Origin of the sequence: Corynebacterium glaucum (assembly GCF_002287505.1) — a bacterium.
In the GTDB taxonomy this organism is placed as follows: Bacteria; Actinomycetota; Actinomycetes; order Mycobacteriales; family Mycobacteriaceae; genus Corynebacterium; species Corynebacterium glaucum.
On sequence record NZ_CP019688.1, the window covers coordinates 1,753,057 to 1,809,964 of the forward strand.

A 56,908-nucleotide genomic window follows, 5' to 3' on the forward strand; every position below is an offset into this window, starting at 1 on the left:
GGCGATAAGCCGATCAAGCCGGATGAAATCCACGCAGACGACCCGATGAAGGCCGCGAAGGCGTGGATTTACGAAACGACCGGCTGCGGCTGGATCGAAGACTGATCCAGATTAGTTGAACGAGTCGCCGCAGGCGCAAGCGCTGCCGGCATTCGGGTTGTCGATGGTGAAACCCTGCTGCTCAATGGTGTCGGCGAAATCGATCGTGGCACCGGTGAGGTACGGCACGCTCATCTTGTCAACCACGAGGCGCACGCCGCCGACCTCGTCGGCCTTGTCGCCGTCCAGATCGCGGTCATCGAAGTACAGCTGGTAGCGCAGACCCGCGCAGCCACCCGGCTGGACGGCGATGCGCAGCGAGAGATCGTTGCGACCCTCCTGGTCCAGCAGAGCCTTTGCCTTAGCAGCGGCAGCGTCGGTCAGGTTCACACCGGTGGTGGAAGTAGGTGCAGTCATTAGGTTCTCCTTACTTACGTCCTGGAGTCATGCCCCAGCGTACTTGAACTACGCGATACAACAAGCCCCACCCCGCCCGTATTCCAGGCCCGTATTCCAGCCACATGCCGAAGGTGCAAAAGGGCCTTGTAGCCTAGAGGACGTGAAACTTCCCTGGCAGAAATCCGAGCAGACCACCGGTGGTTCGACCAAGGTCGAGCTGCCCGAGCCCCCTGCCGAGGAGCCGAAGAAGCTCCCGAAGGGCTACACCCCGCCCAAGGGCAAGCCCACGCCGAAGCGCGTCGACCAGGAGATCAAGCGCGGCGTGGTGCGCGACCCAAACGCTATGACTCCGGCGCAGCGGGACCAGCACAACAAAGAGCTGAAAAAGTCCATGTCCAAAGAGGAATGGAAGGCGTATAAGAAGGAGCAGCGCGAGGCTAACCGCGCCCAGACCCGCCAGATCCAAGCCAAGATGGACGCCGGCGATGAGCGCTACCTGATGGACCGCGACAAGGGCGAGGTGCGCCGCTACGTGCGCGACTGGGTGGATTCGCAGCGCTTCTTCAACAACTACGTCATGCCGATGGCGCTTGTGCTGCTGGTGATCTTGCTTCTGGGCACGTGGCTGCCGCGCGTGTCCCAGGTTCTTTCGCTGGTCACCATGGCATTCATGCTCACAATTTTCATCGAGGGCTTCATCATCGGCAGCCGCGTGAACCGCGCGGTGAAGGCGAAGTTCCCGGACACCGCGGATACGGGCTTCGGGCTGGGCATGTACGCGTTCTCGCGCGCGTCCCAGCCGCGCAATTGGCGCTCTCCGAAGCCGCGCGTTGCCATCGGCGCTGAGGTGTAAGTGCCGTGGCCGTCCAGTTCCCGCCGGTTGATTCGCCTGAGGAGTCGCGCCGCCTTGCCGTGATCCAGGCGCTCGATGCCGAGGTCGCGGGCCGCGCGCTCGGCCGCATGGGCGCTATCGGCGCGTGGGTGGCAAGTGTCCAGGGTGAGGCGCTCCCCCACCCGTTCACTCGGGCGCGGGCGGTCGTGGTCGCTGGTTCGCACGGCGTTGCCGCGCGCGGAGTCTCCGCCTGGACCGCCGACGCAACGCATCGCCAGGCTGAGGAGATCGCGGCCGGTGGCGGGCCCGTACATGCTGCCGCTCGGCTGTCTGGGGCAAGCATCAGGCTTGTCGACGGCTTCTTGGCCACGCCCACCGGTTCCATCGACGTCGAACCTGCGATGACTCTAGAAGCCTGCGCCTCGGCCCTCCAGCTCGGCGCGCAAATCGCTGACCAGGAGATCGACGCCGGCACCGATCTGATCGTGCCCGGGGACCTCGGGGTAGGCAACACAACCGTCGCCGCGGCACTTTACGGCACCCTCACCCGCACGGAACCGGTGCTCGCCGTGGGACGCGGTTCCGGCGTCAACGACCACGTGTGGAAGGTCAAGACCGCCGCCGTGCGCGACGCGATGTTCCGCGTGCGCGGTCACCGCGACGACGTCGAGTGCGTGCTGGCAGAGATCAGCGGCCCAGACTTCGCCTGTCTCGTCGGGCTCATCGCCCAGTCCGCAGTGCGACGCACGCCGGTGCTTGTCGACGGCGCGTACGTCACCGTCGCAGCCTACGTCGCTGAGCGTCTCGCTCCCGGCACCAAGCGCTGGCTCATCGCCGGCCAACTTTCCCCCGAGCCCTGCCACTTGGCGTTGGTGCAGGCGCTCGAGCTGACCCCGGTGTTAGCGCTCGACATGACAACGGGGCAAGGCGCAGGCGCGCTTGCCGCGCTGCCCACCATCAATCTCGCCGCGGAGCTCGTGGCGGACCAGCTCGAACCAGAGCCAGAGCCAGAGCCGCAGCCAGACCTGAGCTAAACCAGTCGGTAGTTCCAGCCGTGGATGTCTTCCACGGTGCCGTTCTGGATCCCGCGCAGGTGCTCGCGCAGCTGCATGGTGATCGGGCCGGCCTCGTTGTTGTTCACCTCGAACTCGCCGCGTGCACTCAGAACGCGACCAACCGGCGTGATCACTGCGGCGGTGCCGCAGGCGAGTGTCTCGGTGATCGATCCGGTCTCGGCGCCGTCACGCCATTCGTCGACAGTGATGCGACGCTCCTCCGTCTTGTACCCCAAGTCTTCCGCGACCTGCAGCAGCGATTTGCGGGTGATGCCTGCGAGCAGCGACCCGCTCAGTGCCGGCGTGACCAGCGTGGCGTCGGCGCCCGAGCCCTCGACGAACATGAGGTTCATGCCGCCCATCTCCTCGATGTACTTGCGCTCAATCGCGTCGAGCCACACCACCTGGTCGCAGCCCTTCTCCTCGGCTTCCGCCTGCGCGAGCAGGGACGCGGCGTAGTTGCCCGCGAACTTCGCGTCGCCGGTGCCGCCCGGCGCCGCACGCACGTACTCCTCAGAGACCCACACGCTCACCGGCTTGATGCCACCCTTGAAGTAGGCACCCGCCGGCGACGCGATGACGTAGTAGGTGTAGCTCGACGCCGGCTTGACCCCCAGCGTCTCCTCCGTACCGATCATGAACGGACGCAGGTACAGCGCCGCTTCGCCGCCGGCCTTCGGCACCCAGTCCTGGTCGATCTCCACCAGCTGGCGCAGCGACTCGAGGAACAGTTCCTCCGGCAGCTCCGGCATGGCGATGCGGTGCGCAGAGTGCTGCATGCGCTCGGCGTTCTGCTGGGGCCGGAACGTGGTGATCGTCCCGTCCTCGTGACGGTAAGCCTTCAGCCCCTCGAAGATCGACTGCCCGTAGTGCAGCACGTTCGTGGCCGGGCTGAGCTCGATCGGGCCGTACGGGCGCACCTGCATGTTGTGCCAGCCCTCATCCTTGGTCCACTCGATGGAGACCATGTGGTCAGTGAACTTCTGACCAAACGCGGGGTTCTCCAGGATGGCACCGCGCTGCGAGTCGCTCGCGCGGTTCGGGTTCTCGGTAACGGTGAAGTCTGCGGATGTCATGGTCATCACCCTACTCTCCGCGCCAGGTAGCCTTTTATCCATGCAGCAGTTGAATAATTTCCGTATCCGCGGCACCACGGTGTCGCTCAGCCAAGCCGAGTCCGCCCCGGAGGGCGCCGCGCGAATCGTGCCGGTTGCCAAGGGGGAAGACGGGCTGGAGCTTCCCGTCACCAGCTTTGCAGTTGGGGGTTTGCTCGACTCGCTCGTGGCGGTCGGAGCCAAGGGAGTCTCGGGCGAGACGGCGCGTGTGCTTATCGACGGCCAGTTGTACGTCTCAGTCGGACTCGGCAGCGCCGATGAAATTGATGACGAAGCGGTCCGCCGCGCCTTCGGCGCAGCCGCGCGTTCCCTTTCCGGCGTGGAGGAAGCCGCGGTGTCCTGCGAGTTCGGCACCAGGCCCGTTGTCGAAGGTCTCCTGCTTGGAGGGTATTCCTACCAGGGCCTGAAGTCTTCCGACTCGCCTTCCACCCCTGCGGCTGTGACCGTTGTCGGCGCAGATCCCGAGGAGTTCGAGCACGCGGTCGCTGTCGCCGAGTCGGTGAACTTCGCCCGCGATCTGGTCAACACCCCGGCGGACTTCCTCTACCCCGTCGCCTACGCCGGCATTATCGAGGATTTGGCGCAGGAGTGGAAAAACGACATCAGCCTGAACGTCAAGGTGATTGAGGGCGATGACCTGTAGAAGCAGGGCTTCGGGGGCATCGTTGCCGTCGGCGGAGGTTCCGAACACGCCCCGCAGCTCGTCCACGTGTCTTACGACGGCGGCGGTAACAAGCGCGTCGCGTTGGTGGGCAAGGGCATCACCTTCGATACCGGCGGCATTTCGCTAAAACCCGGCGCGAAGATGGAGGACATGATCTCCGACATGGCCGGCTCCGCAGCGCAACTGGCTGCCGTGGTTGCCGCAGCGAAGCTGAAGCTTCCGGTGCGCATCGACGCCTGGCTGCCACTTGCGGAGAACATGCCCTCCGGCTCCGCGACCCGCCCCGGCGACGTAATCACGCACTACGACGGCACCACCAGCGAAATCTTGAACACCGACGCCGAAGGGCGTCTCGTGCTTGCCGACGCCATCGCCCGCGCCTGCGAGGACACCGGCGACGGAACCCCCGACTACCTCATTGAGGCGGCGACGCTGACCGGCGCACAGTTGGTAGCGCTGGGTAACCGCACCGCCGGCGTGATGGGCTCCGACGAGTTCCGCGACACGGTAGCCGAGATTGGCCGCGAGGTCGGCGAACCTGCGTGGGCCATGCCGTTATTGGAGGAGCACGAGGAGGAGATCAAATCCCCCGTCGCCGACATCCGCAACGTGCATAACGCCCGCACCGGTGGCATGAGCTTCGCCGGGCTCTACCTCTCCCGTTTCGTGCCGGAGGACGTCGAATGGGTGCACCTCGACGTGGCTGGTCCGGCCTGGAATGGCGGCTCCGCCTATGGCTACACACCCAAGCGCGCCACCGGTGCCCCGGCGCGCACGATCATCGAGACGCTGACCCGCATCGCCGACGGCCAGCTCTAGACCCCTGGGCGTCCGGCCCCCCGCACCGCACTACCGGGACTGCGGCTTTCCTGTGAACCACTGTGGCTATTTAGTCGTGTTTGTTAGATAGCTGTAGCCAGAGCGCGTTGCTCGGCCAGGGTTGTGTAGCCCTTACCTGGATGTCTTGTGAGTCGTTGGTAGACGAACCAGTCCAGGTGGGTTTCAAGATAGTTCATGAATTCCTCGGTGCCCATCTTTTGGGAGTTGATGCCGGCGGCGTAGAGCTCTCTTTTGAGCAGGCCGAAGAATCCTTCCACTCTGGCGTTATCGCCGCTTTTGCCGAGTCGCGACAGCGATGGGATCGCAACCCATGCGTTGTCGCAGGGTTTGCCCGGGTCACAGTTGCCGCATGCTGCCTGGTCGTGGGTGGGGTCGGTGAGCATACTTACCCATTCCGGATGTCGGTAGGCCCACCCACGATCAGAATGAATGATCGGTTTGGTCCCAGGCTTGATGGTTGTCAACGCGGCTTCCAGCATGGTGTTCGTCAGCGCGGCGGTCGGGCTGGTGCTCATGGTGTAGACGAGGGGCAGATTGTCATGGAAGTCGATCAACGGACTGAAATACACCTTGCCGTCTCGGCATGCGAACTCGGTGACGTCGGTACCGAATTTCTCGTTCGGCCTATCGGCGTAGAAGTCGTGAACCAAATCGGGCTCAAGTGCTTCGCGACGTCTGCACGCTTCGCGCGAGTAGCCCTGTGAGACAACGACATCCGCGGCAGCTGCTTCTTCCAGGTCCCCGATGAGCAGCTTGTTCGCCGGCCGGTGGGCGTTTTCTCCTTTGTACGAGCGGTGCCTCATGGTCCGCTTGGACTTCGGGGTGAGGTTTTCTGCGTACATGATGGCGCGTACTGTTTTCTCACCTATCGTCCACCCGTTTTGCCTGCACACCGCCAAGATCCTGCGATAGCCGTAGATTCCGCTGTTTGCTTTCGACACCGCGATGATCGCCGATGTGGCAGTTGCCCGCTGCGACATCGGGTATTTCAGTCGTCGACACGCATGCTTGTAGGTGCTCAGGTTCAACCCGAAGTGCTCGCAGCTGGCTTTTACTTGGTATCCGTGCGCCCGGAGTCGCTGGACAGCTTGAGCGACGACCATGCTGTCGAGCGTCTCCGGGCCGGGGCTTTTCCCTCGGACTCCATCACAGCCTCGAACAAGGCCTTGTCCGCAAGCCGTAGAAACCGCTCGTGGCGCAACATCGCCTTAAGCTCTTCAGGATCATCCGGCAACGCAGCATCATCGAGCTGAGTCACATGCTGCTCACTCGCAATTTTGGCAGCCCTAGCAGAAGTCGGCTTGGGGGTTTGTGGCGATGCGCTCTTGCGCGGGCGGCGTCTATGTTGCTCCACACGCCACAGTGTCGCCTGCTCCAGCTGCTCAGGGTTCATCCCACGCCGCGTCTCTTCGTCGGGAGCGAAATTTCGAACCCAGATCGACAACGCGGTCGAAGATACCCCACACTGCCGACTTATCTCCCGCAGCGACCCCGGCGAAGTCAGTGCCGCCCGCACCGCTGCGGCAACCTCGCTCGGACTGCGCCAATGATGATCCACCTCAACACCGTGCTCAGCATTAACTGCCCACCGCCAAATCGACGCCGCCGAAGGCACAGGATCGATGCCTTCATCACTCAAACGGGTGCGTACCTGCCGAGGTTCTAACCCCTTGCGATAAAGCTCGACGGCACGCTCGCGAACCGCCAACGGGTAATTCATCTGGAACTCCTCACCGATAACCGGGGGTTCACAGGAAAGCTTCACTCCCTTTTAGGCCCGCTTTGTAAAAGATTGCCCACGTCTTACAGAGTGAGACAGAGCGGTCTTAGCTGTAGGGGTTCTCGCCGCGCTCGAACTTCGCACGGCGTTCGCGTTGCTCGGCCCGCTTGCGCAGAATGCGCTCCTGCTCGATTTTCTTGCGCATGCGGTCCGGATATCCCGTCTCCTCGACGTCGTAAAGCGAAATGCTCAACAACTTCGCCACGGCATCGATGCCTTTGGGGCCTCCGATGCGGCGCCGGGTGTAGTTGCCTTGCTCATCGACGAGCACGACGCTCATCTCGTTGACCATCGTTTCGGGCTCGACGTACCCCTCGACAAACGCACGACCCTGAACCCACTCACGCAGGTAAGCGGCATCGTCTGGGCGGATCGTTTCCCCCGGTGCGCGAGGCGGCGTGAATTGTGAATTCTTTCTGCCTTTGCCGAAGAGATTGAACACGGCAGACATCTTACGGGAGGGTCGAAAAGCGACGGCGGACGCAACTGAATCCGGGTACGCTTTGACAACGTATAACCTTCCACAATTTTTATGAGGAGACTTTGGAGAAATGGCGCACTCAGTAGAGATGCCCGAGTTGGGCGAGTCGGTAACTGAAGGCACGATTACCACGTGGCTGAAGGAAGTCGGCGATACCGTTGAGGTCGACGAGCCGCTGCTCGAGGTCTCCACCGACAAGGTCGACACCGAAATCCCCTCGCCGGTTGCTGGCGTCTTGATTGAGATCAAGGCCGAAGAAGACGACACCGTCGAGGTCGGCGATGTCATCGCCGTCATCGGTGAGGAAGGTGAGGAAGCCAGCACTTCCGATGACGACGCTGATGATGCGGACGATGCAGGCGCTGAGGACGCCGACGAGAAGGAGACGGCGAAGGTCGAAGACGCTGACGAGGACACCAAGGAGGACGTGAAGAAGTCCGCCAAGGGGTCCGGTTCCGGCGACGCGACTGATGTTGAAATGCCGGAGCTGGGTGAGAGTGTCACCGAGGGCACCATCACCACTTGGCTGAAGTCCGTCGGCGACGAGGTTGAGGTCGATGAGCCGCTGCTCGAGGTCTCCACCGACAAGGTTGACACCGAAATCCCTTCCCCGGTCGCGGGCACCCTGATCGAGATCCTTGCTGAGGAAGACGACACCGTTGAGGTTGGCGACGTGATCGCACGCATCGGCGACGCGGATGCCGCTGGCACCTCCGACGCTGACGATTCCGACGACTCTGACTCTGATGCCGAGCCGGCCAAGGAAGACCGCGGCGAAGATGATGTCGCGAACGAAGACGAAGAAGTCAAGGACGAGAACTCCGCCGACGGCGAGGGCGACAACCCGGCCGACGCACCGAAGAAGTCCGAGTCCAAGTCCTCGTCCAAGAACAAGAAGGGTTCCGGCGAGTCCACCACCGTTGAAATGCCGGAGCTGGGCGAGAGTGTCACCGAGGGCACCATCACTACCTGGCTGAAGTCGGTCGGTGACATGGTCGAGGTCGACGAGCCGCTGCTTGAGGTCTCCACCGACAAGGTCGACACCGAGATCCCGTCCCCGGTTGAGGGCACCATCCTGGAGATCCTCGCGGAAGAGGACGACACCGTTGAGGTCGGCCAGGCTATCGTGGTGATCGGCGATGCCGACGCCGCAACCGACTCCGATGACTCCGACGACGCTGATGCAGCCGACGAGGCTGCAGACGCAGCAGAGGAGAAAGAAACTAAGGACCAGGACTCCACTAAGGAGACCGAAGAGGACGACGCGAAGAAGGCCGACAAGGAGTCCAAGCAGGGTTCCGCTGCCAACGAGCGCTCCGAGCAGGAGGCAAAGGAATCCAAGGGTGAGGGTTCCAACGCTTCCGCGAAGCTCGAGGACCGCGGCGACAAGGTTCCGTACGTCACCCCGCTGGTGCGCAAGCTCGCCGAGAAGCACGGCGTTGATCTGAACTCGATCGAGGGCACCGGTGTCGGCGGCCGCATCCGTAAGCAGGACGTGCTTGCAGCTGCAGAGGGCGGCGATGCGAAGGGTGCTGCGGCACAGGGCGATGCTCAGGCCACGCCGAAGGGCGAGCGCGCGAACTGGTCCACCAAGTCCGTGGATCCGGCGAAGCAGGAGCTCATCGGCACCACCCAGAAGGTCAATCGCATCCGCGAGATCACCGCTTCCAAGATGGTGGAGTCGCTGCAGACCTCTGCGCAGCTCACCCACGTCCAAGAGGTCGATGTCACCCGCGTCGCGGAGCTACGCAAGAACGTCAAGCCGCAGTTCGTCGAAAAGCATGGCGTGAATATCACCTACCTGGCCTTCTTCGTGAAGGCCACGGCCGAGGCGCTGGTGTCGCACCCGAACGTCAACGCGTCCTACAACGTCGATGACAAGACGATCACCTACCACGAGGATGTGAACATCGGTATCGCCGTGGACACCCCGCAGGGTCTGCTGGTGCCGGTGATCAAGCAGGCGCAGAACCTGAACCTCGCTGAGATCGCGGCAGCGATCGCGGACCTGGCTGACCGTGCGCGCAACAAGAAGCTGCGCCCGGACGACCTCTCCGGCGCCACCTTCACGGTGACCAACATCGGCTCCGAGGGCGCATTGCTGGATACCCCGGTGCTCACGCCGCCGCAGGCTGGCATCCTGGGCACAGCCGCGATTGAGAAGCGTCCGGTCATCGTGACCGAGGACGGCATCGACTCCATCGCGATCCGCCAGATGTGCTACCTGCCGTTCACCTACGACCACCAGCTGGTTGACGGTGCAGACGCAGGCCGCTTTGTCACCACCATCAAGGACCGCATCGAGGCCGGCAACTTCGAAGATGACCTCGGCCTGTAGGGCCTGCAGGGCCTGCAGGGCCTGCAGGGCCTGCAGGGCCTGTAGGGCCTACAGCCCCCTTTAGATACCGCTTACAGCGACCGCACTACCCGGTTGCCGACTCAGCTCGGCGCCGGGTTTTGCACTTTACACTGGGGGCATGGCAGAGAACTCAGCTTTCAAGTCCTTCCGCAACACCCCTTCCGATTTCATGGATGAGGCACTCGGCGGCCTCGTCGCCGCCCATCCCTACGCCGAATGGCACGAGGAGGGGTTCATCGGGCTTCTCACTAACGACGGCCAGTCCGACGACTCGGAGGAGCGAGTCGCCGTGATCTCCGGCGGCGGCTCCGGCCACGAACCCATGCACGCGGGGTTTGTCGGCCCGGGCATGCTCGATGCCGCCTGTCCCGGACTGCTCTTCACCTCTCCGAACGCGGTGCAAATCACCGCCGCCACCGAGTGGGCGGACCGCGGCCGTGGCGTCGTGCAGGTGGTGAAGAACTACACCGGCGACGTTATGAATTTCACCGTCGCGGCGAACAGCACAAATACCGAGGTCAAGCAGGTCATCGTCGCCGACGATGTGGCCACCGAGATCGACAACGACGATTCTCCGGGCCGCCGCGGCACGGGTGCGACGATCATCGTGGAGAAAATCGCCGGCGCTGCCGCAGCCCGCGGCAACGACCTCGAGGCAGTGGCGAGCATCGCGCAGCGCGCCGCCGACCAGTCCCGCTCGATGGCGGTGGCGCTCGAAGCCGGCCACTTGCCCACCAGCGGCCGCAAGACTTTCGACCTCGATGAGGGAGAGATCGAGGTCGGCGTCGGCATTCACGGTGAGCCGGGGGTGGAACGCCGCAGCACGTCCGATAAGGAGCCCTCGGCCAAGGCTCTGGTTCAAGAGTTGCTCGAGGGCATCACCCAATCGCTTGACGACGCCGACGTGGAAACCGCCGATGCGCAGGTCTTGCTCTTTGTCAACGGCCTCGGCGGGACGAGCGAACTCGAGCTCGACTTGGTCTTCGGCGAAGCAGTAGCGCAGCTGGCCGACCGCGGCATCACGGTGCACCGCGGGATCCGCGGCACCCTAGTCACCTCACTGAATATGGCGGGCATTTCGCTCACCGTCACCGTGCTGGATGAGGAGCTCACCGAGCTTCTCGACGCCGAGACCGACGCGCCAGCTTGGCCAGCCGTCGCAGTTTCACCGCGGTACTCCCCTGCCCGGATGGTTGACGATGTGGAGCAGCCTGAGGATGGTGACGAAAACCCGTGGCTGACGGCGTTCGTCGAGCGGCTACAAGAGAGCTTCGACGACCTGACCGAGCTCGATCGGGTGGCCCGCGATGGCGACTTCGGGCAGAACCTTGAGGCGGCCTTCGGCGATCTCCAGACACCGCTGAAGGGCTCCGACACCGCACTGCTGGCGTTCTTCGCCCACCGCATGCTGGTTCGCGCTGGTGGCACCTCGGGAGCGGTATTCGGCACCTTCTTCCGCGAAATGGCCGAGGCCTTCGAAGGCGCGGACGTGGATTCGCGAAAGGCCGACGCGAGCGAGTTCGCGACGGCGCTTGCCGACGGACTGTCCCGCGGCGTGGAAGCGGTTACCGATCTCGGCGGAGCCAAGGAAGGCGACAACACGCTGATCGACGCTCTCGCCCCTGCCGCCGCGGCCGCTAAAGAGATCGACGATGCTACGTCCATCGACGAGGTTTTGCAGCACGTTTTCGACCCAGCGGTCGCGGGTGCGAAGTCGACTCGAGGGATGCAGGCGAAGAAAGGCCGCGCATCCTATATCGGCGAGTCTGCCGCGGAGGTGCCGGACCCGGGCGCAATCGCAACCACGTGGTTGTTCGGGAAAGCCCCCGTCGACGAATTTTAATCCACTTATACTGGGAACCAGGTCATTTGACAGCGATGAATTCTGAATAAAGGAGTCTCCGTTGGATTACATTTCCCGTCATATCGGCCCCACCAGGGACGAAACGCAAGAGATGCTGGAGGCGATCGGTTACGCCTCGCTGGATGCCCTTATCGACGCTGCGATTCCCCAGGGCCTGCGCATGGACGGGGTTTTGAAACTGCCGAAACCCCTCACCGAGTATGAGGCGCAGGCGCGCCTGCAGGAGCTTGCGAAAAAGAACACTGTGCTCAAGGCGTTTTACGGCCAGGGTTTCTTTTCAACTCTCACTCCGCCGGTGATTCGCCGCGGCGTTGTGGAAGATGCGGGTTGGTACACCGCCTACACCCCGTACCAGCCGGAAATCTCGCAGGGGCGCCTTGAGGCGCTGCTGAACTTCCAGACTGTGGTGCAAGATCTCACCGGTCTGGACATCGCGAACGCGTCGCTACTCGACGAAGCGTCAGCCGCGGCCGAGGCAGTGGGCCTGATGTCGCGCGCGGTGAAGAAGGGCCGCCGCGTGCTGCTGGATTCCCGCCTACACCCGCAGGTGATCAACGTCGCCGCAGAGCGCGGCCGCGTCTTCGACCTCGAAGTCGAAGTCACGGACCTATCCCAGCCGGTTGTGGCAGAGGACCTGGTCGGCGCTATCGTCGCCTACCCCGGTACCGAGGGCGACATCGTCGATCCAAGCCCGGTCATCGATGCCGTTCACGAGCGCGGCGGCCTCGTCTGCGTGGACGCGGACATCCTCGCGCTCACGCTGCTCGAAGCGCCAGGCGAGTTCGGCGCGGACATCGCAATCGGCACCACACAGCGCCTCGGTGTGCCGCTGTTCTACGGCGGCCCGCACGCCGCGTTCATGGCTGTGACCGACAAGTTGCGCCGTCAGATGCCGGGCCGCCTCGTCGGTGTGTCCAAGGACGCGGAGGGCTACCCCGCCTACCGCCTCGCACTGCAAACCCGTGAGCAGCACATTCGTCGCGAGAAGGCGACGAGCAACATCTGCACTGCCCAGGCGCTGCTTGCGGTCACCGCGTCGATGTACGCCGTCTACCACGGCCCCGCTGGCCTGACGGAGATCGCGGAAGCGATCCACGGCTACGCAACCCGCTTCGCAACCAGCATCGAAAAGGCGGGGATGCGCGTGCGTCACGCGCAGTTCTTCGACACGGTTGTGGTTGAGGATGCGGGTCAAGAGGCCGTCGATAAGCTTGCGAAGGCTGGGTACCTGGTGCGAAAGCTTGACGACGAAGCTGTGGCTGTCGCCTTCGGCGAAGATTGCGACGATGACGACCTGCGAGCTTTGCTGGAGGGCTTCGGTGCTGGCGAGATTTCGGAGGGCGAGCGTCGCATTCCGGCTGAGCTGCAGCGCAAGACCGAGTTCATGACGCACGAGGTGTTCAACTCGATCAGCTCGGAGACGCAGATGATGCGCTATATCCGCAAGCTGGGCGACAAGGACCTGGCGCTGGATCGCACGATGATCCCGCTGGGTTCGTGCACGATGAAGCTGAACCCGACCGCCGGTGTGGAGACGATTACCTGGCCCGAGTTTGCCAACGTGCACCCGTTTACCCCAGACGAGTACACCGCTGGGTGGCGCGAACTGATCGAGGAGCTCGCCGGCTGGCTCACCGAAATCACGGGCTACGACGCGGTGTCGATGCAGCCGAACTCCGGCGCGACCGGCGAATACGCGGGCTTGATGGCGATCCGCCAGTACCACCTTTCGCGCGGCGACGACCAGCGCGATATCTGCATCATTCCGGCGTCGGCGCACGGCACGAACGCGGCGTCCGCGTCGCTAGCGAACCTGCGCGTGGTGGTTGTGGCGACGGCTGAGGACGGCTCGATCGACATGGCGGATCTGGATGAGAAGATTGCCAAGCACGCCGACAACATCGCCGCGATCATGATCACCTACCCGTCGACGCACGGCGTCTACGAGGACACGGTGCGCGACGTGGCGGACAAGATCCACGCTGTGGGCGGGCAGGTCTACATCGACGGCGCGAACATGAACGCGCTGACCGGGGTTGCGCGCCCGGGTGACTTCGGCGGCGACGTGAGTCACCTGAACCTACACAAGACCTTCACCATCCCGCACGGCGGCGGTGGCCCGGGCGTGGGTCCGATCGGCGTGGGCGAGCACCTGATCCCGTTCCTCCCATCGGACGCGAACACTGATTACGTCGCAGAAGGCTCCGATGCCGCGCACGGGGTGCCGGTGGCTGGCACCTACTACGGCTCGGCCGGCGTGACCCAGATTCCGTGGGCGTACATCGCGATGAGCGGCGCTGAGGGGCTGAAGGCCGCGACAAGCAACGCCGTTTTGGCTGCGAACTACGTTGCGCATGAGCTGAACGACGCCTTCCCGGTGCTCTACACCGGCGAAAACGGCCTGGTCGCGCACGAGTGCATCCTGGACCTCAACGACATCACCGCGCGTACCGGCGTGACCGCCGCTGATGTGGCCAAGCGCCTGGTGGACTACGGCTTCCACGCACCGACCCTGGCGTTCCCGGTGGCCGGCACCCTGATGGTGGAACCGACTGAGTCGGAGGACAAGGCCGAGCTGGACCGCTTCATCGAGGCGATGTGCTCCATCCGCGAGGAGATCCGCCAGATTGAAAACGGCGAGATCGAGTACGAGAAGTCCGTGATCCACAATGCCCCGTACACCGCGCACAGCGTCACCCGTACCGAGTGGCCCTACGACTTCTCGCGCGAGCAGGCCGCCTACCCGGTGGACACGCTCGTGCACCAAAAGTACTTCCCGCCGGTGCGCCGCATCGACGAGGCCTACGGCGACCGCAACCTGCAGTGCGCCTGCCCGCCGCCGGAGGCCTTCGACATCGCCGTCGACGAGCTTGAGCCGGTCGAGGAGATCGACGTGACCACCACCGAAGAGAACAGGAAGTAACTCATGCCCCAGACTCCACTGCACGCCACCCACGAGGCGCTTGGCGCCACGTTCACCGACTTCGGCGGCTGGACCATGCCGCTGAAGTACAACAACGAGCTTGAAGAGCACCGCGCTGTGCGCAGCGGCGTCGGCATCTTCGACCTCTCCCACATGGGCGAAATTGACGTGATGGGCCCCGACGCGGCCGCGTTCTTGGACTACGTGCTGATCAGCTCGCTGTCTAACCTTGCGAACGGCAAAGCGAAGTACTCGATGATCGTCGACGAGCAGGGCGGCATCCTCGATGACCTGATCACCTACCGCTTCGGCGACTACCACTACATGGTCGTGCCAAACGCCGCCAACACTGACGTTGTCTGGGAGGCGTTCCAAGCCCGCAAGGGCGACTTCGACGTCGAGTTGCGCAACGATTCGCAGACGTTCGCGCTGGTTGCGGTCCAAGGTCCCGGCTCGCTCGAGGTTTTGAAGCAATTGCTTGTCGACGACCCCTCCGACCTGCCCTACTACTCCGGCCAGTGGACCACCCTGGCCGCCGGGGACACAAACGTCGAAGTCTTTGTCGCCCGCACCGGCTACACCGGCGAGGACGGCTTCGAGTTGTTCTGCGTGTTCGAGGACGCGCAGGCGGTGTGGGACGCGGTGATTCCGCACGGCACCGCGTGCGGTCTCGCCGCGCGCGACTCGCTGCGTCTGGAGGCTTCAATGCCGCTGTATGGCCATGAACTGACCACGGACATCACCCCAGTGGAGGCGGGCATGGGGCGGGCGTTTGCGAAGAAGGACGCGGATTTCGTCGGCAAGCAAGCCCTGGTTGACCGCGAGCCGAGCGTGGTGATCGCCGGCCTGACCTCCTCCGAGCGCCGCGCCGCGCGTGAGGGTTCCGAGATCTTCCTCCCTGACTCCGAAGACGGGGAAACGCGGATCGGCGTAGTCACCTCCGGCCAACCCAGCCCGACGCTCGGCCACCCGGTAGCCCTGGCGCACATCGACCCGGCGCACGCCGAAGTGGGCACTGAAGTGGAAATTGACATCCGCGGGCGCCGCTACCCGTTTACTATCGTGGAAACACCCTTCTACAAGCGAAAGGACGCATAAATGGCTTTCCAGCAGGATTTCTACTACTCCGAGGACCACGAGTGGATCAACGCCACCCCGGACACCGCCGTTGGCCAGACCGTGCGTGTGGGTATTACCCACGTTGCCGCTGACCGCCTCGGCGAGGTCGTCTTCGCCGAGCTGCCGGCTGCCGGTGACACCGTGACCGCTGGCGAGACCTGCGGCGAGATCGAGTCGACCAAGTCCGTCTCCGACCTCTACTCTCCTGTCACCGGCACCGTCACCGCTGTCAACGAGGACATCGACGGCGCTTACGAAGCCATCAACAATGACCCGTACGGCGAGGGCTGGCTCTTCGAGGTCGAGGTCACCGAGGTCGGCGAGCTCATGACTGCCGACGAGTACGCTGCGGCCAACGGCGTGGAGAACTAACCCCCACCGTTTCACCCGGCGCGCGTCAGCGGGGCTATGGTCGAGACCATGACCGCACCGCGAGACCCGTTCTTTCCCGCCGATCAATCCATTCGAGCCTCATCTGCGCCCGTTGACGTGCGCGCGATGGGGCTTGTTGATTACCAAAAGGCGTGGGAAATCCAGGCAGAGCTTGCCGCCAAGCGCGCCACGGACGAGGTCGGCGACACCATTCTCCTGCTCGAGCACCCGTCCACGTTCACCGCGGGCAAGCGCACGCAGCCGGAAGACATGCCCGATCCCTCCTACCCGGTGCCGGTCGTCGGTGTCGATCGCGGCGGCCGCATCACGTGGCACGGCGAGGGCCAGCTCGTGGCGTACCCGATTATCAAGCTCGCCGAGCCGGTTGATGTGGTGGATTACGTGCGCCGTCTCGAGGAAGCGATCATCGAAGCCGTCCGCAAAGCTGGCATCGATACCGCTGGCCGTATCGACGGCCGCTCCGGCGTCTGGGTCCCCGCCGCCACCAGAGCTGCTTCCCCGGAGGCATCGACGCGCGACCGCAAAGTCGCCGCTCTAGGCATCCGCATCACCCGCGGCGTGACCATGCACGGGCTGAGCCTCAACTGCAACAACACCCTCGACCACTACAGCCACATCGTCGCCTGCGGCATCGACGACGCCGATGTCACCACCATGACCCTCGAGCTCGGCCGCCAGGTCACCCCTGCAGAAATGGAGCCATTGCTTGTCGACGCCCTCCTGCGCGCCCTCGCCGGCGAATTGGTGGTAGCAAACCACTCGTTCGGCTCCGCGCCGGACCCCACAAAAGGGTTGAAAAAGCGCAGCTAGACCGGGGCTTTCCTTCGGCCCGGCGGCGGTTTTGACGACGTTGTTACGATAGGGAACGTGACTGTAGCACCTGAAGGCCGAAAGCTTCTGCGTATTGAAAAACGAAACGCAGAGACCCCTATCGAGTCCAAGCCACGGTGGATCCGCAATGCGGTGAAGACCGGTCCTGAGTACGAGGACATGAAGAAGAAGGTCAAGGGTGCTTCCCTGCACACTGTGTGCCAGGAAGCAGGCTGCCCAAACATCCACGAGTGCTGGGAATCGCGTGAGGCGACCTTCCTGATCGGCGGCGCAAACTGCTCGCGCCGCTGCGACTTCTGCCAGATCACCTCCGCGAAGCCAGAGCCGCTGGACCGCGGCGAGCCGCTGCGCGTGGCCGAGTCCGTGCGCGAAATGAACTTGAACTACTCCACCATCACCGGCGTGACCCGCGATGACCTGGAGGACGAGGGCGCCTGGCTCTACGCCGAGGTGGTCCGCAAGATTCACGAGCTCAACCCGCACACCGGTGTCGAGAACCTCACCCCGGACTTCTCCGGCAAGGCTGACCTGCTCCAGGAAGTCTTCGAGGCTCGCCCCGAGGTGTTCGCGCACAACGTGGAGACGGTGCCGCGCATCTTCAAGCGCATCCGCCCGGCGTTCCGCTACGACCGTTCACTCGACGTGATCCGCCAGGCCCGCGACTTCGGCCTGATCACCAAGTCGAACCTGATCCTGGGCATGGGCGAAACCCAAGACGAGGTGATGGAAGCCCTGCACGACCTGGTCGATGCCGGCACCGACATCATCACCATTACCCAGTACCTGCGCCCTGGTCCGCAGTACCACCCGATCGAGCGCTGGGTGAAGCCGGAAGAGTTCATCGAGTACCGCGACGCGGCGTACGAGATGGGCTTCGGCGCGGTCATGTCCGGCCCTCTGGTGCGTTCCTCGTACCGCGCCGGCAAGCTCTACGTCGAGGCGATGGAGCACCGCGGCCTTGAGCTGCCGGAGAACCTCAAGCACCTGGCGCAGACGTCGCAAGGCGATACTGCGCAGGAGGCCTCGACCCTGCTGGCGAAGTACGGCGCGAGCCAGGATACGCCCGTCACCACTCGCTAGCACCCGCTCGCACCGAGCGGGTGCCTCCCAGCGAGTGGTGCCTTTGGCCGCTCGCAAGCCGTGACCTAATATAAGGCCCATGGCCAAGGACGAGAAGGCAGCAGCACAGAAGGCCGCCGAAAAGGCGGCGAAGCGGGAAGAGCGCGCAGCAAAGCGCGCCAAGGGTAAGCAGACCCGCGGGCAGGTTCGCGAAGCGTTCAACATCCAGCGCAAGCGCGACAAGAAACTCATTCCTTACATGCTGCTTTCGGTCCTCGGCATGGGCCTTCTGTTCTTCCTCATCGGTCTGCTATTCCGCGGCCAGTGGTTCATGCTCGTGCTGGGCCTTTTGCTCGGCGCCGTGCTCGCGATGTGGATCTTCTCCCGCCGCCTTGAAGGTTCGATGTACGACGAGGTCGGCGATACTCCCGGCGCGGCAGCTTGGACGCTTGAGAACATGAAGTCCACTATGGGCATCGCTTGGGTGCCCAAGACCGGTGTGCAGGCCAACACTCACATGGATGCCGTCCACCGCGTTGTGGGCAACCCTGGTGTCGTATTGGTCGGCGAAGGCAACCCGAACCGACTCAAGCCGCTCATGGCCAAGGAGCACAAGCGCGTCGACCGCCTGCTTGCTGGCGTGCCGATCTTCGAGGTATACGCCGGCGAAGGCGAGGGCCAGGTACGCAACCGCGACCTGCAGAAGCACCTTCTCAAGCTGCCGAAGAACTACAAGAAGGACGACGTCTACGCGCTGAGCGCAAAGCTCGACGCGATGGATGCCCGCACCCGCCCTGGCCAGATCCCCGGCCTGCCCGGCGGCCCGATTCCGAAGCAGGCGCAGAACATGTCCGGCATGAACCGCAAGATGCGCCGCATGCAGCAGCGTCAGGGCGGCAAGTAGCCAGCACATGAGTCAGCCAGCTCGCGTCGTCTTCCTCCACGGCCTCGGCGAAACCGAGCACGTCTGGGAGCCAGTTGCGCAGCGGTTGCCAGGGGTTTCGGCCCGCACACTTTCGCTTATCGACGGCAGCGCCCAACCCTGGTACCTCAACTCCACCTCTGAACGCATCGCTCGGGATCTGGATGCACCCGTGCATCTCGTGGGCCTCTCATTGGGAGCAGTCGTCGCTCTCGATCTGGCCGCAAGGTACCCCGAGAAGGTGGCGTCGCTCTTCCTCTCCGCCCCGCAAGTCCACCCGCCTGCGGGGTTCATGCGCACCCAGATCGCGCTGCTGCGTCTGCTCCCCGAGCGACTCGTGGGTGGCGACGGGGTGACGAAGACGCAGATGCTCGACACACTCAAGTCACTGCAAGACTTGGATCTGCGACCGCAGCTGAGCACGATGACCGTCCCCGTCACCGTGGCGTGTGGCGCCAAGGACAGGCCGAACCTGCGGGCGGCTCGCACCGTCGCCGCATCGATCCCACGCGCGCATTTAGAAATCATTCCCGGGGCCGGGCACCGCTGGCACGTCACGCACCCGGATGCATTCGCCGCAGCACTCGCCCAGCACCTGCAGCGCTGGTCACTTTAACTGCGGCTTTCCAGCGCCAGCCTTAGACTCGGTAGTCGTGGCTGACGAAACGATGCCGGCTCACGCAACCGGCCAGGTGGATTTCGCCGCAGAGGCGAATACTGCGCTGCGGTTCGGCATGATGCTGCTCTCCGCAGGCGCAGCCAGCTACCGCGTGATTCGGGCGGTCAAGCGCGCGGCCCGCTCAATGGGATTCGACAACGCGGATGTCCTCGTCGGATTCAACACCATCACCTGCACGTTTCACTACGGCGAGCAGTTTCGTACCCTCGTCGCGGACGTACCGCTGCCGGGTGTGAACTCGTCACGCATCGAGGCGCTGGAGTCCACCGCCCACACGCTCCTGCAGAGTTACCACTCTGCGGATGAAATTAACGCGGCACTGGATGAGATCGAGCAAATCCCCACTCCCCGCTGGCCGCTATGGATCGCCGCCATCGCCGCGGGCCTCGCTTGTGCGGGCTTTGCGGTGCTCAACCAGTTCGGGTACGTCGCGGCATGTGTGGTGTTCTTCGCTGCCGCCGCTGGCCAATTCGTCCGCGTGAAGTTGCACCACAAGCATTTCAACGTGCTCGGTGTGATCACCGTGGCGGCGTCGGTAGCTTCGTCGCTGTATCTCGTGCTGGCATACCTGCTGCCCACGCCGGGTGACATCTCCCCTGGCTTCATCGCGTCCGTCCTGTTCTTGATTCCAGGATTCCCGCTTTTTGCCGCATTCGTGGATTTGGCTCGCTTCGACTTCACCGCCGGCATTCCGCGCCTGCTGTTCGCCGTCGAGGTCATCGTCGTGATCATGTTGACCGTCTCGGTGGTGGCGATGCTCTCCGGCACTCCGCAAGCCACACCACCCGTGCATGAGTCGAGCTGGGAGTACTTCATTGCCGGTGGTGTGTCGTCGTTCGTCGCTATTGGATGTTTTGCGATTCTGTTCAACTCCTCGCGGCGGATGGCATTGGCCGCCGCCTGCCTCGGCTGCGCCGCCAACCTGCTCCGCCTGTGGTTGCTCACACTCGGTGTCCGCAGCTTCCTGGCGGCATTCCTGGCAGCACTCTTGATTGGGTTGGCGGGCAGCCAGCTGGGCAACTACGCCTCGGTGCCGCGCGTGACGGTCACCATTCCGGCATCAGTGGTGATGATCCCGGGCACAACGATCTACGTTGCGTTGCACAACTTTGCAGAAGGCAACACCCCGGAAGCGCTCTACGCCGCAACCGATGTCGTGTTCGCGGTGCTGTTCATTGCCGGCGGCCTCATCATCGCGCGCATGATCACCGACCAAGACTGGGCGTTCTCCCGGTACATCGACTTCGGCAAAGAGCTAGACGGCGAGGTGCGCCCCATCAACGACTAGCTCGGCGCGAGTTCCCTCCGCAAGCTAGGTGTTGATCACAGTGGTGTTGGTTGCGCGGTCGTGCATACCGCGGCCGTCCGCATCCACCATCGCTGCAGGCAGAATGAACGCAGTAAGCAGGGTACGCACCGCCGCACGCCAGAGCCCGACGTGGGCTTCCGTGTCGACGCGGGCCACGCCCATCCCGAGCATCGCCATGCCCGGAGTGCGGGCAAAGAGCCACCCGGTGAAAATCCCCAAAAGCACCCAGAGCAGAAGAGTCAGCGTCGCAGTGTCACCGAGCTTGTCTGTGTACATGGTGAGCATTGTGGCGGCGGCCAGGCAGATCACCCAGTCAATGAGTACACCGACCATGCGGCGCGCGACGGACGCTTGAGAGCCGGAGCCTGCCTCCGGCATACCGAGGAACTCGCCCGGGTACCCGGGAATTGGGTCATACCCATCGAACTGGTTCGGGATCTCCGGCCCGTTCGTCCAATTCGCCCGGTTTGTTTTGTCCTCAGCCATAGCGTTCACCCTAGTCGGTGGCGGTGAGGGGCCGAAACAGATGATCGTCGATAAGCAAATTGCTCTAAACTGGGATCGTTCGTTTCATCAGGGTAAGGAGTTGGGCACGTGGCCTTCGACAACATCGAGGACGTCAAAAAATTCATCACCGACGAAGAGGTGGAATTTATCGATGTGAGGTTCACGGATGTGCCCGGCATTGAGCACCACTTCTCCATCCCAGCTTCCCAGTTCGACGAGGATGCGATGGAGGAAGGGCTCGCCTTCGACGGCTCCTCGGTGCGCGGCTTTACGACGATCGAGGAATCCGACATGGTGCTCATGCCGGACCTGGCGACCGCGAAGCTGGATCTGTTCCGCAGCACCAAGACGCTGAACGTGAAGTTCTTTGTCAACGACCCGTTCACGCACGAAGCGTTCTCCCGCGACCCGCGAAACGTGGCTCGCAAGGCCGAGGAGTACCTGGCATCGACCGGCATCGCCGACACCTGCAGCTTCGGTGCTGAAGCGGAGTTCTACCTCTTCGACAACATCCGCTACGAAGTGCGCGGCGAGCGCGCGTTCTACGAGATCGACGCGGAAGAAGGTTGGTGGAACCGCGGCAACGAGACCGAGCCGGACGGCTCGCCGAACTTGGGCTACAAGAACCGCTACAAGGGTGGTTACTTTCCGATCCCGCCGCACGACAAGACCGTCGAGGTGCGCGATGCCATGGTGCACAACCTGGCAAAGTCGGGCTTTGAGGTAGAGCGATTCCACCGCGAGGTAGGCAACGGCGGCCAGCAGGAGATCAACTACCGCTTCAACACGTTGCTGCACGCGGCCGATGACCTGCAGGACTTCAAATACATTGTGAAGAACACCGCAACGCAGTTTGGCAAGACCGCGACGTTCATGCCGAAGCCGCTGGCGGGTGATAACGGCTCTGGCATGCACGCGCACCAGTCGCTGTGGAAGGACGGCGAGCCGCTGTTCTACGACGAGTCCGGCTACGGCGGGCTGTCCGACATCGCGCGTTGGTACATCGGCGGCATCCTCGAGCACGCAGGCGCGGTGCTGGCGTTTACCAACCCGACGCTGAACTCCTACCACCGCCTGGTACCGGGCTTTGAGGCGCCGATCAACTTGGTGTACTCGCAGCGCAACCGTTCCGCGGCGATTCGCATCCCGATCACTGGCGCGAACCCAAAGGCGAAGCGCATCGAGTTCCGCGCGCCGGACCCGAGCGGCAACCCGTACTTCGGTTTTGCTGCGATGATGATGGCAGGCCTGGACGGCATCAAGAACCGCATCGAGCCGCATGAGCCGGTGGACAAGGACCTCTACGAACTGCCACCGGAAGAAGCAAAGGACATCCCGCAGGCACCGACCTCGCTCGAGGCATCTCTGGCAGCGCTGGAAGAGGACCACGACTTCCTCACCGAGGGCGACGTGTTCACCGAGGATCTCATTGAGACCTACATCAAGCTCAAAGTTGACAACGAGATCGCTCCGTCGCGCCTGCGCCCGACGCCGCTGGAATTCGAGCTGTACTTCGACTGCTAGAGTCGCTGACTACACCCGCCTGCGTAAGAGGCGTCACTTCATGTTGCTCAAACTGCGTGAAGTGGGTTATATTGGTGGCAATCGAACCCCCTCCGAGCTTCCCGTAGGATCAGCGTCAAATGAGAGGGGGGCTTTGCTATTCTGAGGCAGTGAATCGCCGGAAGAAATTTTTGGCAATTGACGATCAGGTCAATCTTCTTGAGAAACGAGGTTTGACTCTGCCGTCCAGGAGAGAGACTGAAGAGTTCCTCAAGCGCCAGAATTACTATCGTCTATCAGGCTATTCGAGATTCTTCCAACGTGACCCCGCAAATGGGGATGAAAGATTCGTCGAGGGCACGCATTGGAACGACATAATTGAAATCTACGACTTGGATCGAGCGCTGCGCGTCCTACTTCTAAGTGGCATCCAAGAAGCCGAAATCGCAGCGCGAACCGCTTTCGCACTCAGCGAAGGGGAGATTCATTCACCGTATGAGCAGTACCTGCGCCGCAGTTCGTACAAGTCCCCCAAGAACCCAACTTCTATCCGGACCCATGAGCTGATTAAAGGCGAGCTAAGCCGGTCGAAGGAACCATACATTGAGAAGTATCGGCGAGATTCATCATCTAATGGCGGAGATTGGTATTACGACGTACCCGTCTGGGCAGCCGTTGAAGCTCTTTCTTTGGGAACGCTTTCAAAAGCGATCAGTTTTCGAAATGACGGCAACGCGGTTTACGAGCGCACCGCTGAGATTCTAGGCACGGGCAAACGCTTCCTCACCAGCCAACTGCGCTCCTTCACATTTGTGAGAAACAAGTGCGCTCATTCATCGCGACTCTGGAACTGCTACGTACTTGACCAGCCAGCAGTGCCAGACGGTGTGCGCCGTCGAGCAGAAAAGATGGCGAAAACTAGCTACGACAACAACTCTGTTCTGTCTGTAATAGTCGCCCTGGACAATTTCCTTTACAGAGCTGAAATTAGGGAGGGCTTGCTGGACGAGTTTCTGGACACCGTCGCAGGCTCACCCATATTTCGGGACGGAATTGCCAGCCCGCGACGCTCCTAGAGATAGGGGTTCTCCAGCTACATCACAATGCTTGTCTCTAGCCCTGCTCTCTGGATCGCGGAATCGATCTCCAGCCAAAATCCTGTAACTGGCGGACATTAAGTGATGGCGTGCTGATGGCACTGGAGTCTATATTCTACTTCGGTTGCTAGGTGTTACCATCCCTACAGTGACCGATAGATTCCGCAAATTGCCAGCCCCGGGTCCTGCCTGGGGCGGCAGCCTTATGGGTACCTCGATCGTTGCCCGATTGCTGGTCGAAGAAAACCTGATGATCGCCTCGGGCATGTTTGCCGTGCTTGCCTGCGTAATTTTCGTTGTGCTGACCGTCGGGTTCTTGCGGTACCGCCATCCCCGTTTCGAGCAAGCAAGTATGGCGGAGTGGTCGATGTACTTCATCGGCATCTTGGCGCTCGGCGCTGCGTTGTCCGGGTTGACTGGCCAGGGCATCTTCCGCCTCATCGGGTTCTGGGTTGGCGGACCTCCCACGGTTATCACCTGGGCTTTGCAGCTCATGCGTTTCGACGGGGAGCCGAGGTTCACCTGGGGACTGCCGCTCGTCGGGCCAATGATCTCCGCATCCGTCGCCGGTTGGATCGCCCGCGATTACGGGCATCTGTACCACGTGTTGGGCACGGTGCTGTTCCTCATGTCGATTTCGACTGCGGTGCCCGTCTTTATTCGCGTGTACTGGGCCGTCTGGCACGGCAACGTCGATCTGAGTGGGGCGAAGTCTGCCACTGCCTGGGTCCCGCTTGGCGTGGTGGGGCAATCCACCACCGCGCTGCAGGTGCTGTACCCAGGCGTTTACTCCGTTGGATACGGGCTTGTCGCGTTAATCATCGCGATCCCGTTGGCGATCTTCGCCATGATCACCTTCTACCCCAACGTCGCTCGCTGGGTGGAATACTCCCCCGCGTGGTGGGCGTGCACGTTCCCACCCGGCACCATAAGCATGGGTGGTCACCAGGTAGCCCTGGTCAACGGCTCCGAGTGGCTGGACGTTGTGGCGCTCAGCATTCCGGTATTGCTTGTTGCGCACTGGGGGTTGTGCTCGAGCCGGTTCGTAAGTTGGGTGTTGGAAGGCCGCCGGTAAGCCAGAACGCGCGCTATCGGACAGCTTAAACACTTGACAAAGTGTTGGGTTTATACAACACTTTGGTTCATGTCCCCAAAGAAAAAGTCTACTGACCCGATTTATAACCGGGTCCGAGTGCTGCGCACCGAAAGGGACATGTCGCGCGCGCAGCTCGCGGAAGCGGTTGGGGTCAACCCACAAACCATCGGCGCGTTGGAGCGCGGCGACCACTACCCCAGCTTGGACCTCGCATTCAAAATCTGCGATGTGTTCCAGCTGCCGGTAGAGGCCGTCTTCTCCCGCTCCGAGTTCAGCCCAATGTCGGCTGAGATCTACCGAAAGGACTAGGACATGACCACCCGCGCAATCCCTGAATCTGTTACCCGCCGGAAGCGGCGCATCCTTTTCACCGATGTGGCGTTCGGGTTCTACCAATTCGCCCTGATAACTCACTTCTTCCAGCCCGGAATTTCCAACGTGCTGTGGATCCTGAGTGGCTTGGTAGCTGCGTTCGGCACGATTCAACTGCGTCGCAGCATCGGCGGGGCAGATCTTCCTGATGCTGAGTTGGACGAGTACGAACTCACCCGACACCTCGAGGCGCGCGAAGACGGACTGAAAACGTCACTTGTTATCTCGACGGTGCTCTTCGTCATCACCGGGTTTCTCGCCATCGCAGCGAAATTGTGGTTCGAACCTACGGGCGCGGATGTAGCAATCTTCTTCGGGAAAGCGATCTGCTTCCAGCTCGCATTCGTACCTTTCGCGGTCGCCCGCTCGCTCGCCGGCAAGATCAACCGCGACGAGCTCATCTCCGCCGGGTAGCGGCAAGCGAGGTTATGCGGTCACGTTTGCCGCATGCAGTCGCGCTTCGATATCCGCAATTACGGCCTCTGGGTCAGTAGCAGATACAAGATACGTCGAGGTTGAGGTCTCAATCTGAACCGTCGGGCCGGGCACCACGTACCCAGTGGCGTTGCCAATAAAGCGCACGCCAGCACCATGCTTGAAGGTGATCTCAGGGCCCCGGCACACATTCACTATCGACGACAGCGCAACGCGGTCCGAGAAACCAAAGACTGTGAAACGCACCTCGCTGTCATCCACCGTAACCTTCACCCGCATCAGCAAGCAGGCAACGGAAAACAGTACGAGCACGAACCACCAGACCACGTCCCACGCCGAACCGGTGAACATCTTCGGTGCCATCGCCACAGCTGCGCCGACCAGGATGATGGCTACAACCCAGAACATGGGCCCGCCGAGTCGGCGCGTGTACACGTTGGACTGCATGGCAGCTAGTTTATCTGAGGTTGCTGCTCAACGGAGCGGCGCGACAACGGCCCTGCGAGCACCGCCCACAGAGATCCGGCGGCCACCACGGTCAGCGCGATGTAGACGGGGAGCAATCCGAGGGGCAAAAGCGCCGCCGCCAACGCGTTGAAGCCCGAGTGCAGTACGACTGCGAGCAGCCACAACTGCCATTTCCGCTCGCGCACGGCGCGCAGGATGAGCAGCGTCATTGCGACGTGGAATGTGATCGCAAGCGCACGTTCGTACCAGCTCAACGTGACAAGCGGGAGGGTCATGTGCGCGAGATCGTCGATTTGTTGTTGCACTGCGGCCACTGCATCTTTCTGGCCTGACATTTCGGCCAGCGACAGAAAACGCTCCTGGTTGGTGAGCAAAATTACGCTGGTGATCGCCGTGTACCCCAGCCTGAGAACCGCCTCGATACCACCGTGGCCTAAGCCGAATCCGACACCATCGCGCCACTGCCTTGCGGTCTTTGCCCAAAACCGCAGCACCAGCCATCGCGCGGTTTCTTCGAAGACACCCGAGAACAGCACCATCAGCACAACTGACGCGGTGGCGAGTGCGGCCGGGTCGAGGACTTTTCCCAGCAAGATGAGGATCGGAGTGGCAACAATCATCCGCGCGAACTGCGATAGTGGCCATGCCAATGCGCCCCAGCCGAGGGTGGCCCAGCGGTAACCCAGGCGCCGCTTTGTTACCCACCACAGCGCCGCGATCAACAGGACTAGGCCCACCACCTGGATAGTTAATAACGCAAAGATGTTCATGTGCGCTCCTTACAGTGCGAAGGCGAACACGAGGCCGCCCACTAGCGTTGCCAGCGTTACAGCGAGGAATGCTTGGCCCTGCCAGGTTGCGTAATTGAAATCGACCCCGACGCCAGTTCGCTTATCGACGATCACAGCCGGGTCGTCGCGGTTGTAATAAAACATTCCCCATTTGTAGTGCTCATCGTTGTCGGGGCTTTCGACAGCGCCAGTCGCAAACGCGTGCTGCCGACTGCTGACCCGCACCCTAACGAGGCTTGCCACAAGGCCAATCACACACACGGTTGTGAGCGTCAACATTGCCACCGTCACCGGGGCCAAAAGGTCATGGAACTGCGGGAGCGGCATGACGACCTGGAGTGCAGCAAGGCCAGTCACGACGACGAACGTGAGCACAGCCGCGGCACGCAACCCCACGTGTTGCGCCTCAATATCGCGGCGGAGTCCGTCTTCGGTGCGATCCGCTCGCCTTGATACCCGGCCCGAGGTGATCAACCAGGCGAAAAATGCGAGCAGCACTATCACCGCCACATTCACCAACGAAAGGGAGAACACGGATGCAACAGACTTAGCGGCCCACGCATCCGGTTCAAACGACGGGCCATAGTGGGTGGGAAACTCCGCAGGGATCTCGTCCCAGCGTGAGGCAACTACGAGCGCGCTCAGCCCAGTGACAGCGGTCGAGCACAGCACCAATGCCCACGCCAACACCGGGCTTGGTTCCTGCTGAGTACGCGCCACTCGTCCGCTGACGGCGGTATGGAGCCCGTCGAACCATCCCTGGTCCTCTTTCGCGCGGAGTAGGTGTTGACGCTGGGTGGAGTACGCAGCTGCAAATCCGAACAACAACCCGGCCGGAACTGCGATCGCAGTGGGAGGGTACGCAGACCCCACGAAGGCCACACATGTCGCGATCACGCCGACAGTGATCATCGCCCTCCGGTATCCAGTGAGCGCGGAGTGGACCGCTGGATTGTCGGCCTGGTTCGCGGGAACCCGCACACCCAACACCACTCCATTAGGTGAGAGAGTGGGCAATAGTGCGAGCCCGATTGCAATGATTGCTGTAGTCGCCGCGACCAGTACAGCGAAGACCATGAAGTTCACTTTTATCGCGTCCTTTCAATGAAGCGGTCCAGCTCGTCCTCCAACAGCGTTTTGAGCTCTTCTGGCGCGGTGCCCTGGGCTACAGCGAGCGCAAGAGCGGGGCGGAGTGAACCGATGTCCGGCTCCTGCGCGGGCGGCGCGGCGATGCGGCTTCCGGAGCGCGAAGCACTCTCGATGAGCCCTTCCTGGCGAAGCAGGTCGTACGCCTTCTGCACGGTCGCAGGGTTGATACCAAACTCCTTTGCCACCCGGCGGACCGAGTCGAGATAGTCCCCAGTCCTGAGCTCGCCCGTCGCTATCGCGTGCACAATCGCGTCGTGAATCTGTTGGAAAACGGGAACGCTTGCGTCAGGGCTAATCGTGATGACGTGCATGTCGGCCTCTCCCTCCTGTACTACGGTAACCATCACAGTTGTACCCATTGAGATAATACAGTTTGTACTATCCGACACAATACAGAAGTTGACGAATCCCCCGCTTCCGCTGCCGATGTGGCCAACGAGTCGTCGATAAGCGAAAAGCTCTATGCCTGCAGCGAGTTATGGTTCATTATACAATTCAGTCAACACGCTCGATTACACGGAGGCAACCATGACTACCCCAAGCGCACCGAAGCCCGACGACCGTCCAGATGGCGGCCACTCGTACGACCCAGGCAGCAGCAACGATTCTGGATCCACGCACCCGGCAAGCGGCGATGCTGATTCGACCGGCTACCAGCGGTGGAACGCGCAACAGTCCAATGCGCAGCAATGGGGCGAGCAGCAGGCGCACGGCCAGCCTTCGGGTGGCCAACAATGGGGTGGTCAGCCCGGGCAGCCTCAGCAGCAGTGGGGTGGGCAACAGCAATATGGGCAGCCGATGGGTGGCCAGCAGTGGGGTGGGCAACCGAACTACGGCCAGCCGATGGGCGCTCCGCAATGGGGTGGTCAGCCTGGCCAGCCTCAGCAACAGTGGGGGCAGCCTGGGCCGCAGCAGTGGAACCAAGGGGCGCCGGCTGCTCCGGCAACACCGCGAGCTCCACGCAATCTGCCCGAGTGGCCGACATGGGTGTACGCCTTCCAGCTCCTAATCACCTTCATCGCGAGCTTCCTTTCCGTGGCCAATGTGGGTGGCGACCTATTCGGATACGGCAGTTTTCACGTTGGTTTGAATTGGTGGGGCCGGTTCGATCTGCAGAGCTCGGGTTACGGCAAGTTCGCAGATAATTTTGTGACTCAGGGTCTGCTTGAGGAGCTCAACGCTGAGGCAGGCTCAGGCTTCATGGTGTTTACGACGTTGCTCCTTCTGGTTCTTTACGGCGTCGCGGTCTATTTCGGCGTGGTCAAGAAATGGAAGCTTGCGTCAATACTCGGGATCGCCGCCGGCGCGATTCAACTTCTTGCGGTCATCATCGCTGCGATAGCGGCAAGGCAGAATGAAGAGGACGTCATCGTCAAGCTCGGTGCCGGATGGTGGCTGTGGCTGCTGATCTCCCTTGTCACCCTGGCGCTATCCATTGCCCTTCTCGTGATGGGTAAGGACAAGCTCGAGGCACAGGTGAACAAGGCACGGGCATCGGCAGCTGCCAACCAGGGTCAAAACGATGCTGCCGGAGCACCCGTGAACCAGGCACCGTTCAACCCTGCTGCTCCGCAGCAGTCTCCGAACCCGTGGCAGCAGCCGAACCAGCAGAACGCCGGTGGCTGGAACCAGCAGTGGCCTGGCTCGGGCTCAACGAGCTGGACCCAAACGAACCAGCAGGACAAAGGTTCTAACGACTGGGCACGTCCTGAAAGCGACTACGAATCCGACGAACCATCTGGTTTCACGGATCCCGAAAAGAACCAGTGATCCGGAGCCTGTGGGCGAGGGTTTCGCTCTCACCCCAGGGCAATCACAGGAGCGACACCCTGATAAGGCGTTCCAACATTGAAGCGAATTGATCGGGTGTCATTGACGCGTGGGGCTGCACCTGCAGTACATAACGGGACATCAGAGCCCCCAGCAGGACAATCGAGTTCTGCACTACCGCGTCGGCTGTACTCAGCCGAGGGTGGCCCGGATGCTGTGCCCGTAATCCGAGAAGGAGTTCTTCGGCGCCGGCAAGAATTTCACGCTCGAAGTAGCCGGATACGATTGCCCTGGTGTCGTCGTCTTTCATTGCATATCGAAACGCTGGCAGTACTCGCTCTTGAAAGGGAGACGATTCGCAATAGGTAACGAACGTGCGGGCAAGCAGTTGAGGGAACTGGCCAGGCGGGAGTTCCGGAACCGAACTTACTGAGCGCAATATCGCGGACGCGCTCAACCCATCGAGCACCGCTTCGCAAAACAACGCATCTTTGCTACCGAAGTAATAATTCACCAAAGCGTGATCCACGTCGGCTTCAGCCGCGATTCCTCGAAGCGTCGTGCCCGCGTATCCATTCTGGAGAAACTGCATCCTAGCTGCATGAAGGATGAGCTCTCGACGTTTCGATGGTTCGCTCGGGCGACCGCGGCGTTTATTCACCATGCTGGACACACTAGCTGGCGAACGGTGACACTTTCGCTATGAAACCAGACCCGGATACTCCCGCAGTTGCTATGCGGAACGCGCGAGCCCGAATCCTTCAGCCTGTTTCCTTCACCTTGCCTCGAGGTTCGATAACCGCGCTTGTCGGCCCTTCAGGATCAGGCAAGACCACGTTGATGCGCATGATCGTGGGCACGCAGGCGCGTGTCGACGGCACTGTGCACGTGCTTGGACTGCCCGCAGGTCATCGCCAACTGCGCACCAAGGTCACGTACGCAACCCAGCAAGCTAGCGTGTTCGACGAACTCTCCGTGCGAGAGAACCTTAGCTATGTTGCAGACATTTACGGGCTTCGCCGCAACCGAATCGACGAAGTGGTCGGCCAGCTCGATCTGACCGCCAAGATCGACGAGCCGGTGCGCAAGCTCAGCGGTGGTCAACGCAGCCGCGTAAGTCTTGCGGTTGCCCTACTGCCAGATCCGGAACTTGTCGTCCTTGACGAGCCAACGGTCGGCCTCGACCCCATCCTGCGAACCCAGATGTGGGACCTGTTCAAGGAGCTGGCCCACAAGGGCACCACGCTGATTATCTCGAGCCACATCCTGGATGAAGCCGAGCACTGCGAAAACGTGTTGTTCATTCGCGACGGCAAGGTGAGCCACACGCACGCGGAAACCATCAAACGCGAAACCGGTGCAGCAACGCTTGAAGCGGCATTCGTGGAGGCGATGACCAAATGAGGGCAAGTTTTGCTGTGGCCAAGCGGGTCGGCAACCAGTTGCGACGGGACCCACGAACTCTCGCACTCATTTTCGTGTTGCCAGCTGTCTTAATGTCTCTGCTGTATTGGATCTTGAGCAATACCGGATTATTTGACCGCATCGCGCACGCAGTCCTCGGGGTGTTTCCGTTCCTCGTAATGTTCCTTGTCGCATCCGTGACCACGCTTCGCGAGCGCAGTTCCGGAACACTGGAACGAGCGCTCACAATGCCGGTGCGCCGGATCGACATCATCGGCGGTTACACACTGACCTTCAGCCTGGTTGCGGTTGCGCAGACACTAATCACCGTCGTTGTCTGCACCCGGCTACTCGACTTAGGTATCGAGGGGTCACTCGCTGCGTTCGTTGTGGTTGCTTTGCTCAGCGCGCTTACTGGCACCACCGCAGGATTGTTGGCGTCTGCTTTTGCCCGTACGGAGTTCCAGGTTATGCAATTCGTCCCCGCTGCGATCGTTCCCCAATTCCTGCTCTGTGGCGTTATCGTGCCCCGGGAAGAAATGCCGCATGCCCTCGAGTTGCTCTCACACGCCATGCCGATCAGCTACGTCGTCGACGCGATGCTCGCGTTAAGCACCGCACCTACCCCGTCTGCGTTTCCCAAAGGCGATCTGGCAACTGATATCGCCATTCTTTCTGGATTCTGCGCGGCATTCGTCGCGCTCGGCGCAGCGAGCCTGCGCCGGAAAACACCTTAAGAAGTCTGAGCGCCCGAGGTGAACTACGAGAGCGCATGGTGAGCCTAGACGGTGTTACTTCATGGCATCGCCGAGCAGGTGAGCGACTGAACATTCTTCGGCGTTGTCGAGGTTGATGCTGGCATTGATGTTGTAGAACGCCATAACCGCGATCATTTGGGTGGCCTGGTCACGGTTCACGCCGAGGTGTTCGATAGCCAAGTCGCGTAGGCGTTCAACCCCGTTTCTGGTCGCGGAAGCGATCTCATCGTCAGAGGTGGCGGCAGCCCAGGCATGGACCTGGATCGTGAGCAAGTCACGGTCTTCTGCGACGAGGTCGTCGTAGCTGGTGGCGAGTACAGCGAGACGTTCTTCTGCTGGAGTGTTCTCGACGGCAGCCGTCAGAGTCGCGATGATGCGGTCGCAGGCCGCTTCCCATGCCGCGATGAACATCGCTTTCTTTGTGGGGTAGAGCTGGAACAAGTAGGGCTGCGAGACACCTACAGCTTCGGCGATCGCCGAGGTTTTCGTGCCGTGGTACCCGGAGTGGGCGAATAGGTGGATCGCTGCCTCGACGACCTCGTTGCGTCGTGCCTGCGCTGTGGAGCGTGCCATTTTCTCATCATATCGAGTAGTCGCTAAGTTATGCTACATTCGCAACTTAGCGGGTACTCGCTAATTGATTACCAATGTGCCGCGGTCTGAGGTCGGGGTGAGAGGGGAAACGAAAAATGATGTCTCGTGCTGAGGGGATGGAAACGTCCAAGCAATCGGTGAACCGACACTGGGGAGCAGTGGTGACACTCGCCGTGGCTTTCGTGTTGTCGGGGCTGTCGATGTTTGGAGTGATGCAGATTGGGCAGACGCTAAAGGAGGGCGGATGGACGGTGGCAGGCTCAGGCCCTGCCATAGTCACCGAGGGTCTGTCCGAGGGGTTCGAGGGGCGTGGCCGCACCAATGTGACCCTCGCGGTGACCGATACCCGGCACGAGGTGGGCGATCCGGAGTTCAACGAGCGGGTGCAACCGGTCATCGAACGGGTCACCACGGATCCCGCACTGGAGGTGACCTCGTCGGTGGGCTGGTTAAGCGGCCCAGCCATCGCGGCGAACTACATCGGCGAAGATTCCCGCACGGTGCTGACGATCATCGGCAGCGATCTGCTGGTCACTGAAGCGACCACTGTGCTGGGCGATCTACAGACGCAGTTGGATGCCGAGCTGGAGGGGTCTGGGCTCGAGGCGCGACTAGTGAGCCCGGATGCGTTCTGGGGGCAGATCAACGCCGACTCCTTGTCGGGGCTGGTGATGGCGGAACTGATCGCATTGCCGTTGATCATCTTGGTGCTGCTGTTCCTGTACCGAAGTGTCGCGGCGGTCGTGGTGTCGATGCTCTCGACCGGGATCGCGATCGTGCTGTCGCTGGGCACGGTGAACCTGATCGGGCAATTCGTCGAACTGTCCTCGTTCACGTTGAACGCGGTAACGATGCTCGGGCTCGGGGTGTGCGTGGACTACACGCTGTTCGTGGTGCGCCGCTATCAACGAGAGCTGACGGCCGGGCGCTCCCCGGACGAAGCGCTGGAGGTCGCCAGACGCACGTCGGGGCACACGGTCATCGCGTCGGGGTTGACGATCGCGGTGGCGATGGCAGCGCTTTTCCTGGTTGATCTCGCGATCATCCGGTCCCTTGCGCTCGGCGTAATCGTAGTGGTGCTGTTCTCCCTGCTGGTTAGCGTCACCGTCGCGCCCGCGATGTTGCAGTTACTTGGCAGGAACGTCAACTGGGGCCGTGTGCGCATCCCTGGCCGCAAGGCGCGGGTTGAGGCGTCTGAATCGGCGATCTCGGGCAGCGCCCGCCTGGTAGTGAACCGCCCCATCGCCTCGCTCATATTCGGTGCTTTGGGGCTCGGGTTACTCGCGATCCCGGCAGTACAGCTCACGACGTTCACCCCCGATGCGCGGATCGTGAACACCGAGGCCCCGTCACGGCAAGGCTACGATGTCGTCGCCGAGCAGTTCTCTATCGGATCGACCGCCCCGATCCAGGTACTGCTGAGCGCAGACGACGGTGATTTCACCGACCTCGATTTTAAGGAAGTGACCAGCCTGATCGAGGAGTTTGAACGCATCGAGCACGTCGACCGGGTGCGCTCCCCGTTGAACGTGCTTACCGAGGTCTCGCCGCAAGACCCTTTCGCCGCACTCGGTACTCCCGTCATGGACGCACTCCCAGAAGAGCTGGTGCAACAGCTCGGAGTCTTCCTGTCCTCCGATCGAACGAAAATGCTCGTAGAGGTCGAGGTCGACGACTGGGCCGCCAGCGACGCGACCCGCGCCGCGTTGGAGCAGGTGAACAATACCCTTGAACACACGGAATTCTCGGGCATCACCTGGGCGGTCGGCGGTGAGACCGCGCAGGGTGTGGTCAGTAACGCCGAGATCGCCAACGCGCTGCCGTGGGTGGTCGCGCTGATGCTCGTGGTCATCTTCGTGCTCCTGATGGTCACGTTCCGGTCGATCGTGATCCCGCTGGTTGCAATCGGCGTGAACCTGCTCAGCGTCGGCGCGACCTACGGGCTCATGGTGTTGGTATTCCAGCACGGCTTCCTCGCGGACCTCCTCGGGTTCCAGGTCTTGGGATACGTGCAGAACTTCGTGCCCGTGTTGCTGCTGGCGCTGCTGTTCAGCCTCGCCACGGACTACCAGGTATTCCTCATCTCTCGCGTCCGGGAGGAATACCTGCGCACCGGAGACAACACGTCCGCGATCGCCAAAGGGCTCACTGCCACCGCCCCGCTCATCACCGGTGCAGCGCTACTAATGGTGGTCGTCTTCGGCGCGTTCGCGTTCACGGGCGTCGTTCCGATCCAGCAGCTCGGCTTCGGCCTCGCCGTCGGTATCGCCCTGGACGCGACCATCGTGCGCATGATCGTTGTGCCTGCCGCGCTTCGGCTAACCGGGCGCGCCACCTGGTGGTTTCCCGGAACCAAGCCCCCGACCCCCCAACCGTCGGAGGCCTAGCGCGCGAGGTTCAGATCCACGTCGAACGGCCCGTTGGGGCCAGAAACCCGACCACGTGAGGTGAACTGCCAAATCGCGGGTTCTGGAAAGCCGAAGGGACGCGGCCAGCTGGCGGGATCGCTCAGGCCTTCGGGTATCGCGCTGGGTGCGTCAACGCGCGGGTTGTCGCGCCAATCGGCAAGCCACAGTGCTCCGAATTGGCGCACGTCGGCGAGCAGCATGTGACGACGCCAGTAGTTCGCCGTGGTGTAGATCCCCGCTACCTCGAAGCCGCGTTGGGTGAAGTGGGAGTGCGCTGACGAGACGTCGATAAGCGAAAGCCCCTGTGGGGACTCGACGTCGAGCCAAACTGGCAACCGCAACTCCCCGACTGCTGAGTGTGCGGCCTCGACCTGCTCGGTGATGGTGGTGCCTTCGGACGGTGCGCGCAGGTAGTGGTAGGTGGCGATGTCGGCGATGCCGGCGCTGCGTGCGCGAGCGAAGTGCTCGGTGAACGCCCGGTCCTGGTAGGTGCCGTCGGTGGTGCGCAGGATGGCGAAGTCGAAGCCGGTGAAGTCGAAGCTTGGCTGGTGCTCGGAGACATCGACGCCGAGTCGCATCGTTGACTTAGCGCTTGGACAGGCCCATGCGCGGGGTGAAGCGCTCGGGGTGGCGGCGGTGGGCGGCGGCGTCGGCGATTGCGAGGCGCCACTTCGGGTTGGTCACGGGCATCTGGGAGATGGGGAACCAGCCGACCTCGATCGACTCATCGTCGCCGACCACCGGCTCCGCAGACGGGTCCTCCGGCTCCATGCGCAGCTGGGTGGACATGTAGCAGGCGTTATCGCCGTTGGCGTGGGTGATGAAGCCGGTCGCGCCTACACCGAGGATGCCGGCCGGGCGAGTGCGGATGCCGGTCTCCTCCTCCACCTCGCGCACGGCGCAATCGTGCGGCTCCTCGTTGGGGTCCGCGATGCCGGTGATCGGCGTCCACTCGCCGTTGTCGGCGCGCTTGACCAGCAGCACCTCCGGTACCGCCCAGGCGGAGTTGGCGGTGGCGTCGGTGGGATCGCGCAGGACCACGGCGCAGATCGCGGGCATCCACATCATGTCGTGGCCGATCTTCTTGCGGGTTTCCACGATGAATTCGGGGATGGGCACGCCGAGTCCTTTCTGCCGGGGTGAACTACCGGGATTCGTACGGCCCCGAGTGTAGACTCTCAGCCGTTATGAGCACCGTCCACTCCCCTGCCGAGGCAACGTCCCCAGCTGCGCAATCCGCTCCCCCGGAGCGCCGCACGCTGGTGCAACGCATGCCGTTGCCCGTGTTTGTCATCGGCTACGGGGCGATAGTGATTGCGCTGGTAGTGATGGTGGCGATGCTGGCCAGCTACCGGGCCGATGCGAAGCTGTCTGAGGTACAGCCGCCCGACCCGCAGCAGGCATGGAACCCGGCTCCGCGCGAGGAGGCGAACGTGCGCGCTAGCGTTCGCGGCCACCTCATTCAGGATGCAGAGACCGCTGTGGGCGAGGCCGGTGTGATGCTGCGGGGCACTATTGCCGACGGCACCATGGTCGCGGAGCCTTCCCGCGCCGAGCTTGCGGGTCACCTGTCTCGGCTTCTGGAGCAGAACTGCCTGGACACCGTCACCCTTGCTACCGACGACAACATGAAGATCCACTTCTGGGATTTTTGCTTTAAGTCGGTCCCCGAGCAATCCATCCTGACCGCCCTGACGCTGGCGTACGAAGAAGGTGCGGATGCCGTCACCTTCATCAACTTCTGGGGCACCGGCGTGGAGCTGGCCTACACCTGGGCGAACCCGGTGAGCGACGATCAAGCTGACGCCATGGCAGAGGAATGGAAGAAAGAGAAGTTCCCGCAAGGCGTGGACCGGATGCTGTTTACGGCGTACACCGACGACGAGATCATCGCCCGCCACGAGGTAAAAGGCGAGAGCTTGATCGAGGACCGCTACCCCACCGGAGAAGCGTTCAAGCAGATGTGGGGCATGTAGCGCTCACCAGGTCTGGGTGGTGAACGCGGGTTCTGGAACGACCTTGGTCACCACGCTCATGAGCTGCTCGACGTTTGAGTAGCTCATCATCTTCGGGTTCTCCATGCCCTCCCAGCACTCCTCGCCCGTGCGGCCGGCCTCTGTACCTGAAACCACGCCGATGACGACGGCGCGGCCATTGACTTGGGTGAACACAGGCCCGCCGGAATCGCCGGACGCGGCGCACACCGCCGCAATGTCGCCGAAGGTGGGACGCTCATCGTCCACGTCAGTGTCCACGATCTGCACTCGCTGCGTCTCCACAAAGTAACCGCAGGTGTAGCCGGTGGTGCCGCCGGTTTTGCACACCTGTTCAATTGGGGGCAGCTGCTCGCCGATGCCCGTAGGAATCGGGTCACCGACGACCTCCATATAGCGGTTCGGATCGGTGATCTCGATAATCCCCACGTCCACGCCCTCGGAGCCGGGGCTGTAGAGGTCGGAGTAGATGAACCGGCCGGCCTCTTGGGCGTAGTCAGTCGCGTACACGGCGTTTGTGGGAAAAACTAGGTCGCCCTCTTTGCCGCAATGGCCGGCGGTGACTGCGAAGTTGCGACCGTGCGCATCGGAGAATGAGAACGCGACGGTGCACGACTGAGCGGTGAACGTCACCCCAGCTTGCGGATAATGGTCGGTGGACTGGATTTTCGTGCCCGGTGCCCACACCGCGAATTCCGGTACGAGAATCTGGTTGATCAGCTCAAACGGTTGCCCCTCGCCGCTTTCCCCATCGGCAGCCGGCGCGAGCTCCTCCGGCGGGGTCTGCACCTCTTCGCGGGCTTGCCGGTCCTCGACAGTGCCGGTAGGAATCTTCGAGGTCTGCAGCCCCACAAACACCACAGCGGCAACGAGCAGCGCGACCGCGATGACGGCGAACGTCCACCCCGCACTGTTGCGTGGCGCAGCGTGTGCAGCGTGCGCAGCGTGCGCGGGGGTGTCGTGTGGCGCAGCGTGCGCCGGGGCACGCTGCTGGTCTCGGTCCCGGAAGGTACCGGGGTAGTCCTGCTCGGGCACGAAGCGGCGGGCTGGGCCCTACTCCCCCGAATGAGTGGACTTCGACGAGGCCTCCGACACCTGAGACGAGGTCTCTGCGCCGGTGTCCTCGTCGGCGGCGTCGGCGTCCTTCGTCTCAGCGGCTTTGCCCTCAGGCAGCAGCCCGTCGATTTTGCTCTTTTCCTCCGCCTGGATCTTCATGTCGCGGATGAACTTCTCCGGGTCGAACTCGGTGTACTGCTCCGGACCCGCGAACTGCTCCTGTGCCATTGGTTAAACCTCCGTGTTCTCAATCGCGTCGACGATGAATTCCTTCACGGCCTCCGCATCGTTCGGCAGATCCGCAACGTGGCGGCCCGCGTCCATGATGCCAGCGAAACGCTCCGGAATCTCCGGCGCTTCACCCAGCGCCTCAACGATGGTGTCAGCGAACTTCACCGGCAGCGCCGTCTCCAGCACGATAATCGGCGTCTCCACCTGGTCACGCACGCCGCGGGCTACGAAGACACCGTCCGCGGTGTGTGGGTCGATGAGCACGCCGTTGTCCTCGTGCGTCGCCTTGATGGTCGCCACACGATCCGCATGTGTGGACTTGCCGGACATGAAGCCGAACTCGTCGCGGATGCGCGTGAGAATCTCCTCGCCACGGCCGCCCAGATCATCCGGGCCGAAGCCGCCTTCCTTCACCTTCGTGCCAAAGAGCTCGGCGGTGAGGACTGCGTCGCGCGACGTGGCGTCAAAAAGCATGCGCTCAAAGTTCGAAGCCTTGGAGATATCCATGGACGGCGAGGAGGTTGCCACCGTCTCCGCGGCCGAGCGCGGGCGGTACTCGCCGGTTTGGAAGAACTCGTGCAGCACGTCGTTTTCGTTCGTGGCCACGATCAGACGGTCGATCGGCAGACCCATCTGCTTAGCCACGTGGCCTGCGCAAATGTCGCCGAAGTTGCCTGTGGGCACGCAGAAGCTCACGCGCTCGTCGTTCGACTCGGTGACCTTCAGGTAGCTCGAGATGTAGTACACCACCTGCGCCAGCAGCCGCGCCCAGTTGATCGAGTTCACCGCGCCGATGGTGTACTTCGACTTGAAGGCCGCGTCCGAGTTGACCTCTTTGACCACGTCCTGGCAGTCGTCGAAGACACCGTCGAGGGCGATGTTGAAGATGTTCGGGTCATCCAGCCCGAACATCTGCGCCTGCTGGAATGGGGTCATGCGCCCAGCCGGGGTGAGCATGAACACGCGGATGTTGTCGCGCCCGCGCATTGCGTACTCCGCCGAGGAGCCGGTATCTCCCGAGGTCGCACCGAGGATGTTGATCTCCTCGCCGCGGCGGGTCAGCTCGAACTCGAACAGCTCGCCGAGCAGCTGCATCGCCATGTCCTTGAACGCCGCGGTCGGCCCCTCCGACAGGTGCGCCACGTAAAGCCCGTCCTCCAGCTGGCTCACCGGCACGATCTCCTCGTGCGCAAAGTTGTCAGTGTTGTAGGCCTTCGCGGTCAGGTCCTCGACTACGCGCGACGGGATATCGTCGGCAAAGAGTTTCACCACTTCGGCCGCGAGCGCCGCATAGCCCCCGTCGATAAGCACCTGGCGCCAAGCGTTCAGAGTCTCCCCTGTGAGCTGCGGGTATACCGCCGGCATGTACAACCCACCGTCGGGGCTTAAGCCCCCGAGCAGGATGTCGGTGAAGGTTTCGGCGGTCGCGTGCTTGTCGCGGGTTGAGATGTAATCCACAGCCGATCAGCTTACTCGAGGGAGCTTTTCGCTTATCGACGATCATCCCAACCGCGTTTACCTGCGCGGCGGCTCCTGGCGTCCGGTGAGGATGTCCACCACAGAGCGGATCGCCGCATCCCCCAAGTGCGGCAGCGGGCGGTGCGGCTCCTCGTCCTGGCGTGCGGGTTCGCGGGCCGCGAGGTTTTGCGGTGCGGGCTTCGACGCTTCCACCTCAATGGTCAGCGTGGTGTGTTCCAGCGCGAGTTGCGCAGATGGGTCGACACCGGCGACGCGAGCAGCGTCCACCAGCGCAACAAGGTCGGTGTACGTCGCGTTGTCCAGGTCAATGGAGATGTGCACAGCCATGCCCGTCAGCATAGGCGGTCAGCCGGGGCGCTACTAGCCCGCTACTAGCCCTGAGGTTTTGCTCCCGCCGCCCGGCTTTTGCGCCCAAACCCGGATAGTTCCCACAAACCCGGATAGTTACGAGGCCTTACGTCCGAGTCTGCACACATAAAGGGTGCCAACTATCCGGGTTTGGCGCGGGCGGCGGGCAGCGCACCCGCGCGCACCTGCGCGCACCCGCGGGCGCACGCTACTCGAACTCCAGGCTCGGCGTCTCGCCCCAAAACACCTCTTCCACCACGCGGTGCGCCCGGCGCGTGATGCGCAGGTAGTCCTCCAAGAACTCCTGTTGGCTATCGGGGTGGTAACCAGCCGAGCCGGCAACCTGCGCCAGGTGCGGCCCAGGCGCTGGCAGTTGGTCCGTACGCTTGCCAGAGACGAGCACAAGCGCGTTGCGCGCCCGTGTCGCGGTCAGCCACGCTTCGCGCAGCACACGCGCCTCCGCACCAGGCAGGATCTCAGCATCGTCGAGCTCAGCCAGGTAATCCAGCGCCTCCAACGTCGAGGTCGTGCGCAACCCGTCCCGGTTGTGCGCGTGCATCATGGTCAGCAGCTGCACCGTCCATTCCACATCCGCCAACGCACCGCGCCCCAGCTTCGTGTGCACAGAACGATCGGCGTTGCGCGGCAAGCGCTCGTTGTCCACGCGCGCTTTAATGCGGCGGATTTCGCGCACATCGCTCATCGACGCCCCGCCTTCCGGGTACCGGAACGCATCGATCATCCGCAAAAACGCGACGCCTACGGTCTCATCACCAGCAACGGTCGTCGCACGTTGCAGCGCCTGTTTCTCCCACACTTCGCCCCACTCGCGGTAGTAACGCTCGTAACTCGCAATCGTGCGCACCACCGGCCCGGAACGCCCCTCGGGTCGCAGCCCCAAGTCGACCTCCAGCGGCGGGTCACCCGAAGGCTTCGCCAGGCGCTTCCGCATCTGGTCGATGATGCGCGCCGCCCACGCCAGCGCGTCGTCGTCCGACTCGTACGCATCGCTGCCGCGCACCGGCTCCGCCACCACCATCACGTCCGCATCCGAGCCGTAACCCAGTTCCCCACCACCAAGCCGGCCCATGCCAATAATTGCAATCCGGGCAGGAGGCTTATCGACGCCACGTTCAGCCAAGTCAGTGCGAATCTCAGCCAGCAACGCTGCTTCCAGCACCGCGTCCCAAACGATGGTGAGTTCCTCGCACACTTGCCTAACCTCCATGAAACCGAGCAGGTCCGCGCTCGCAATGCGGGCGAGTTCCGCACGGCGCAGCGAACGCGCGACGTTCACGGCCTTGTCGGCATCGTCCTGGTAGCGCTTGGATGCCGCGACGATCGCCTTGTGCACCTGGTCGGGTGCGGGTTCGATCAACCGCGGTCCGTTGGAGCCGTCGCCAAGCATTTTGACGACTTCGGGCGCGGAGATGATGAGGCCCGAGGTGTAGTGCGAGTTACCGAGGATTTTCATGAGGCGCTGGCCAACAACGCCTTCGTCGCGAAGCATGCGCAGGAACCAGCTCTTGTCCTCGGCTGCGTCGGAAAGCTTGCGGTAGTTGAGCAGGCCTGCGCCCGGGTCGGCGGTGCCGGCGAGCCAGTACATGAGCGTGGGCAGGAGGATGGTCTGCAGCTTCGCCTTGCGCGAGTTGCCTTTGACCAGCGCGGTGAGGTGGTCGTAGGCGCGCGCCGGGTGGCGGTAGCCGAGCGCGGCCAGGCGGGCCTTCGCCTCTTCCGAGGACAGGGTGGCCTCGCCGACAGAGAGGTCGACCACCGAGTTCAAAAGCGGGCGGTAGAAGAGGCGTTCGTGCAGCGTGGAGACGGTCTCGCGCACCTTCTTGAGCTGCTTGAACATCTCCTCATCCGTCGAGCGGCGCTTGCCCGGGGTGAAGCCGGCGGCGCGGGCGAGCCAGAGGGTGCGGCGCTCGTCGTCGGCATCGGGCAGCTGGTGGGTGCGCTTGAAGCGCTGCAGCTGCAGACGGTGCTCGAGCAGGCGGAGGAATTCGTAGGCGCGAACCAGCTTCTTCGTGTCGTCGCGGCCAACGTAGCCGCCGTCGCGCAGGGCTTTCAGCGCGTCGCTGGTGTTGGGGGTGCGCAGCGTGTCATCGATGCGTCCGTGCACGAGCTGCAGCAGCTGCACCGCGAACTCGACATCGCGCAGGCCCCCGTAGCCAAGCTTCAGCTCGCGCGAACGGACATCCTCCGGCACATTGTCCAGCACGCGCCGCCGCATCGCTTGGACATCCTCAACAAAGCTCTCACGCTGGCTCGCCTTCCACACCAAGGGAGCAAGCTTTACGACGTACGCGTTGCCCAGCGACATGTCACCAGTCATCGGACGCGCCTTCAGCAGGGCCTGAAACTCCCACGTCTCCGCCCAGCGTTTGTAGTAGGCGAGGTGGGAGTCGAGGGTGCGGGTGAGCGCGCCGGACTTGCCCTCGGGGCGGAGATTCGCATCCACCTCGAAGAAGCACGCGGTGCCGATGCGCATGAATTCGGAGGCGGTGCGGGTGATCTTCGGTGTCACGGGCTCGGACACGAAGATCACGTCCACGTCGGAGATGTAGTTGAGCTCCCGGGCGCCGCATTTGCCCATGGCGATGATGCTGAGTCGGGCGTCGGGGTCCTCGTCGCCGTAGACACGGCGCACTGCCAGCGCGAGTGCGGCGGTGAGTGCTGCGTCGGCGATCGCGGTGAGTGCTTCGGTGGTCGTGCGGTAGCCAAGCTGATCGGCTTCGGCGACACCCTTGGTGTCCGCGAAGGTGCCGGCGAGATCGGCAGCGGCAACACGCATGACCAAGGTGCGGTGCGCGTCGCGCAGCGGCTCGTTGCCGGAGCCCGGCGCGTCAAAGGCGGCTCCGGCGCGGTAGGTGCCGGGCGTGGACAGGTCGGCGGATGCGGTGTCGGCGGCATCGGAGTCAGCGCCGGCGGCGGCATCGGTGGGATCAGCGCCGGCCGGTTGCGCGTCCACCGCGCCGAGCATCACCTGCAGCGCCTCCTCCGAACTCGGCACGTCTTTGGCCAGCTCTTGCCAGAGTTTTGGGTGGGCGACGAGGTGGTCTGCGAGCGCCGTCGAGCCTCCCATCAGGGCGAAGAACTTAGTGCGGTAGACGGGGTCGTCGATAAGCAATGTGCGGACCTTGATCCACTCCCCCGATGCCTGCATGAAGCGATGGGTGTTGTTGAGCGCGAGGTCCGGGTCGCCGGCGCCGGCGAGTGTCCAGCGCAACTCGTCGGAGTCGAAGCCGAGCGCTTCGAGGTCCTCGGCGGCGCGCGGTGAGGTGAGGCCGAGTTTCGCGGGGCTGGGCAGCTGCGTCACAGGTCGAGCCCCGCTTCAATCTCCCACGGGGTGACCTGGGAGGTGTACTCGTGCCACTCGTCCCACTTGGTGCGCAGGAAGAACTCGAAGACTTGCTCGCCGAGGACCTCGGCCATGAACTCGGACTGCTCGAGGAAGCGCAGGGCCTGGTCGAGGGAACCGGGCAGGTCGCGATACCCCATCGCGCGGCGCTCGCGGCGGGTAAGCGCGAAGACGTCGTCGGTAGCGGGATCGTCGAGTTCGTAGCCGCCCTCGATGCCCTTCAGCCCGGCGGCGAGCACCGCGGCGAATGCGAGGTAGGGGTTGCAGGCGGGGTCGAGCGAGCGGACCTCGATGCGCCGGGAATCGGCTTTGTGCAGGCGGTACGTGGGCACGCGCACCATCGCGGAACGGTTAGAAATGCCCCAGGTCGCGGCGGTCGGGGCCTCGGAGCCGAACTGCAGGCGCTTGTATGAGTTCACCCACGGGTTGGTCACTGCCGAGATCTCGCGGGCATGCTCGATGATGCCGGCAATGAACTGGCGGCCCACCTTGGACATGCTGATCTCGTCGTCCGGATCGTGGAAGGCGTTCGTCTCGCCCTCGAACAGCGAGAAGTGCGTGTGCATCGCGGAGCCGTCGAGGTGCGGAAACGGCTTCGGCATGAACGTGGCGTGCACGCCGTTGGTCTCTGCAACGGTTTTCACCAGGTACTTGAAGGTGACGATGTTGTCCGCCATCGTCAGCGCATCCGTGTGGCGCAGGTCGATCTCCTGTTGGCCGGGGCTCGCCTCGTGGTGGGAGAACTCGGTGGTAATGCCCATGTATTCCAGCGCGGAGATCGCCTCGCGGCGCAGCTTCGGCGCCTCGTTGCGTTTCGCCTGGTCGAAGTAGCCACCCTTGTCGCTCGGCTTAATCCCTCCCTCGCCGTCGGTTTTGACCACGTAGTACTCGATCTCGGGGCTAGCGAAGAACTCAAAGCCCATCTCGCGTGCGGCATGCATCTGGCGCCGCAGCACGTGGCGTGGGTCGGCGTAGAGCGGGTCGCCGTCGGGCATCGTGATGTCGCAGAACATCCGCGCGGTTTGAATACCGGTGTCCTCATCGAACGGCAGCGGCTGGTACGTCGACGGGTCGGGCCGCAGGAGGGTGTCGGATTCAGAAATGCGGCTAAACCCCTCAATCGAGCTGCCGTCGAAGCCCACACCCTCCTCGAACGCGCTCTCCAGCTCGGCCGGCGCCATCATCACGGTCTTCAGGCTGCCCGCGATGTCGGTGAACCAGAGGCGGATGAAGCCGATGTCCTGCTCTTCCACCCGGCGCAGGACGTTGTCAGTCTGTGAGCTCATAGTGGCAACTCTAGCTTTTCGTTTGCTTATCGACGGCCCCTTCAAACGCCCTCCCGAACCAGGTTTGCGCCCTCAGCCTTCACTCCCTTTTAAGGCCGTTTTGTAAAACTTTGCAATCTTTTACAGAGCGCGCGGTTGTCTATAGTTGAGGTAGACCAACGAATGAGGAGACATCATGGCTGAGAAGACGAATTCCAAAGCCGCTGAGCGCCACCTGGAAGTCGAGGTGAAACTCGCCGTCGATGAGCACACCGGTGTACCTGACCTCACCCAGCTGCCCGGCGTGGCATCGATGCTTGGCACCGAGCAACACGACCTGTCCGCGATTTACTACGACACCGCCGACCTGCGCCTGACCCGCGAGAAGATCACGCTGCGCCGCCGCACCGGTGGCGCCGACGACGGCTGGCACATGAAGCTGCCGACCGCGGGCGGGCGCAAAGAACTGCGCGTACCCATCGAGGATCCGGCAAAGGTGCCCGAAGAGCTGCTCAACGAGGTGCGCGCCATCGTGCGCAACGAGCCGCTCGAACCGATCGCGCAGGTGGACAACCGCCGCGTGGAGTCGAAGCTCGCCGCCGAACAGGGCGAAGCGATCGCAGAGTTTTGCGACGACCACGTCACCGCGTGGTCCCTGCTCCCAGGCGGCGAGCGCACGTCGTGGCGCGAGTGGGAGGTCGAGCTCGCCGAGGCGATTGCAGGCACCGAAGACGGCGACGACCTGATCCGTCAGGCCACGTCGTTTTTGATCGCTTCGGGGGCGCGCAAGTCGTCGTCACCCTCAAAGCTTGCAACCGCATTGGGTGAGACGGTGCAAACCGCTCCCCTGCCGCCCCACCTGCAGTCGCAGGGTCTGGACGAAGACTCGCCGGCCGCCGCGGTGGTAGATGCCCTGCGCGCGCAGCGCGACGAGATTGTGGCGTGGGAGCCGCGCGTGCGGGCCGACGAGTGGGATTCCGTGCACCAGCTGCGCGTGGCTACGCGCGAGATGCGCTCGCTGCTGGAGACGTTCGAGGGCATCCTCGAAGGCGACCAGCTCGAGGAGCTTGAGCGCGAGCTGAAGCAGACCGCAGCGGTCCTCGGCGAGGCGCGCGATGCGGAGGTCGTCGAGGAGCGATTCGCCGAGCTCTTGGACACCGACGAGAGCGGGCTTATCGACGACACTGCCCGCGCCCATGTCGAACAGGACATGCGCAAGGATTATGAGGCGGCTCATGCCGAGATCGTCGAGATGCTCAACTCCGATCGCTTCATGGACATGCTCGACGACATCGACCACCTGCTGGCGAACCCGCCGGTGGCCGCGAGCGACGACGACTCGGAAAGCGACGAGGGCGGCACCGAGAGCAAGGTCAGCGAGAAGGAGTCGCGCGCGATCATGCTGGAGCACCTGGAGAAGGCGTATAAGAAGGTGATCAAGCGCGACAAGAAGGTCGATGAGTTCTACCACGACACCGACCTGCCGCTGCACGAGCGTGAGGAATATGTCCACGATGTGCGCAAGGCCGTGAAAAAGCTTCGCTATGCGACGGCTGCGGCGCAGTCCGCCGGGATCAAGACCGGGCGCCTGTCCAAGGCCGCGAAAGCGATGCAGGAGGTGCTGGGAGACTTCCAGGACGCGGTGACCTCGCGCGATCGGATCCTGCGCCTTTCCGGCGAAGCCCGCGAGCGCGGCGAGGACACCTTCTCGTACGGCATCCTCTACCAGCGCGAATTAGCGCGTGGTGATGCCGCGCTCGCCGGATACGACGAGGCGATGCGCAACCTGAAGAAAGCGTTCAAGAAAGTGAAGTCCTAGGCGTTAGCGGCTCGTGGCTCGTCGCTAATGCACGAGCGCTGCGACCGGCGGGATGGCCGCCGCCCGGCGCGCCGGCACCAGTGCCGCCAATGCTGCCGCTGCGAGTAGGCCCACGAGCAGAACGGCGAGGGAAAGCCACGGGACGGCCGCGAACACGTAGAGCTGTTCGCCGCCGAGCAGCGCATGAGCGCCAGCGATCCCGAACAGCACTCCGAACGCCATGCCGATGAGACTGGCGGCCGATGCGAGTAACAGCGTTTCCGCCAAGATCATGCCGGTGATCTGACTGCGCAGGGCGCCAAGCGCGCGCAGGAGCCCAATCTCTCGGGTGCGTTCAGTCACTGACAGCGCGACGGTGTTGGACAACCCCACCACCGCAATCAGCAGTGCCACGGCGAGGAACGCGAGCCCCAGGGCGACAAACTGCGCGATCTCCGCGTTGGCCTCGAGCCGTTGCACGGCGGGGCTACTCAGCGCCACCACGCCAGGTAGCTGTGCGATCGCGTCCATCGCTTCCAGCGGGTCCGCGTCGGGCACCAGCTTCACCCACACGCTTAACGACGCCTCGTTGAAACGCTCAAGGTCAGACGGATGCACAATACCCATAATCGGCGCTCCGTCAACCACGGTGACCGCGAAATCGTGCTCGGTGCCCGGCTGCCGCAAGGTGACGGTGCCAGGACCCGACCCTCCGGTGGTCTCCGGTGTTGGCGGCAGGATGATCGTCCCCGGCGCTGGTCCGGGGATCACCGCATCGGTGCGGAGCACGCTGCTCAACTGCGGGTTCCATGCCGCGACCGTCATCGGACCGCCGCCGTCCGGTGATGCTGAGAACGACGCGTCGAGCATGACATCAGCGACCACAGCGCTGGCGGCAACTTCGGTGAGCTGACTGATCTGGGCCGACAGTTCGGCAAGATCTTCGGCGCTACCGCTTGGGGTGACGGTGATGTCCATTGGCGTCGCACCCTCGAAAACCTCGGCGAGTGTGGCTTGGGCGGTGGCGCTGCCCGTCAACAACGCCGCCATCAACGTGGTGCCGATCCATACCGCGACGGCGGTAGCGCCGGAGCGCCCGGGATTGCGGCGCAGCTGCTCGCGCGCCAAGTCAGCTTGCGACCCAACTCGGGTTCCGGCAGTCAGGCCCAGTCCCAGGGCCGCGCACGTGAAAATCGGCGCTGCAGCCAACAGCAACCCGGCACACGCGGCGAGCGCGCCCAGCACCACAAGCACAATCGAGGCGGCAAACCCGCCAGCCACAGTCACACCAACGCCAGCGACGAGCAGCGCGAACGCGGCTGCAAGGCGGATACGGCGGGGTACGCGGCGGCGACCACGTTCAACACCGCCTGCCCCGCCAGCCCCGCCAACCTCGCTAGCCGGTTCCGCGCGGCGGAGCGCCTCGATCGGAGCCACGCGGGTTGCCAGCTTCGCGGGCCAGAGCGCCGCAAGCACACTCGGAATCACCCCTGCCGCCAGTGCTAGTACGATTAGCCGCACCCAAAATCCCAGTTGTGAAGCTGCCGCTGGCAGTCCCTGAAGTACCGCAGCGCCGACTACCGCACCGACCACTGCGCCCAGCACGAACCCGCCTAGCGCACCGAGCACACCGACGGACGCAGCACGGGCGAGGACTGCGGAGAACACTTGCCGTCGCAAAGCGCCAATGCTCCGAAGCAAAGCGATCTCGCGGGTACTGCGTGCGAGCTGCAGGCGGTAGTTGTTGCCGATCACCACGAGCGCGGCCAGCAACGCCACCGCGGTGAGCAGCTGCAGCGCGAGCATGATCGTGCGGGTCCCGGCCGCATACTTGGAAGCGTTGGCAGCAACAAAGGCATCGCCATTATCGACGGTCGCAACGTGGCCGGATTCGGCAACCGCCTCGGCGATCTCCCCGTGAGCCTGGTTGACGTTGCCACTCGCGTGGGCGAGAAGTGCGGTGCTCCCCTCGAGCCCCAAAAGGCGTTGGGCCGCGCGGGGCGAGCAAACGAGCGTGGACAGCGCTGGCTCCGCGGTCGCGCCGGGCTTCGCCGTCGCGGTGCCGACAATGGTGATCGTTTCGGTACCGCCGCCGTAGCCTTCGACCGTGATCTCGGCGCCGGTGAGGTAGCGCGTGGGCTTGCCGGGGACCTCCACCAGGACGGCTTCGTTGTCATCGCTGGGCATGCGGCCGGCGGTAAGGCGGATCAGGGTGTCGTCGTTAAGCGATTGCACTCCGATGGCCGCACCGAGCTCATCGTCGATGATTGCTGTGCCAGCCACCTGTTCGGCGACTTCCGCAACGCCTGGCAGCGCACGGATCTGATCCGAAAGACTCGACGGCAGGTCCGCGCCGCTGGGGGCGGTGACGACCACGTCGGCGTCACCGGTGGCGGTGAGCACGGCGCGCTCGAGGTCGCCGCGCACGCCGGCCTGGATCATCGTGGTGAACACCACCAGCGCGGTGGCAAAGAGGACCGCGATCAGCGTTGCAGGCGAAGATCGTAAGACACGGCGCACGTTAGCCCACCTGTCTGGGGGCGGTGTCGTGGGTAACGCGACCGTCGCAAAGCTCAATGATCCTGTCGGACCACCTCGCGGCTGCCGAGTCGTGGGTGACCATGATGAGTGTCTGCCCGAGTTCGTTAGAAAGTCGGCGCAGAAACTGCATGAGGGTCTCGCTGGTGGCTTGGTCGAGCGCGCCGGTGGGTTCGTCGGCGAAGATGATGTCCGGCTGGGTGATCAACGCCCGCGCCACCGCGACACGCTGTTGCTGGCCGCCGGAAAGCTCCGTCGGGCGGTGCGCGAGGCGATCCTTAAGGCCCAGCATGGCCACAACATGATCGAACCATTGCTTGTCGACGCCACGCTTCGCCATCGTCAACGGAAGCACGATATTGTCGCGCGCGTTGAGCGTGGGCAGCAGATTGAATGCCTGGAAGATGAAGCCGATGCGGTCGCGACGGGTGACGGTGAGCTGGTCATCGCGCATGGCGGTGAGCTCATCGCCGTCCAAAAACACTTGGCCCGCATCCACGGTGTCCAGGCCAGCGGCGCATTGCATAAGCGTAGATTTGCCGGATCCGGACGGGCCCATGATGGCTACGAACTGCCCGCGCGGCACATCCAGACTGACCCCGTCAAGCGCGCGGACCGCGCCCGCACCCGCGCCGTAGGTTTTCTCTAGCGCCTGAACGCGCAACAAAGGATGAGGTGTCATGGGCGGTAGTGTGCCCAGTGCGCAGGCAGCACCACATCGGCCTGCGGTACACAGTTTTCATCTACCCCAGGAGGATGCGCTTCGTGCGGGCAAGCAAGGAGAATACGGCGCATGGTTGAGCAACTCGCCGAGCGCGTCAAAGCCCGCCCCCTGGCGTGGGGCGGGCTGGTTGCGCTGCTCGCGTACCCCTTGGTGGCGATTGGGGCGCTCGCGCGTTACCCCCTCGCGCATGAGTGGCCGATCTTGCTGCTGGCGCTCGCGTTCACGTTGCCGCTCGTGTTCCTATTCGTCTTCCCCGAGCTAACCGTGGCGCTGAGCGCGCCGGCGCTCATCGGGCAGGTGGTGCTGGGCCGGGTTGCCGAGTCCGGGGACCTCACCTCCGGCAACGTGGTGCCGCTGATGGGCCTGTGCGTCATCGCCGCGCACCGCGACCCGAAGCGCACCCGCTGGTGGACTGCCGCCGCAGTGCTCGCGATGACCGCCCACACCTGGTTCCGGTGGAATAGCTCAACGGACCGCCCGGCGCGCACCATCGTCGAGTGGATCCTGGACCCTATCCCCGTCCTACTCATCTCCGCGGTGCCGGTACTCGGCGCGGTGCTGCTTGGCGTGGTTATCCGCATGCAGGGCGAGCGCGCGGCGATGCTCACCGCCCAGGCAGCGCAGGCCGAGCGCGACCGCCACCTCACCACCCAGCTCGCGGTGGAGCAGGAACGCTCCCGCATCGCGGCCGATCTGCATGACATCCTTGCGCATTCGCTTTCGGTGATCGCGGTGCAAACCGACGCCGCGGCACACGTGCTCAAGCACTCGCCCGCCGCTCCCCCAGCTGCCCGCGACGCAGTCACCGCCGCCCACGACGCGGCCGTGCACGCGCTGCAGGAAACCCGCGCCCTCGTGCGCGCGGTCGGTGCCCCGCCAGAGGACCACACCCCGCAGCCCACCTTGTCGCAGCTGCCGGAACTCGTGCGCTCGTGCGACCCCGCGGGCAACCGCTTCGAGCTCCACAGCACCGTCGACCTCGCAGAAATCCAGTTGGCCCCCTCCGCCCAGGTCGCGCTCTACCGCATCGTCCAAGAGTCGCTGACCAACGTCATGCGCCACGCGGGCGAGGACGCCCAAGCGCAGGTCAGGGTCACCGAGCACGCTGGGCAGGTCCGCGTAGAAGTCGTCGATAATGGCAAAGCTCCGCAACTCGACGGCGCGCGCGGCCGCGGGATCGCCAACATGACCCAGCGTGCCCGCAGCGCCGGCGGCGAGCTTTCGGCAGGCCCCCGCCCCGAAGGAGGGTTCGCAGTGGTTGCGCAGGTGCCGCTCGCAGTTTCGGAGGGTGCCCTATGATTCGCATTTTGCTTGTCGACGACCAGGAGCTGGTGCGGACCGGCTTCCGCCTGGTGCTCAGCACTGCGGGCGATATGGACGTGGTCGGCGAGGCCGCTGACGGACGCGCGGCGCTTGAGTTGCTGGAGGGCGGGCTTGCGGTGGATGTGTGCTGCATGGACATCCGCATGCCCCGGATGGACGGGATCGAGGCGACGCGGGCCATCACGGCCGCGGGAATTCCCACCCGCGTGATTGCGCTGACCACGTTCGACCGCGACGAGTTCGTTTACGAAGCGCTCGCCGCCGGAGCGTCGGGGTTCTTACTCAAGGACTGCGGTGCGGAGGATCTGCTCGCAGGCATCCGCACCGTGGCGGCCGGCAATGCGATGCTTGCACCGACCGCCACTGCGCGGGTAATCGAGCGGTTCCGCCCGCACATGGGCGCGCAGAGCCCGGCCGCGCTCGCGGCCAAGCTGGAGGCGCAACTTTCGCCGCGCGAGCTTGAAGTGCTTACCGCGATCGCGCAGGGGTTAAGCAACCAAGAAGTCGCCGCGGCGCTGCACATGGCCGAGACCACGGTCAAAAGCCACGTCGGACACCTGCTAAGCAAGCTCGGCGCGAGGGACCGGGTGCAGCTGGTGATCACCGCCTACGACGCTGGATTGGTCACGCCGCGGCGGTAGGCGCTCGCAAGCGACTTTTCGACTTAGTTGCGCCGCTCCCAGGACGGGGTGGCGCCCCAGTTGTCATCAGCCTGGTCAGCGGCATCGGCGCGCTTCGTGCGTTCTGCGGCGATCGCGATGGCCTGCTCCGCTTCCTCGCGGGTGTCGTAGGGGCCCATCCGGCTATCCCATGAGTCCACTTTGCCCTGGGTGACCTCGCCGGTAGCGGGGTTGTAGTAGAACTTCTCGTCGGCCATGTCGTGCTCCTTTGGAGTCATGAAAATCTAGCGAAGATTGTGTGCACTACCCTACCTGCGTGCGTTGGTAGTGTGGGTCACAGAACATACCGCCGGGGAAAGGCAACTGAAGAAACATGGCCACGTGGAAAAGCCCTGCAACCAGCCCAGTGGAGCGCGCTCGCGAGGAGCACAAACGCCGTACGGGCGCGGAGGCGACGCATTGCGCATCAGCGCCCGGCACCTGGGTACTCATCGGAGAGAACGTGGATCACTTCGGCGGCGTGACCATCATGGGGCTGGCGGGCCAGCGCGTTGCCGCCTGCGTGAGTCCGCGGAACGACGACGTGATCTCGGTGCACTCCGAGGGCCCGTTCGCTGAGCCAGTGGTGGGCGAAACCTCGCTCGCCGAGCTTGCTGCCGGGGAGATCGAGCACCCGTGGCTCCGCCGCCGCGCCGGCCTGGTGCAGCACCTCATAAGCCGCCAAGTGATTTCCCGCGACGCCACCGGACTGAACATCACCGTAGTTTCCGATGTACCGCTGGGAGCGGGCCTAGGCGCGCTGTACGCCGCGGATGCCGCGATCGCGCTTGCGCTCGCCGCCGACAACCCCGAGGCGGACGAGCCGCCGATGCGCGCCCGCCTCGCCGAGATCTGCTCCGCCAACGTGGCCGCGAACTCCACGCTGCCGCTGCTGCGCGCCCGCCACACCGTGGCGCTGCGCGGCACGGCTGGCCAGATCAACGTGGTCGATTACGCGGACAACTCGATTACCCAGGCACCCCACCCAGCAAAGATGGGCGTGCGGATTTTCTCCGTCGCAACCAGCTTCGGTCAGCCCTACGGCGAGCAGGCGGAACGGCTCGCCGAGTGGCGCAACTTCATCGACGAGGCGGTGGCAAACTTCGGTGTGACCTCGCTGCGTGAACTGCCGGAGAACGTGGACCGCGTTGTCGAGTGGGTCGAGGCCCGGCGCGACGCCGGTGACAAGGATGCCCCGGACCCGGCGACCGCGCGCCGCTGGGTGCAGTTCTGCGAGACGGAGACGCTGCGCAGCCTCGCAACCGCGAAGGCATTGCGCTCGCGACGGGGCAACGAGCTGCTCACGCTGCTGAACTCGCCGACCGAGCAGCACGACATCGAGACTCCCGACTCTCTGGTGGCGCTCGCGCTCGAGCGCGGCGCGGCGGCGGCCCGCCCGGCGGCAGCCGGTTCCTCTCAGGCCGTCGTGGCGTTCGTGCCGGTGCGCGAGGCAGAAGAGTTCGCCGAGACCTTTGCCAAGGACTTCGAAATCACCGAGGTCGGCCAGGGCGAACCGGCGCGTCTCGAAGACTAGCTAGTCCGCCGGCCAGGCGAACTCCACCTCGCGCGCAGACGGATCGGCGCGGATCAGCGAGAACATCCCTTGGATACCCTCCGCCGGGGCGCCGATCGAAGGCGCCAGCACCGGCGGCTGCACCACGAAGATGCGCGCCCGATCCTGCTCCTCAGCGCCGCGCTTGAGCACCACACCGCTGAAGTTCTGCCCCACCCACGGCGCAAGCACGGTCGCCTCGGTCAGGTGCAACGCAGCCTTGTCCACCGTGTTCGCGAGCTGCGAGGTCCGCGCCATCGTCGCCATCACCGTCGGCGCGTCGTCTTCGACCCACGACGGCACCTCGTAGCCGCCGCAGATCGCCAGGCACACCTCGGTGGCGTAGCGGTCGATCAGTCTGCGCAGCGGCGCGGTGACGTGGCTGTAGTAGCCGCCGATACCGGCGTGCACCTCGGCTTCCTTCTCGCTGAGATCCACGTACCCGGATCCACGCAAGAGTTTCTGCGCCTCACGCATCACCGCCATGCCGGTCGGCGTATCCGCGTCCACGCCGGCCAAGAACTCACCGATCCCCCCGGTGACTTCGTAGCCCAGGTTGCGCACCTCGCGTCGAAACTCGGCTTCCGCATCGCGCGGAGCGGGCCCCAGCGTGCGCAGAAACCCCACGCCAGCATCGACCATCATCCGCCCGGCCACCATGCCGGTGAGCAGCGAGATCTCAGAGTTGTAATCCATCACCGCGTGCCGCGGCTCAATCACCAGCTCAAACGCGCCGGCATCCTCCACCACACGCACCGAAGGCAGTCGCAGGTTAATCGCGGAGCGCCGCAGCGACGACTGTTGCCGCAGCCAGCCAACTTGGGGCAGTTTGCTTATCGACGGATGCTCCGCACGCCGTCGGAAAGCAAGCTGCACTTCGTCGTAATCCAGGCGTGCGACCGAGTGAACGAGCGCGCGCTCCACGTGGGCATCTTCCACCTCACCTTCGGCGTCCAGGTCGAACGTCCAGAGCACCGCAGGGCGATCGACGTTGGGCAGCAGCGACGCGGAGCCTTCGGACAGTGCAGGCGGGTGGAGGCGCGCGGGTTCGTCGGGAAGGTACACGGTCTGGCCGCGCACCAGCGACTCCTGCTTGACCAAGCTGGAAGGTTCGACGAACGCGGCCACGTCGGCGATGGCGTAGTACACCCGGTACCCGTCGCCACGCGACTCGATGTAGAGGGCTTGGTCGAGGTCTTTCGACCCCGGCGGGTCGATGGTGACAAAGGGGATGTCGCGGGCATCGCGGCGCCGATCCGCGTGCGCGTCGGTGAGTTGTGCGGCTTCAGCCTCCACCGCAGGTGTGAAATCCGTCGGCACATCGAACTCGTCGGCAAGTGCCCGGAAATTCAGTGGCGCGGCGTAAAGCTTCATGATCAGCCATCGTGCCAGAAAACCGCCGCGAGTTGGCGACATGAAATGGCATGCGCGAATGAGCCGGCCTATGAGCCGGATTCTGTTCCCCGCTTATTGGCGGGGCGGTGATCATCCATCTGGGCGTCCCATTGCTGGGGGCCTCAAGCAGCTACCTTCGGACATGGGCGGGCAGCCTCGTAGCGTCCGACAACCTCTGCCGCGCGGGGCGGCAGGGGCTCTTGCCTTGCTCCCGGTGGGGTTTACCTGGCCGTCTGTGTCACCACAGGCGCCGGTGCGCTCTTACCGCACCCTTTCACCCTTACCTGGTTTCCCAGGCGGTCTACTCTCTGTTGCACTTTCCCGCGGATCACTCCGGGTTGCTGTTAGCAACCACCGTGCCCGTGAGGAGTCCGGACTTTCCTCGACCGCCGCCTGTGCCCACATACGTGGCGGTACGGCGAGCCGCGATCACCCAGCCAACTCATTCGCGTGCGTTGAGTGTACGCCTGTAGTAGGCGTTGAGGAAAGCGGGAGCCGAGCAGTACCTAGAACGGCACCCCGCTGCGGAAGATGAGGTTGGCGTACGGAGTGGTCTCTCCCGTGCGCACCACGAAGGCGCAGTCTTCCAACCGCTGCTTCAGCTCCTCGTGGTCGACGGTGTCGCGGTCGGTGCAGTCCGCGGGCACCAATGCGGTGATCTCGTCCGGGGTCTCGGTGGCCAACACGGCACCTTCGACGACGACCTCCTCGAGAATCGCCTGGGCAACGTCGGCGAAGCGCGGCACGCCGAAAACCACCGCGAGGTCAATCACCTCGACGCCGTCCGGCACCGGCAGCCCGCTGTCGCCGATCGCGAACGTGTCGGTGTGCCCGAGGCGGCACAGAGCTGCGGAAAGCTGCTCGTTGAGAATGCCGCGCTTACGCATGCGTCACCGCCGGAAGCTCGTCGGCGGGAGTGGGATACGAGGTCTGCGCGCCCTGCCGGGTTGCGGCGAATGCTCCGACCCTGGCGGCGTGCTGCGAGGCGTCGATAAGCGAACTGCCCTGCGCGAGCTGCGCGGCAAGCGCTCCGACGAACGCGTCGCCGGCACCGGTGGAGTCGACGGCCGTGACGGTGGCTGGGGCGATCGGCGTGACTCCCTCGGCGGTGGCGACGACCGCGCCGCGCGAACCGCGGGTGATCACGACGTTTTCGAAGCCGATCTCGCGCAGTTTCAGCGCCATGTCTTCCTCGGTCTGCCCCGCCGCCGACGCGTCGACGCCGTAGAGGCCGAAGATGAGTCCGGCCTCGTGCTCGTTGGCCACGAGCGGGTCCGCGTGGAGCAGCACGTCCGCGGGCACGTCAATGACCGGGGCGAGGTTGACCATCACCCGGCCGGTGGCAAGGCGCACCGCCTCCGCGAACCCGGACACCGGGATTTCGCCTTGGAGCACCACGATGTCGGCCTCAGCAATCGCAGCCTCAGCTTTGCGCACCTGTTGCTTATCGACGGTCGCGTTTGCGCCCGGCACCACGACGATCGTGTTCTCCGCGTCCTCGGAGACCGTGATCAGTGCGAGGCCGGTCGGGGACTCCACTTCCTGAACCTGGCTGAGATCGACGCCCGAGCGTTTCAGAAACTCCAGGGCGGGCTGTGCGTTAGAATCGCGGCCGACCGCGCCGACCATGCTCACCGACGCGCCGAGGTTCGCCGCGGCAACCGCCTGATTGGCACCCTTGCCGCCGGCGGTGATCAGGGCGCCGGTGCCAAGCAGAGTCTCGCCCGGGAGTGGGTGGCGGGCGACGCGCACCGCGAGGTCGGCGTTAATTGAGCCGACGACGCAAATCTGCGCCATTACTCGAAGTCTCCAACGTTGTCCTTGTTCACGGTGACGACCTCGACCGGGATCTCGGCGGTGACCGACTCGCCCTTGATCAGCTTCGAGGCCTCCTCGACGGCCTTCGCGCCGAGCTCGCCCGGCTGCTGGGCAATGGTGGCGTACATCTTGCCGTCCTTGACTGCCGCCAGGCCGTCGGAGGTGCCGTCGAAGCCGACCACGACGACGTCGCTACCCGCGCGGGCACCGAGCGCTTCAATCGCGCCGAGGGCCATCTCGTCGTTCTCCGCGAAGATGGCCTTCACGTCCGGGTGAGCCTGCAAGAGGTTGGTTGCCACGTCCAGGCCCTTGGTGCGGTCGAAGTTCGCGGTCTGCTCAGCGACGACCTTGA

General features: G+C 63.6%; 54 protein-coding genes, 1 other RNA gene and 1 pseudogene (2 of these 56 running past the window's edge). 28 read left to right on the forward strand and 28 right to left on the reverse strand.

Features of this window, described 5'->3' with window-relative positions; genetic code table 11:
- Positions 1-105, forward strand: the final stretch of a protein-coding gene (locus tag CGLAU_RS08510; RefSeq protein WP_157731305.1) for a S41 family peptidase. Its footprint begins 945 nt before the window's first position; the window shows 105 of its 1,050 coding nt (coding positions 946-1,050); its start codon lies beyond the left edge, outside the window; it ends in the stop codon at positions 103-105.
- Positions 106-111: 6 nt separating this feature from the next.
- Here the strand turns inward: CGLAU_RS08510 and CGLAU_RS08515 are convergent, their stop codons facing one another.
- On the reverse strand, positions 112-456 hold the full coding sequence (locus CGLAU_RS08515) for a HesB/IscA family protein (protein ID WP_095660327.1): 345 nt from the start codon (positions 454-456) through the stop codon (positions 112-114).
- A 142-nt stretch (positions 457-598) separates the two neighbouring features.
- On the opposite strand from CGLAU_RS08515, the gene CGLAU_RS08520 reads away from it, so the two are divergent.
- Positions 599-1,291, forward strand: coding sequence for a DUF3043 domain-containing protein (locus tag CGLAU_RS08520; RefSeq protein ID WP_095660328.1), 693 nt, complete (start codon positions 599-601; stop codon positions 1,289-1,291).
- A 5-nt stretch (positions 1,292-1,296) separates the two neighbouring features.
- Positions 1,297-2,304 carry a nicotinate-nucleotide--dimethylbenzimidazole phosphoribosyltransferase gene (locus tag CGLAU_RS08525; protein WP_095660329.1) on the forward strand — a complete coding sequence of 336 codons (1,008 nt, stop codon included), beginning with the start codon at positions 1,297-1,299 and terminating at the stop codon, positions 2,302-2,304.
- Here the strand turns inward: CGLAU_RS08525 and CGLAU_RS08530 are convergent.
- Positions 2,301-3,401, reverse strand: a complete 1,101-nt coding sequence (locus tag CGLAU_RS08530; RefSeq protein ID WP_095661138.1) for a branched-chain amino acid aminotransferase — start codon at positions 3,399-3,401, stop codon at positions 2,301-2,303. The genes CGLAU_RS08525 and CGLAU_RS08530 overlap by 4 nt on opposite strands.
- Before the next feature lie 40 nt (positions 3,402-3,441).
- Here CGLAU_RS08530 and CGLAU_RS08535 point away from each other — a divergent pair.
- Positions 3,442-4,923 (forward strand): annotated as a pseudogene (locus CGLAU_RS08535) (leucyl aminopeptidase).
- Positions 4,924-5,006: 83 nt separating this feature from the next.
- Here the strand turns inward: CGLAU_RS08535 and CGLAU_RS08540 are convergent.
- From CGLAU_RS08540 to CGLAU_RS08550, 3 genes are all read right to left on the reverse strand, one after another.
- Positions 5,007-6,047 (reverse strand): DDE-type integrase/transposase/recombinase, encoded by a 1,041-nt coding sequence (locus CGLAU_RS08540; protein WP_095660330.1) that lies wholly within the window; start codon positions 6,045-6,047, stop codon positions 5,007-5,009.
- Positions 5,996-6,664, reverse strand: a complete 669-nt coding sequence (locus CGLAU_RS08545) for a hypothetical protein (protein WP_157731307.1) — start codon at positions 6,662-6,664, stop codon at positions 5,996-5,998. Before CGLAU_RS08545 ends, CGLAU_RS08540 begins: the two co-directional genes overlap by 52 nt.
- A 106-nt stretch (positions 6,665-6,770) precedes the next feature.
- Complete coding sequence (locus CGLAU_RS08550; protein WP_198305102.1) at positions 6,771-7,166, reverse strand: oxidoreductase; 396 nt, start codon at positions 7,164-7,166, stop codon at positions 6,771-6,773.
- 109 nt (positions 7,167-7,275) lie between these two features.
- Between CGLAU_RS08550 and sucB the strand changes: the two genes are divergently transcribed.
- From sucB to CGLAU_RS08600, 10 genes are all read left to right on the forward strand, one after another.
- Complete coding sequence (gene sucB, locus CGLAU_RS08555; protein WP_095660333.1) at positions 7,276-9,543, forward strand: 2-oxoglutarate dehydrogenase, E2 component, dihydrolipoamide succinyltransferase; 2,268 nt, start codon at positions 7,276-7,278, stop codon at positions 9,541-9,543.
- Between the two features lie 139 nt (positions 9,544-9,682).
- The gene (locus tag CGLAU_RS08560; protein ID WP_095660334.1) at positions 9,683-11,407 is read left to right on the forward strand and encodes a dihydroxyacetone kinase family protein; all 1,725 of its coding nucleotides are present in this window, start codon (positions 9,683-9,685) and stop codon (positions 11,405-11,407) included.
- Between the two features lie 61 nt (positions 11,408-11,468).
- The gene (gene gcvP / locus CGLAU_RS08565) at positions 11,469-14,351 is read left to right on the forward strand and encodes an aminomethyl-transferring glycine dehydrogenase (RefSeq protein ID WP_095660335.1); all 2,883 of its coding nucleotides are present in this window, start codon (positions 11,469-11,471) and stop codon (positions 14,349-14,351) included.
- Between the two features lie 3 nt (positions 14,352-14,354).
- A complete protein-coding gene (gene gcvT, locus CGLAU_RS08570) occupies positions 14,355-15,449 on the forward strand; it encodes a glycine cleavage system aminomethyltransferase GcvT (RefSeq protein ID WP_095660336.1) in 1,095 nt (364 codons plus the stop codon).
- Positions 15,450-15,842, forward strand: a complete 393-nt coding sequence (gene gcvH, locus CGLAU_RS08575; protein ID WP_095660337.1) for a glycine cleavage system protein GcvH — start codon at positions 15,450-15,452, stop codon at positions 15,840-15,842.
- A gap of 48 nt (positions 15,843-15,890) precedes the next feature.
- Complete coding sequence (lipB, locus tag CGLAU_RS08580) at positions 15,891-16,673, forward strand: lipoyl(octanoyl) transferase LipB (RefSeq protein WP_095661139.1); 783 nt, start codon at positions 15,891-15,893, stop codon at positions 16,671-16,673.
- A gap of 57 nt (positions 16,674-16,730) precedes the next feature.
- On the forward strand, positions 16,731-17,774 hold the full coding sequence (gene lipA / locus CGLAU_RS08585; protein ID WP_095660338.1) for a lipoyl synthase: 1,044 nt from the start codon (positions 16,731-16,733) through the stop codon (positions 17,772-17,774).
- Between the two features lie 79 nt (positions 17,775-17,853).
- Positions 17,854-18,657, forward strand: coding sequence for a DUF4191 domain-containing protein (locus tag CGLAU_RS08590; protein WP_095660339.1), 804 nt, complete (start codon positions 17,854-17,856; stop codon positions 18,655-18,657).
- 7 nt (positions 18,658-18,664) lie between these two features.
- Entirely contained in the window at positions 18,665-19,291 is a 627-nt protein-coding gene (locus CGLAU_RS08595; RefSeq protein WP_095660340.1) for an alpha/beta fold hydrolase, read from the forward strand.
- Positions 19,292-19,328: 37 nt separating this feature from the next.
- Entirely contained in the window at positions 19,329-20,642 is a 1,314-nt protein-coding gene (locus CGLAU_RS08600) for a threonine/serine exporter family protein (protein WP_198304887.1), read from the forward strand.
- 24 nt (positions 20,643-20,666) lie between these two features.
- Here the strand turns inward: CGLAU_RS08600 and CGLAU_RS08605 are convergent, their stop codons facing one another.
- A complete protein-coding gene (locus CGLAU_RS08605; protein ID WP_095660342.1) occupies positions 20,667-21,149 on the reverse strand; it encodes an RDD family protein in 483 nt (160 codons plus the stop codon).
- A gap of 108 nt (positions 21,150-21,257) precedes the next feature.
- On the opposite strand from CGLAU_RS08605, the gene glnA (CGLAU_RS08610) reads away from it, so the two are divergent.
- From glnA (CGLAU_RS08610) to CGLAU_RS08630, 5 genes are all read left to right on the forward strand, one after another.
- Positions 21,258-22,694 carry a type I glutamate--ammonia ligase gene (gene glnA / locus CGLAU_RS08610; RefSeq protein WP_095660343.1) on the forward strand — a complete coding sequence of 479 codons (1,437 nt, stop codon included), beginning with the start codon at positions 21,258-21,260 and terminating at the stop codon, positions 22,692-22,694.
- 149 nt (positions 22,695-22,843) lie between these two features.
- A complete protein-coding gene (locus CGLAU_RS08615; RefSeq protein ID WP_095660344.1) occupies positions 22,844-23,749 on the forward strand; it encodes an Abi family protein in 906 nt (301 codons plus the stop codon).
- Positions 23,750-23,918: 169 nt separating this feature from the next.
- Positions 23,919-24,845: an SLAC1 family transporter gene (locus CGLAU_RS08620; protein WP_269768539.1), complete on the forward strand. Its 927-nt coding sequence runs from the start codon at positions 23,919-23,921 to the stop codon at positions 24,843-24,845.
- Between the two features lie 69 nt (positions 24,846-24,914).
- On the forward strand, positions 24,915-25,175 hold the full coding sequence (locus CGLAU_RS08625; RefSeq protein WP_095660345.1) for a helix-turn-helix transcriptional regulator: 261 nt from the start codon (positions 24,915-24,917) through the stop codon (positions 25,173-25,175).
- 3 nt (positions 25,176-25,178) lie between these two features.
- Complete coding sequence (locus CGLAU_RS08630) at positions 25,179-25,652, forward strand: hypothetical protein (protein WP_095660346.1); 474 nt, start codon at positions 25,179-25,181, stop codon at positions 25,650-25,652.
- Positions 25,653-25,664: 12 nt separating this feature from the next.
- On the opposite strand, the gene CGLAU_RS08635 is transcribed toward CGLAU_RS08630, so the two are convergent.
- Genes CGLAU_RS08635 through CGLAU_RS08650 form a run of 4 tightly spaced genes read right to left on the reverse strand, consistent with a single transcriptional unit; the run spans position 25,665 to position 28,440 of the window.
- A complete protein-coding gene (locus tag CGLAU_RS08635; RefSeq protein ID WP_095660347.1) occupies positions 25,665-26,120 on the reverse strand; it encodes a hypothetical protein in 456 nt (151 codons plus the stop codon).
- Between the two features lie 5 nt (positions 26,121-26,125).
- A complete protein-coding gene (locus CGLAU_RS08640) occupies positions 26,126-26,911 on the reverse strand; it encodes a YhfC family glutamic-type intramembrane protease (RefSeq protein WP_095660348.1) in 786 nt (261 codons plus the stop codon).
- Between the two features lie 9 nt (positions 26,912-26,920).
- Complete coding sequence (locus tag CGLAU_RS08645) at positions 26,921-28,009, reverse strand: DUF1648 domain-containing protein (RefSeq protein WP_157731308.1); 1,089 nt, start codon at positions 28,007-28,009, stop codon at positions 26,921-26,923.
- Positions 28,010-28,020: 11 nt separating this feature from the next.
- Positions 28,021-28,440, reverse strand: a complete 420-nt coding sequence (locus CGLAU_RS08650) for a GntR family transcriptional regulator (RefSeq protein WP_232507089.1) — start codon at positions 28,438-28,440, stop codon at positions 28,021-28,023.
- A 169-nt stretch (positions 28,441-28,609) separates the two neighbouring features.
- Between CGLAU_RS08650 and CGLAU_RS12620 the strand changes: the two genes are divergently transcribed.
- Positions 28,610-29,851 (forward strand): hypothetical protein, encoded by a 1,242-nt coding sequence (locus CGLAU_RS12620; RefSeq protein WP_415877126.1) that lies wholly within the window; start codon positions 28,610-28,612, stop codon positions 29,849-29,851.
- 43 nt (positions 29,852-29,894) lie between these two features.
- Here the strand turns inward: CGLAU_RS12620 and CGLAU_RS08660 are convergent, their stop codons facing one another.
- Positions 29,895-30,515 carry a TetR/AcrR family transcriptional regulator gene (locus tag CGLAU_RS08660; RefSeq protein WP_095660350.1) on the reverse strand — a complete coding sequence of 207 codons (621 nt, stop codon included), beginning with the start codon at positions 30,513-30,515 and terminating at the stop codon, positions 29,895-29,897.
- 71 nt (positions 30,516-30,586) lie between these two features.
- Here CGLAU_RS08660 and CGLAU_RS08665 point away from each other — a divergent pair, with 71 nt between their 5' ends.
- A complete protein-coding gene (locus CGLAU_RS08665) occupies positions 30,587-31,255 on the forward strand; it encodes an ABC transporter ATP-binding protein (RefSeq protein ID WP_232507264.1) in 669 nt (222 codons plus the stop codon).
- Positions 31,252-31,992, forward strand: a complete 741-nt coding sequence (locus CGLAU_RS08670) for an ABC transporter permease (protein ID WP_232507090.1) — start codon at positions 31,252-31,254, stop codon at positions 31,990-31,992. The genes CGLAU_RS08665 and CGLAU_RS08670 overlap by 4 nt, the downstream gene beginning before the upstream one ends.
- A gap of 54 nt (positions 31,993-32,046) precedes the next feature.
- Here the strand turns inward: CGLAU_RS08670 and CGLAU_RS08675 are convergent, their stop codons facing one another.
- A complete protein-coding gene (locus tag CGLAU_RS08675; protein WP_095660352.1) occupies positions 32,047-32,586 on the reverse strand; it encodes a TetR/AcrR family transcriptional regulator in 540 nt (179 codons plus the stop codon).
- A 116-nt stretch (positions 32,587-32,702) separates the two neighbouring features.
- Between CGLAU_RS08675 and CGLAU_RS08680 the strand changes: the two genes are divergently transcribed.
- The gene (locus tag CGLAU_RS08680; protein WP_095660353.1) at positions 32,703-34,994 is read left to right on the forward strand and encodes an MMPL family transporter; all 2,292 of its coding nucleotides are present in this window, start codon (positions 32,703-32,705) and stop codon (positions 34,992-34,994) included.
- On the opposite strand, the gene CGLAU_RS08685 is transcribed toward CGLAU_RS08680, so the two are convergent.
- Together CGLAU_RS08685 and CGLAU_RS08690 are read right to left on the reverse strand one after the other, a co-directional pair.
- Positions 34,991-35,593: a glycoside hydrolase family 25 protein gene (locus tag CGLAU_RS08685; RefSeq protein ID WP_095660354.1), complete on the reverse strand. Its 603-nt coding sequence runs from the start codon at positions 35,591-35,593 to the stop codon at positions 34,991-34,993. The genes CGLAU_RS08680 and CGLAU_RS08685 overlap by 4 nt on opposite strands.
- A 7-nt stretch (positions 35,594-35,600) precedes the next feature.
- On the reverse strand, positions 35,601-36,134 hold the full coding sequence (locus tag CGLAU_RS08690; protein ID WP_095660355.1) for an NUDIX hydrolase: 534 nt from the start codon (positions 36,132-36,134) through the stop codon (positions 35,601-35,603).
- A gap of 68 nt (positions 36,135-36,202) precedes the next feature.
- On the opposite strand from CGLAU_RS08690, the gene CGLAU_RS08695 reads away from it, so the two are divergent.
- Entirely contained in the window at positions 36,203-36,991 is a 789-nt protein-coding gene (locus tag CGLAU_RS08695) for a hypothetical protein (protein WP_095660356.1), read from the forward strand.
- A 3-nt stretch (positions 36,992-36,994) separates the two neighbouring features.
- Here the strand turns inward: CGLAU_RS08695 and CGLAU_RS08700 are convergent, their stop codons facing one another.
- The 6 genes from CGLAU_RS08700 to glnA (CGLAU_RS08725) all read right to left on the reverse strand — a co-directional run bounded on the left by CGLAU_RS08700 (position 36,995) and on the right by glnA (CGLAU_RS08725) (position 44,770).
- Positions 36,995-38,044, reverse strand: coding sequence for a trypsin-like serine protease (locus CGLAU_RS08700; protein WP_232507091.1), 1,050 nt, complete (start codon positions 38,042-38,044; stop codon positions 36,995-36,997).
- 18 nt (positions 38,045-38,062) lie between these two features.
- Complete coding sequence (locus tag CGLAU_RS08705) at positions 38,063-38,293, reverse strand: hypothetical protein (protein ID WP_095660357.1); 231 nt, start codon at positions 38,291-38,293, stop codon at positions 38,063-38,065.
- Positions 38,294-38,296: 3 nt separating this feature from the next.
- Entirely contained in the window at positions 38,297-39,754 is a 1,458-nt protein-coding gene (thrC, locus tag CGLAU_RS08710) for a threonine synthase (RefSeq protein WP_095660358.1), read from the reverse strand.
- 57 nt (positions 39,755-39,811) lie between these two features.
- On the reverse strand, positions 39,812-40,102 hold the full coding sequence (locus tag CGLAU_RS08715; protein WP_095661144.1) for a hypothetical protein: 291 nt from the start codon (positions 40,100-40,102) through the stop codon (positions 39,812-39,814).
- A gap of 229 nt (positions 40,103-40,331) precedes the next feature.
- Positions 40,332-43,442, reverse strand: coding sequence for a bifunctional [glutamine synthetase] adenylyltransferase/[glutamine synthetase]-adenylyl-L-tyrosine phosphorylase (locus tag CGLAU_RS08720; protein WP_095660359.1), 3,111 nt, complete (start codon positions 43,440-43,442; stop codon positions 40,332-40,334).
- Complete coding sequence (glnA, locus tag CGLAU_RS08725; RefSeq protein ID WP_095660360.1) at positions 43,439-44,770, reverse strand: type I glutamate--ammonia ligase; 1,332 nt, start codon at positions 44,768-44,770, stop codon at positions 43,439-43,441. The genes CGLAU_RS08720 and glnA (CGLAU_RS08725) overlap by 4 nt, the downstream gene beginning before the upstream one ends.
- Positions 44,771-44,945: 175 nt before the next feature.
- Here glnA (CGLAU_RS08725) and CGLAU_RS08730 point away from each other — a divergent pair, with 175 nt between their 5' ends.
- Positions 44,946-46,568 (forward strand): CYTH and CHAD domain-containing protein, encoded by a 1,623-nt coding sequence (locus CGLAU_RS08730; protein ID WP_095660361.1) that lies wholly within the window; start codon positions 44,946-44,948, stop codon positions 46,566-46,568.
- 24 nt (positions 46,569-46,592) lie between these two features.
- Here the strand turns inward: CGLAU_RS08730 and CGLAU_RS08735 are convergent, their stop codons facing one another.
- The gene (locus CGLAU_RS08735) at positions 46,593-49,067 is read right to left on the reverse strand and encodes an FtsX-like permease family protein (protein ID WP_095660362.1); all 2,475 of its coding nucleotides are present in this window, start codon (positions 49,065-49,067) and stop codon (positions 46,593-46,595) included.
- A gap of 1 nt (position 49,068) precedes the next feature.
- Entirely contained in the window at positions 49,069-49,767 is a 699-nt protein-coding gene (locus CGLAU_RS08740; protein WP_095660363.1) for an ABC transporter ATP-binding protein, read from the reverse strand.
- Between the two features lie 111 nt (positions 49,768-49,878).
- On the opposite strand from CGLAU_RS08740, the gene CGLAU_RS08745 reads away from it, so the two are divergent.
- Both CGLAU_RS08745 and CGLAU_RS08750 read left to right on the forward strand, forming a co-directional pair.
- Positions 49,879-51,108 carry a sensor histidine kinase gene (locus CGLAU_RS08745; protein ID WP_095660364.1) on the forward strand — a complete coding sequence of 410 codons (1,230 nt, stop codon included), beginning with the start codon at positions 49,879-49,881 and terminating at the stop codon, positions 51,106-51,108.
- Positions 51,105-51,773 carry a response regulator gene (locus CGLAU_RS08750; RefSeq protein WP_095660365.1) on the forward strand — a complete coding sequence of 223 codons (669 nt, stop codon included), beginning with the start codon at positions 51,105-51,107 and terminating at the stop codon, positions 51,771-51,773. Before CGLAU_RS08745 ends, CGLAU_RS08750 begins: the two co-directional genes overlap by 4 nt.
- Before the next feature lie 23 nt (positions 51,774-51,796).
- On the opposite strand, the gene CGLAU_RS08755 is transcribed toward CGLAU_RS08750, so the two are convergent.
- Positions 51,797-52,030 carry a hypothetical protein gene (locus CGLAU_RS08755; protein ID WP_415877127.1) on the reverse strand — a complete coding sequence of 78 codons (234 nt, stop codon included), beginning with the start codon at positions 52,028-52,030 and terminating at the stop codon, positions 51,797-51,799.
- A gap of 95 nt (positions 52,031-52,125) precedes the next feature.
- Here CGLAU_RS08755 and CGLAU_RS08760 point away from each other — a divergent pair, with 95 nt between their 5' ends.
- Positions 52,126-53,325 carry a galactokinase family protein gene (locus CGLAU_RS08760; RefSeq protein ID WP_095660366.1) on the forward strand — a complete coding sequence of 400 codons (1,200 nt, stop codon included), beginning with the start codon at positions 52,126-52,128 and terminating at the stop codon, positions 53,323-53,325.
- Here the strand turns inward: CGLAU_RS08760 and CGLAU_RS08765 are convergent, their stop codons facing one another.
- From CGLAU_RS08765 to CGLAU_RS08785, 5 genes are all read right to left on the reverse strand, one after another.
- Entirely contained in the window at positions 53,326-54,717 is a 1,392-nt protein-coding gene (locus CGLAU_RS08765) for a ribonuclease catalytic domain-containing protein (RefSeq protein WP_095661146.1), read from the reverse strand.
- A 55-nt stretch (positions 54,718-54,772) separates the two neighbouring features.
- Positions 54,773-55,183, reverse strand: an RNA gene (rnpB, locus tag CGLAU_RS08770) — RNase P RNA component class A.
- Between the two features lie 61 nt (positions 55,184-55,244).
- Entirely contained in the window at positions 55,245-55,625 is a 381-nt protein-coding gene (gene rbsD, locus CGLAU_RS08775) for a D-ribose pyranase (protein ID WP_095660367.1), read from the reverse strand.
- The gene (locus CGLAU_RS08780; protein WP_095660368.1) at positions 55,618-56,535 is read right to left on the reverse strand and encodes a ribokinase; all 918 of its coding nucleotides are present in this window, start codon (positions 56,533-56,535) and stop codon (positions 55,618-55,620) included. The genes rbsD and CGLAU_RS08780 overlap by 8 nt, the downstream gene beginning before the upstream one ends.
- On the reverse strand, positions 56,535-56,908 hold the 3' portion of the coding sequence (locus CGLAU_RS08785; RefSeq protein WP_095660369.1) for a D-ribose ABC transporter substrate-binding protein. Its footprint extends 562 nt past the window's final position; only the last 374 of its 936 coding nucleotides appear in the window; its start codon lies beyond the right edge, outside the window; it ends in the stop codon at positions 56,535-56,537. Before CGLAU_RS08785 ends, CGLAU_RS08780 begins: the two co-directional genes overlap by 1 nt.

Coding starts and splice junctions, on each gene's coding strand:
- CGLAU_RS08515 (WP_095660327.1), bottom strand. CDS start 456: ATGACTGCACCTACTTCCACCACCGGTGTGAACCTGACCGACGCTGCC.
- CGLAU_RS08530 (WP_095661138.1), bottom strand. CDS start 3,401: ATGACATCCGCAGACTTCACCGTTACCGAGAACCCGAACCGCGCGAGC.
- CGLAU_RS08540 (WP_095660330.1), bottom strand. CDS start 6,047: ATGGTCGTCGCTCAAGCTGTCCAGCGACTCCGGGCGCACGGATACCAA.
- CGLAU_RS08545 (WP_157731307.1), bottom strand. CDS start 6,664: ATGAATTACCCGTTGGCGGTTCGCGAGCGTGCCGTCGAGCTTTATCGC.
- sucB (WP_095660333.1), top strand. CDS start 7,276: ATGGCGCACTCAGTAGAGATGCCCGAGTTGGGCGAGTCGGTAACTGAA.
- CGLAU_RS08560 (WP_095660334.1), top strand. CDS start 9,683: ATGGCAGAGAACTCAGCTTTCAAGTCCTTCCGCAACACCCCTTCCGAT.
- gcvT (WP_095660336.1), top strand. CDS start 14,355: ATGCCCCAGACTCCACTGCACGCCACCCACGAGGCGCTTGGCGCCACG.
- gcvH (WP_095660337.1), top strand. CDS start 15,450: ATGGCTTTCCAGCAGGATTTCTACTACTCCGAGGACCACGAGTGGATC.
- lipB (WP_095661139.1), top strand. CDS start 15,891: ATGACCGCACCGCGAGACCCGTTCTTTCCCGCCGATCAATCCATTCGA.
- CGLAU_RS08590 (WP_095660339.1), top strand. CDS start 17,854: ATGGCCAAGGACGAGAAGGCAGCAGCACAGAAGGCCGCCGAAAAGGCG.
- CGLAU_RS08595 (WP_095660340.1), top strand. CDS start 18,665: ATGAGTCAGCCAGCTCGCGTCGTCTTCCTCCACGGCCTCGGCGAAACC.
- CGLAU_RS08605 (WP_095660342.1), bottom strand. CDS start 21,149: ATGGCTGAGGACAAAACAAACCGGGCGAATTGGACGAACGGGCCGGAG.
- CGLAU_RS08625 (WP_095660345.1), top strand. CDS start 24,915: ATGTCCCCAAAGAAAAAGTCTACTGACCCGATTTATAACCGGGTCCGA.
- CGLAU_RS08630 (WP_095660346.1), top strand. CDS start 25,179: ATGACCACCCGCGCAATCCCTGAATCTGTTACCCGCCGGAAGCGGCGC.
- CGLAU_RS08635 (WP_095660347.1), bottom strand. CDS start 26,120: ATGCAGTCCAACGTGTACACGCGCCGACTCGGCGGGCCCATGTTCTGG.
- CGLAU_RS08640 (WP_095660348.1), bottom strand. CDS start 26,911: ATGAACATCTTTGCGTTATTAACTATCCAGGTGGTGGGCCTAGTCCTG.
- CGLAU_RS08645 (WP_157731308.1), bottom strand. CDS start 28,009: ATGGTCTTCGCTGTACTGGTCGCGGCGACTACAGCAATCATTGCAATC.
- CGLAU_RS08650 (WP_232507089.1), bottom strand. CDS start 28,440: ATGGGTACAACTGTGATGGTTACCGTAGTACAGGAGGGAGAGGCCGAC.
- CGLAU_RS12620 (WP_415877126.1), top strand. CDS start 28,610: ATGACTACCCCAAGCGCACCGAAGCCCGACGACCGTCCAGATGGCGGC.
- CGLAU_RS08660 (WP_095660350.1), bottom strand. CDS start 30,515: ATGGTGAATAAACGCCGCGGTCGCCCGAGCGAACCATCGAAACGTCGA.
- CGLAU_RS08665 (WP_232507264.1), top strand. CDS start 30,587: ATGCGGAACGCGCGAGCCCGAATCCTTCAGCCTGTTTCCTTCACCTTG.
- CGLAU_RS08670 (WP_232507090.1), top strand. CDS start 31,252: ATGAGGGCAAGTTTTGCTGTGGCCAAGCGGGTCGGCAACCAGTTGCGA.
- CGLAU_RS08675 (WP_095660352.1), bottom strand. CDS start 32,586: ATGGCACGCTCCACAGCGCAGGCACGACGCAACGAGGTCGTCGAGGCA.
- CGLAU_RS08680 (WP_095660353.1), top strand. CDS start 32,703: ATGATGTCTCGTGCTGAGGGGATGGAAACGTCCAAGCAATCGGTGAAC.
- CGLAU_RS08685 (WP_095660354.1), bottom strand. CDS start 35,593: ATGCGACTCGGCGTCGATGTCTCCGAGCACCAGCCAAGCTTCGACTTC.
- CGLAU_RS08695 (WP_095660356.1), top strand. CDS start 36,203: ATGAGCACCGTCCACTCCCCTGCCGAGGCAACGTCCCCAGCTGCGCAA.
- CGLAU_RS08705 (WP_095660357.1), bottom strand. CDS start 38,293: ATGGCACAGGAGCAGTTCGCGGGTCCGGAGCAGTACACCGAGTTCGAC.
- CGLAU_RS08715 (WP_095661144.1), bottom strand. CDS start 40,102: ATGGCTGTGCACATCTCCATTGACCTGGACAACGCGACGTACACCGAC.
- glnA (WP_095660360.1), bottom strand. CDS start 44,770: ATGAGCTCACAGACTGACAACGTCCTGCGCCGGGTGGAAGAGCAGGAC.
- CGLAU_RS08730 (WP_095660361.1), top strand. CDS start 44,946: ATGGCTGAGAAGACGAATTCCAAAGCCGCTGAGCGCCACCTGGAAGTC.
- CGLAU_RS08740 (WP_095660363.1), bottom strand. CDS start 49,767: ATGACACCTCATCCTTTGTTGCGCGTTCAGGCGCTAGAGAAAACCTAC.
- CGLAU_RS08745 (WP_095660364.1), top strand. CDS start 49,879: ATGGTTGAGCAACTCGCCGAGCGCGTCAAAGCCCGCCCCCTGGCGTGG.
- CGLAU_RS08750 (WP_095660365.1), top strand. CDS start 51,105: ATGATTCGCATTTTGCTTGTCGACGACCAGGAGCTGGTGCGGACCGGC.
- CGLAU_RS08755 (WP_415877127.1), bottom strand. CDS start 52,030: ATGACTCCAAAGGAGCACGACATGGCCGACGAGAAGTTCTACTACAAC.
- CGLAU_RS08760 (WP_095660366.1), top strand. CDS start 52,126: ATGGCCACGTGGAAAAGCCCTGCAACCAGCCCAGTGGAGCGCGCTCGC.
- CGLAU_RS08765 (WP_095661146.1), bottom strand. CDS start 54,717: ATGAAGCTTTACGCCGCGCCACTGAATTTCCGGGCACTTGCCGACGAG.
- rbsD (WP_095660367.1), bottom strand. CDS start 55,625: ATGCGTAAGCGCGGCATTCTCAACGAGCAGCTTTCCGCAGCTCTGTGC.
- CGLAU_RS08780 (WP_095660368.1), bottom strand. CDS start 56,535: ATGGCGCAGATTTGCGTCGTCGGCTCAATTAACGCCGACCTCGCGGTG.